General features: G+C 64.7%; 51 protein-coding genes, 2 tRNA genes and 1 other RNA gene (1 of these 54 only partly in view). 16 read left to right on the top strand and 38 right to left on the bottom strand.

Annotation, left to right across the window (positions count from 1 at the left end):
* The 3 genes from panC to CYJ07_RS16945 all read left to right on the top strand — a co-directional run.
* Positions 1-468, top strand: partial view of a pantoate--beta-alanine ligase gene (panC, locus tag CYJ07_RS16955; protein WP_104204901.1) — the 3' portion only. The gene continues 381 nt to the left of window position 1, outside the view; only the last 468 of its 849 coding nucleotides appear in the window; its start codon lies beyond the left edge, outside the window; the stop codon is at positions 466-468.
* 32 nt (positions 469-500) lie between these two features.
* Entirely contained in the window at positions 501-881 is a 381-nt protein-coding gene (panD, locus tag CYJ07_RS16950; RefSeq protein WP_104204900.1) for an aspartate 1-decarboxylase, read from the top strand.
* 123 nt (positions 882-1,004) lie between these two features.
* Complete coding sequence (locus CYJ07_RS16945; protein WP_104204899.1) at positions 1,005-2,180, top strand: acetyl-CoA C-acetyltransferase; 1,176 nt, start codon at positions 1,005-1,007, stop codon at positions 2,178-2,180.
* Positions 2,181-2,295: 115 nt separating this feature from the next.
* Here the strand turns inward: CYJ07_RS16945 and pnp are convergent, their stop codons facing one another.
* From pnp to rlmE, 15 genes are all read right to left on the bottom strand, one after another.
* Positions 2,296-4,428 carry a polyribonucleotide nucleotidyltransferase gene (pnp, locus tag CYJ07_RS16940; RefSeq protein ID WP_197038412.1) on the bottom strand — a complete coding sequence of 711 codons (2,133 nt, stop codon included), beginning with the start codon at positions 4,426-4,428 and terminating at the stop codon, positions 2,296-2,298.
* 170 nt (positions 4,429-4,598) lie between these two features.
* Positions 4,599-4,868 carry a 30S ribosomal protein S15 gene (gene rpsO / locus CYJ07_RS16935; RefSeq protein ID WP_104204897.1) on the bottom strand — a complete coding sequence of 90 codons (270 nt, stop codon included), beginning with the start codon at positions 4,866-4,868 and terminating at the stop codon, positions 4,599-4,601.
* A gap of 108 nt (positions 4,869-4,976) precedes the next feature.
* Complete coding sequence (gene truB / locus CYJ07_RS16930) at positions 4,977-5,894, bottom strand: tRNA pseudouridine(55) synthase TruB (protein WP_104204896.1); 918 nt, start codon at positions 5,892-5,894, stop codon at positions 4,977-4,979.
* Complete coding sequence (gene rbfA / locus CYJ07_RS16925) at positions 5,894-6,301, bottom strand: 30S ribosome-binding factor RbfA (RefSeq protein ID WP_104204895.1); 408 nt, start codon at positions 6,299-6,301, stop codon at positions 5,894-5,896. The genes truB and rbfA overlap by 1 nt, the downstream gene beginning before the upstream one ends.
* Before the next feature lie 18 nt (positions 6,302-6,319).
* Positions 6,320-8,842, bottom strand: a complete 2,523-nt coding sequence (gene infB, locus CYJ07_RS16920) for a translation initiation factor IF-2 (RefSeq protein ID WP_104204894.1) — start codon at positions 8,840-8,842, stop codon at positions 6,320-6,322.
* 27 nt (positions 8,843-8,869) lie between these two features.
* Positions 8,870-10,363 (bottom strand): transcription termination factor NusA, encoded by a 1,494-nt coding sequence (nusA, locus tag CYJ07_RS16915; RefSeq protein WP_104204893.1) that lies wholly within the window; start codon positions 10,361-10,363, stop codon positions 8,870-8,872.
* Positions 10,364-10,412: 49 nt separating this feature from the next.
* Positions 10,413-10,874 carry a ribosome maturation factor RimP gene (gene rimP, locus CYJ07_RS16910; RefSeq protein WP_104204892.1) on the bottom strand — a complete coding sequence of 154 codons (462 nt, stop codon included), beginning with the start codon at positions 10,872-10,874 and terminating at the stop codon, positions 10,413-10,415.
* Positions 10,875-11,084: 210 nt separating this feature from the next.
* A tRNA-Met gene (locus CYJ07_RS16905) sits at positions 11,085-11,161 on the bottom strand.
* A 133-nt stretch (positions 11,162-11,294) separates the two neighbouring features.
* Positions 11,295-11,381: transfer RNA gene (locus tag CYJ07_RS16900), tRNA-Leu, on the bottom strand.
* A 21-nt stretch (positions 11,382-11,402) separates the two neighbouring features.
* The gene (gene secG, locus CYJ07_RS16895) at positions 11,403-11,762 is read right to left on the bottom strand and encodes a preprotein translocase subunit SecG (protein ID WP_104204891.1); all 360 of its coding nucleotides are present in this window, start codon (positions 11,760-11,762) and stop codon (positions 11,403-11,405) included.
* Positions 11,763-11,766: 4 nt separating this feature from the next.
* Positions 11,767-12,516 (bottom strand): triose-phosphate isomerase, encoded by a 750-nt coding sequence (tpiA, locus tag CYJ07_RS16890; protein WP_104204890.1) that lies wholly within the window; start codon positions 12,514-12,516, stop codon positions 11,767-11,769.
* Positions 12,517-12,584: 68 nt separating this feature from the next.
* Positions 12,585-13,934 (bottom strand): phosphoglucosamine mutase, encoded by a 1,350-nt coding sequence (gene glmM, locus CYJ07_RS16885; protein WP_104204889.1) that lies wholly within the window; start codon positions 13,932-13,934, stop codon positions 12,585-12,587.
* Positions 13,927-14,793, bottom strand: coding sequence for a dihydropteroate synthase (gene folP, locus CYJ07_RS16880; RefSeq protein ID WP_479688554.1), 867 nt, complete (start codon positions 14,791-14,793; stop codon positions 13,927-13,929). Before folP ends, glmM begins: the two co-directional genes overlap by 8 nt.
* Before the next feature lie 93 nt (positions 14,794-14,886).
* Complete coding sequence (ftsH, locus tag CYJ07_RS16875; RefSeq protein WP_104204888.1) at positions 14,887-16,905, bottom strand: ATP-dependent zinc metalloprotease FtsH; 2,019 nt, start codon at positions 16,903-16,905, stop codon at positions 14,887-14,889.
* Positions 16,906-17,130: 225 nt separating this feature from the next.
* Positions 17,131-17,817 (bottom strand): 23S rRNA (uridine(2552)-2'-O)-methyltransferase RlmE, encoded by a 687-nt coding sequence (rlmE, locus tag CYJ07_RS16870; protein WP_269320558.1) that lies wholly within the window; start codon positions 17,815-17,817, stop codon positions 17,131-17,133.
* Between the two features lie 163 nt (positions 17,818-17,980).
* On the opposite strand from rlmE, the gene yhbY reads away from it, so the two are divergent.
* Positions 17,981-18,307: a ribosome assembly RNA-binding protein YhbY gene (gene yhbY / locus CYJ07_RS16865; RefSeq protein ID WP_104204887.1), complete on the top strand. Its 327-nt coding sequence runs from the start codon at positions 17,981-17,983 to the stop codon at positions 18,305-18,307.
* Between the two features lie 117 nt (positions 18,308-18,424).
* Here yhbY and greA read toward each other — a convergent pair whose 3' ends face one another.
* The 4 genes from greA to dapB all read right to left on the bottom strand — a co-directional run bounded on the left by greA (position 18,425) and on the right by dapB (position 24,375).
* Complete coding sequence (greA, locus tag CYJ07_RS16860; protein WP_104204886.1) at positions 18,425-18,901, bottom strand: transcription elongation factor GreA; 477 nt, start codon at positions 18,899-18,901, stop codon at positions 18,425-18,427.
* Complete coding sequence (gene carB / locus CYJ07_RS16855) at positions 18,898-22,128, bottom strand: carbamoyl-phosphate synthase large subunit (protein WP_104204885.1); 3,231 nt, start codon at positions 22,126-22,128, stop codon at positions 18,898-18,900. Before carB ends, greA begins: the two co-directional genes overlap by 4 nt.
* Positions 22,129-22,178: 50 nt before the next feature.
* Complete coding sequence (carA, locus tag CYJ07_RS16850; protein ID WP_104204884.1) at positions 22,179-23,324, bottom strand: glutamine-hydrolyzing carbamoyl-phosphate synthase small subunit; 1,146 nt, start codon at positions 23,322-23,324, stop codon at positions 22,179-22,181.
* Between the two features lie 244 nt (positions 23,325-23,568).
* Positions 23,569-24,375, bottom strand: a complete 807-nt coding sequence (gene dapB / locus CYJ07_RS16845) for a 4-hydroxy-tetrahydrodipicolinate reductase (protein ID WP_104204883.1) — start codon at positions 24,373-24,375, stop codon at positions 23,569-23,571.
* Positions 24,376-24,510: 135 nt separating this feature from the next.
* Between dapB and CYJ07_RS16840 the strand changes: the two genes are divergently transcribed.
* Positions 24,511-26,499, top strand: a complete 1,989-nt coding sequence (locus CYJ07_RS16840) for an MBL fold metallo-hydrolase (protein WP_104204882.1) — start codon at positions 24,511-24,513, stop codon at positions 26,497-26,499.
* Here CYJ07_RS16840 and CYJ07_RS16835 read toward each other — a convergent pair.
* The 5 genes from CYJ07_RS16835 to grpE all read right to left on the bottom strand — a co-directional run bounded on the left by CYJ07_RS16835 (position 26,496) and on the right by grpE (position 31,806).
* Positions 26,496-27,407 carry a DMT family transporter gene (locus CYJ07_RS16835; protein WP_231489673.1) on the bottom strand — a complete coding sequence of 304 codons (912 nt, stop codon included), beginning with the start codon at positions 27,405-27,407 and terminating at the stop codon, positions 26,496-26,498. The two genes, CYJ07_RS16840 and CYJ07_RS16835, sit on opposite strands and share 4 nt — an antisense overlap.
* Positions 27,404-27,685 (bottom strand): DUF2218 domain-containing protein, encoded by a 282-nt coding sequence (locus tag CYJ07_RS16830; protein WP_104204880.1) that lies wholly within the window; start codon positions 27,683-27,685, stop codon positions 27,404-27,406. Before CYJ07_RS16830 ends, CYJ07_RS16835 begins: the two co-directional genes overlap by 4 nt.
* Before the next feature lie 181 nt (positions 27,686-27,866).
* Entirely contained in the window at positions 27,867-29,018 is a 1,152-nt protein-coding gene (dnaJ, locus tag CYJ07_RS16825; RefSeq protein ID WP_104204879.1) for a molecular chaperone DnaJ, read from the bottom strand.
* A 105-nt stretch (positions 29,019-29,123) separates the two neighbouring features.
* Entirely contained in the window at positions 29,124-31,055 is a 1,932-nt protein-coding gene (gene dnaK, locus CYJ07_RS16820) for a molecular chaperone DnaK (RefSeq protein ID WP_104204878.1), read from the bottom strand.
* A gap of 121 nt (positions 31,056-31,176) precedes the next feature.
* A complete protein-coding gene (grpE, locus tag CYJ07_RS16815; RefSeq protein WP_104204877.1) occupies positions 31,177-31,806 on the bottom strand; it encodes a nucleotide exchange factor GrpE in 630 nt (209 codons plus the stop codon).
* A 219-nt stretch (positions 31,807-32,025) separates the two neighbouring features.
* On the opposite strand from grpE, the gene recN reads away from it, so the two are divergent.
* A complete protein-coding gene (gene recN, locus CYJ07_RS16810; protein WP_104204876.1) occupies positions 32,026-33,702 on the top strand; it encodes a DNA repair protein RecN in 1,677 nt (558 codons plus the stop codon).
* Between the two features lie 104 nt (positions 33,703-33,806).
* On the opposite strand, the gene fur is transcribed toward recN, so the two are convergent.
* The gene (gene fur / locus CYJ07_RS16805) at positions 33,807-34,253 is read right to left on the bottom strand and encodes a ferric iron uptake transcriptional regulator (protein ID WP_104204875.1); all 447 of its coding nucleotides are present in this window, start codon (positions 34,251-34,253) and stop codon (positions 33,807-33,809) included.
* A 72-nt stretch (positions 34,254-34,325) separates the two neighbouring features.
* On the opposite strand from fur, the gene CYJ07_RS16800 reads away from it, so the two are divergent.
* A complete protein-coding gene (locus tag CYJ07_RS16800) occupies positions 34,326-34,811 on the top strand; it encodes an outer membrane protein assembly factor BamE (RefSeq protein WP_104204874.1) in 486 nt (161 codons plus the stop codon).
* Here the strand turns inward: CYJ07_RS16800 and CYJ07_RS16795 are convergent.
* Together CYJ07_RS16795 and CYJ07_RS16790 are read right to left on the bottom strand one after the other, a co-directional pair.
* Positions 34,808-35,116 carry an RnfH family protein gene (locus tag CYJ07_RS16795; protein ID WP_104204873.1) on the bottom strand — a complete coding sequence of 103 codons (309 nt, stop codon included), beginning with the start codon at positions 35,114-35,116 and terminating at the stop codon, positions 34,808-34,810. The genes CYJ07_RS16800 and CYJ07_RS16795 overlap by 4 nt on opposite strands.
* Positions 35,106-35,540 carry a type II toxin-antitoxin system RatA family toxin gene (locus CYJ07_RS16790; RefSeq protein ID WP_104204872.1) on the bottom strand — a complete coding sequence of 145 codons (435 nt, stop codon included), beginning with the start codon at positions 35,538-35,540 and terminating at the stop codon, positions 35,106-35,108. The genes CYJ07_RS16795 and CYJ07_RS16790 overlap by 11 nt, the downstream gene beginning before the upstream one ends.
* 129 nt (positions 35,541-35,669) lie before the next feature.
* On the opposite strand from CYJ07_RS16790, the gene smpB reads away from it, so the two are divergent.
* The gene (smpB, locus tag CYJ07_RS16785; RefSeq protein WP_104204871.1) at positions 35,670-36,161 is read left to right on the top strand and encodes an SsrA-binding protein SmpB; all 492 of its coding nucleotides are present in this window, start codon (positions 35,670-35,672) and stop codon (positions 36,159-36,161) included.
* 125 nt (positions 36,162-36,286) lie between these two features.
* Positions 36,287-36,667, top strand: a transfer-messenger RNA (tmRNA) gene (gene ssrA, locus CYJ07_RS16780).
* Positions 36,668-36,750: 83 nt separating this feature from the next.
* Here ssrA and CYJ07_RS16775 read toward each other — a convergent pair.
* Positions 36,751-37,527 carry a Crp/Fnr family transcriptional regulator gene (locus tag CYJ07_RS16775; protein WP_104204870.1) on the bottom strand — a complete coding sequence of 259 codons (777 nt, stop codon included), beginning with the start codon at positions 37,525-37,527 and terminating at the stop codon, positions 36,751-36,753.
* Between the two features lie 436 nt (positions 37,528-37,963).
* Between CYJ07_RS16775 and CYJ07_RS16770 the strand changes: the two genes are divergently transcribed.
* From CYJ07_RS16770 to CYJ07_RS16760, 3 genes are all read left to right on the top strand, one after another.
* Positions 37,964-39,163, top strand: a complete 1,200-nt coding sequence (locus tag CYJ07_RS16770; protein WP_104204869.1) for a saccharopine dehydrogenase family protein — start codon at positions 37,964-37,966, stop codon at positions 39,161-39,163.
* Complete coding sequence (gene nspC / locus CYJ07_RS16765; protein ID WP_104204868.1) at positions 39,160-40,311, top strand: carboxynorspermidine decarboxylase; 1,152 nt, start codon at positions 39,160-39,162, stop codon at positions 40,309-40,311. The genes CYJ07_RS16770 and nspC overlap by 4 nt, the downstream gene beginning before the upstream one ends.
* 154 nt (positions 40,312-40,465) lie before the next feature.
* Entirely contained in the window at positions 40,466-41,764 is a 1,299-nt protein-coding gene (locus tag CYJ07_RS16760; RefSeq protein ID WP_104204867.1) for an aspartate kinase, read from the top strand.
* A 112-nt stretch (positions 41,765-41,876) separates the two neighbouring features.
* Here CYJ07_RS16760 and CYJ07_RS16755 read toward each other — a convergent pair whose 3' ends face one another.
* The 9 genes from CYJ07_RS16755 to CYJ07_RS16715 form a co-directional block, all read right to left on the bottom strand.
* Complete coding sequence (locus CYJ07_RS16755) at positions 41,877-42,128, bottom strand: YMGG-like glycine zipper-containing protein (RefSeq protein WP_104204866.1); 252 nt, start codon at positions 42,126-42,128, stop codon at positions 41,877-41,879.
* Positions 42,129-42,221: 93 nt separating this feature from the next.
* On the bottom strand, positions 42,222-43,349 hold the full coding sequence (locus tag CYJ07_RS16750; RefSeq protein ID WP_104204865.1) for a Gfo/Idh/MocA family protein: 1,128 nt from the start codon (positions 43,347-43,349) through the stop codon (positions 42,222-42,224).
* 78 nt (positions 43,350-43,427) lie between these two features.
* Entirely contained in the window at positions 43,428-44,330 is a 903-nt protein-coding gene (iolE, locus tag CYJ07_RS16745) for a myo-inosose-2 dehydratase (RefSeq protein ID WP_104204864.1), read from the bottom strand.
* Positions 44,331-44,388: 58 nt separating this feature from the next.
* On the bottom strand, positions 44,389-46,236 hold the full coding sequence (iolD, locus tag CYJ07_RS16740; protein ID WP_104204863.1) for a 3D-(3,5/4)-trihydroxycyclohexane-1,2-dione acylhydrolase (decyclizing): 1,848 nt from the start codon (positions 46,234-46,236) through the stop codon (positions 44,389-44,391).
* The gene (locus CYJ07_RS16735; RefSeq protein ID WP_104204862.1) at positions 46,233-48,185 is read right to left on the bottom strand and encodes a bifunctional 5-dehydro-2-deoxygluconokinase/5-dehydro-2-deoxyphosphogluconate aldolase; all 1,953 of its coding nucleotides are present in this window, start codon (positions 48,183-48,185) and stop codon (positions 46,233-46,235) included. Before CYJ07_RS16735 ends, iolD begins: the two co-directional genes overlap by 4 nt.
* 59 nt (positions 48,186-48,244) lie before the next feature.
* Positions 48,245-49,048 carry a TIM barrel protein gene (locus CYJ07_RS16730; protein WP_104204861.1) on the bottom strand — a complete coding sequence of 268 codons (804 nt, stop codon included), beginning with the start codon at positions 49,046-49,048 and terminating at the stop codon, positions 48,245-48,247.
* Positions 49,049-49,065: 17 nt separating this feature from the next.
* Positions 49,066-49,941, bottom strand: a complete 876-nt coding sequence (locus CYJ07_RS16725) for an ATP-binding cassette domain-containing protein (protein WP_104204860.1) — start codon at positions 49,939-49,941, stop codon at positions 49,066-49,068.
* A 1-nt stretch (position 49,942) separates the two neighbouring features.
* Positions 49,943-51,073: an ABC transporter permease gene (locus CYJ07_RS16720; protein ID WP_104204859.1), complete on the bottom strand. Its 1,131-nt coding sequence runs from the start codon at positions 51,071-51,073 to the stop codon at positions 49,943-49,945.
* A gap of 51 nt (positions 51,074-51,124) precedes the next feature.
* Complete coding sequence (locus tag CYJ07_RS16715; RefSeq protein ID WP_104204858.1) at positions 51,125-52,069, bottom strand: sugar ABC transporter substrate-binding protein; 945 nt, start codon at positions 52,067-52,069, stop codon at positions 51,125-51,127.
* Between the two features lie 196 nt (positions 52,070-52,265).
* Here CYJ07_RS16715 and CYJ07_RS16710 point away from each other — a divergent pair, with 196 nt between their 5' ends.
* Genes CYJ07_RS16710 through iolB form a run of 3 tightly spaced genes read left to right on the top strand, consistent with a single transcriptional unit; the run spans position 52,266 to position 54,987 of the window.
* Complete coding sequence (locus tag CYJ07_RS16710) at positions 52,266-53,129, top strand: MurR/RpiR family transcriptional regulator (RefSeq protein WP_104204918.1); 864 nt, start codon at positions 52,266-52,268, stop codon at positions 53,127-53,129.
* Between the two features lie 41 nt (positions 53,130-53,170).
* On the top strand, positions 53,171-54,166 hold the full coding sequence (gene iolG, locus CYJ07_RS16705) for an inositol 2-dehydrogenase (RefSeq protein ID WP_104204857.1): 996 nt from the start codon (positions 53,171-53,173) through the stop codon (positions 54,164-54,166).
* 17 nt (positions 54,167-54,183) lie between these two features.
* Positions 54,184-54,987, top strand: coding sequence for a 5-deoxy-glucuronate isomerase (gene iolB / locus CYJ07_RS16700; protein ID WP_104204856.1), 804 nt, complete (start codon positions 54,184-54,186; stop codon positions 54,985-54,987).
* Between the two features lie 145 nt (positions 54,988-55,132).
* Here iolB and gap read toward each other — a convergent pair whose 3' ends face one another.
* Complete coding sequence (gene gap, locus CYJ07_RS16695; RefSeq protein ID WP_104204855.1) at positions 55,133-56,155, bottom strand: type I glyceraldehyde-3-phosphate dehydrogenase; 1,023 nt, start codon at positions 56,153-56,155, stop codon at positions 55,133-55,135.
* Positions 56,156-56,511: 356 nt separating this feature from the next.
* Between gap and CYJ07_RS20370 the strand changes: the two genes are divergently transcribed.
* On the top strand, positions 56,512-56,637 hold a 126-nt coding region (locus CYJ07_RS20370; protein ID WP_156085519.1), incomplete at its 3' end, for a pyruvate kinase.

Genomic DNA, 56,637 nt, shown 5'->3' with positions numbered 1-56,637 from the left:
GACGGTGTCTCCACAGTGGTCAGCATTCTGTTCAATCTGGTCCAGCCGGATGTGGCCTGCTTCGGCGAGAAGGACTACCAGCAACTGGCGGTGATTCGCAAGCTGGTCGACGACCTGCACTTTCCCATCCGGATCGTCGGGGTGCCCATCGTGCGCGCTGACGACGGCCTGGCCCTCTCGTCGCGCAACGGCTATCTCGATGCCGACGAACGCGCGACGGCACCCGAACTGCAGCGCATCCTGACCGAGCTGCGCGCGGCCCTGCAGGCCGGCGCACCGATCGAGGCGACGCTTGCCTCGGGGCTGACGCGGCTGAGTGAAGCCGGCTTCATACCCGACTACCTGGAGCTGCGCGCCGCCGACCTGGGCCCGGTCACGGCGTCCACCCGCGAAGCGGTACTCTTGACCGCCGCCCGCCTGGGCACGACCCGGCTGATCGACAACCTGACCCTGACCCTGCCGCGCTGAGGCGGCGACGTACCCCGGAGGAACGAGTCCGCATGTTCACCATCATGCTTAAGGCCAAGCTGCACATGGCCCGCGTCACCCACGCCGTACTCAACTACGAGGGCTCCTGCGCCATCGACGGCGAGCTGCTCGACATGTCCGGCATACGCGAGAACGAGCAGATCCAGATCTACAACGTCGAGAACGGCCAGCGCTTCACCACCTACGCCATTCGCGCCGAGGAAGGCTCGCGTATCGTCTCGATCAACGGCGCCGCCGCTCATCTGGCCGGTCCCGACGACCGCGTCATCATTTGCAGCTATGCTCACTACAGTGAGGCCGAGCTGGAGAACCACCAGCCGGCCCTGGTCTACCTGCAGGAAGGAAACGCCGTCAGCCATACCAGCAACGCCATTCCCGTGCAGTTCGCCTGACGGCTGGCACGAGACCGAGAGGCCTTCCCTCCGCGGGTTCCCCCTATGGGGCATTGCCGCAGTGCACAACAGTCGCCTATGCTGGTGCCGTATGCGTCTGTGACCGACTTCAGGAGAATTCCAATGCAAGACGTGGTGATCGTTGCCGCACGCCGTACCGCCATCGGCGCCTTCGGCGGCTCGCTTTCCGGTATCGCCGCCAGCGACCTGGGTGCGCTGGTGATCAAGGATATCCTGGCTTCCACCGGAGTCGCCCCCGAGCAAGTCGACGAGGTGCTGCTGGGCCAGGTGCTGACCGCAGGGGTGGGTCAGAACCCGGCACGTCAGGCCGCCATCAAGGCAGGCCTGCCGCATGCCGTGCCCGCCATGACCATTAACAAGGTCTGCGGCTCCGGTCTTAAGGCGCTGCATCTGGCGACCCAGGCGATCCGCTGCGGCGACGCCGAGCTGATCCTCGCCGGCGGCCAGGAAAACATGTCGGCCTCCCCTCATGTACTGCCCAATTCACGTAACGGGCAGCGCATGGGCGACTGGAAGGCGATCGACAGCATGGTCCACGACGGCTTGTGGGACGCGTTCAACAATTTCCACATGGGCATCACCGCGGAGAACCTTGCCGAGAAGTACGGCATCACCCGCGAGCAGATGGACGAATTCGCCGCCGCCTCGCAGCAGAAGGCCGCCGCCGCGATCCGGGAAGGTCGCTTCAAGAGTCAGATCGTGCCGGTCGAGATTCCCCAGCGCAAGGGCGATCCGCTGGTGTTCGATACCGACGAGAACCCCCGCGAAGTGACCGCCGACAAGCTCGGCGGGATGAAACCCGCGTTCAAGAAGGATGGCACCGTCACTGCCGGCAACGCCTCTTCGATCAATGACGGCGCGGCGGTAACGATGATCTGCTCCGCCGACAAGGCGCGCGAACTCGGCCTCGAGCCGCTGGCGCGCATCGCCGCCTACAGCAATGCCGGCGTCGACCCGGCGATCATGGGTATCGGCCCCGCCCCGGCGACTCGCCGCTGCCTGGAGAAAGCCGGCTGGACGCTGGACGATCTCGACCTGGTCGAGGCCAACGAGGCCTTCGCCGCCCAGGCGCTCTCGGTCAACAAGGAACTCGGCTGGGATACTTCCAAGGTCAACGTCAACGGCGGCGCCATTGCCCTTGGCCACCCCATCGGTGCCTCCGGCTGCCGCGTACTGGTCTCGCTGTTGCACGAGATGATCGCTCGCGATGCCAAGAAGGGCCTGGCGACCTTGTGCATCGGCGGCGGGCAGGGTGTCGCCTTGGCTATTGAACGCTAAACGCGCTGCGCGTGAGCCCAAAGCCCAAAGCCCAAAGCAGAGCCTAAAAAGAACCGCCCCCTCAGCCTGGCTGCGGGGGCGGTTTACTTTCAACTTCTAGCTTTCGGCTTAAGGCTTACAGCGCGGTCTCGACCTGCTCGGCTTCGAAGGCCGCCTTCTCTTCCGGCGTGATCTCCTTGATGGTGAGCTTCACGCGGTTGCGGTTGTCGATGTCGAGCACCTTGACCACCACCTCGTCACCCTCGTTGAGGAAATCGCGCACGTCGTTGACCCGCTCGGGCACGATCTGCGAGATGTGCACCAGGCCATCGGTACCCGGCATGATGTTGACGAAGGCGCCGAAGTCGGCGATCCGCACCACCTTGCCACGGTAGAGCTTGCCGATCTCGGCCTCGGCGGTAATGGCGAGCACGGTGTCGATGGCCTTCTTGGCCGCCGCCTTGTCCTCGGCGTAGATGCGCACGGTACCGTCATCGTCGAGATCGATGGAGGCACCGGTGTCCTCGCAGATCTTGCGGATGGTGGCGCCGCCCTTGCCGATGACGTCGCGGATCTTCTCCGGGTCGATCTTGATGGTGGCCATCGAGGGCGCGTTCTCGGAGACTTCGGCACGGCTTTGGCTGATCACCGTGTTCATCTGCTCGAGGATGTGCAGACGGGCATCATGGGCCTGCTGCAGGGCGATCTCCATGATCTCCTCGTTGATGCCCTCGATCTTGATGTCCATCTGCAGGGCGGTGACGCCGGCGGCCGAACCGGCCACCTTGAAGTCCATGTCGCCCAGATGGTCCTCGTCGCCGAGGATATCGGTGAGCACGGCGAAGCCGTTCTCGTCCTTCACCAGACCCATGGCGATACCCGCCACCGGCGCCTTCATCGGCACGCCGGCGTCCATCAGGGCTAGCGAGGCACCGCACACAGAGGCCATGGAGCTCGAACCGTTGGATTCGGTGATCTCCGATACCACACGAATGGTATAGGGAAAGTCCGCCTCGTCGGGCAGCATCGCCTGCACGCCGCGGCGCGCCAGACGGCCGTGACCGATCTCACGGCGCTTGGGACCGCCCATGAAGCCGGCCTCGCCCACGCTATAGGGCGGGAAGTTGTAGTGCAGCAGGAAGCGATCCTTGCGCTCGCCTTCCAGTGACTCGATCAGCTGGGCGTCGCGCAGAGTACCCAGGGTGGCGATGACGATCGCCTGGGTCTCGCCACGGGTGAAAATGGCCGAGCCGTGGGTCTTGGGCAGGCTGCCCACTTCGATGGCCAGCGGCCGCACGGTCTTCTGGTCACGGCCATCGATACGCGGCTCACCCTTGATGACGCGACTGCGCACTACGCGCTTCTCGAGGCTGGCGAAGGCACCCTTGACCTCCTCGGCGGCGTACTGACCTTCCTCCTCACCGGCGAACTGCTCTACCGCCTGCTCCTTGAGCGCAGCGAGGGCGTCCTGACGCGCCATCTTGTCGATGATGCGGTAGGCTTCGCCGACCTTGGCCTCGAAGGCTGTGGCGACGGCCTGCTTGAGCGCGGTGTTCTCGGCAACGGGTTGCCAATCCCACTTCGGCTTGCCGGCTTCGGCGACGAGTTCGTTGATCGCGCGGATGGCCACCTGCATTTCCTGGTGACCGTAGAGCACGGCGCCGAGCATCTCGTCCTCGAGCAGCTCCTCGGCTTCGGACTCCACCATCAGCACGGCCTTCTCGGTGCCGGCGACCACCATGTCCAGCTCGGAGCCGGTAAGCTCTTCCACGGTGGGGTTGAGGAAGTAGCCCTTGTCCTCGTTGAAGCCGACGCGGGCCGCACCGATGGGGCCATTGAACGGCACGCCGGAAATGGCCAGCGCGGCGGAAGTGCCGAGCATTGCCGCGATGTCCGGGTCATGGTTGCGGTCGGTGGAGAGCACCGTACAGATGACCTGCACCTCGTTCATGAAGCCCTTGGGGAATAGCGGGCGAATCGGGCGGTCGATCAGCCGCGAGGTGAGGGTTTCCTTCTCGGTGGGACGCCCCTCGCGCTTGAAGAAGCCACCAGGGATCTTACCCACTGCGTAGGTCTTCTCCTGGTAATGCACGGAGAGCGGGAAGAACGGCTGACTGGGGTTGGCTTCCTTCCTGGCCACTACGGTGCACAGCACCACGGTCTCGTCCATGGTGACCAGAACGGCACCGGTGGCCTGGCGAGCGATGCGCCCGGTTTCCAAGGTGACGGTGCTGCGACCGTACTGAAACGTTTTCTTTACCGGATTCACGGCGACTTCCTTCAACTTGTCTCTACTTCATGTATGGGTCGTTTTTGACTCGGCGACCATTTTAGGGGTTGACGCGCGCGAGAGCCACCTATACCGCCGCTTTCACCCCCACAAACGCAAAACGGGCAGCCCCATGGGGCTGCCCGTTTCTTTCCAGCTCAGCGCGTCGATTAACGACGCAGGCCGAGGCGCTGAATCAGTGCCTGATAGCGCGAGAGATCCTTGCGCTTCAGGTAGTCCAGCAGCTTGCGGCGCTGGTTGACCATGCGGATCAGACCACGACGCGAGTGGTGATCCTGCTTGTTGGTCTTGAAGTGATCCTGCAGGCCGTCGATGTTGGCGGTCAGCAGGGCCACCTGAACCTCGGGGGAACCGGTATCGTTGTCGCCACGGCCGTATTCCTTAACGATCTCGGCCTTCTGTTCAGCGGTCAGTGCCATCTGTCTCTCCAGTAAGCAATATGCCTGAGTGATGAATGTGTGAGACCACGCATATTTGCAGTCTCGGGCGTTTCTCCTTAGAAAGCGCGGACAGCGTCTCGCGCCTCCTCAACCGGCCGCCGTGTTCAGCAACCGCTTCGGTGCCACCTCCTGTGGCCCCGTTACCACACCGAGCCCGATGAAGGCTTCGCCGTAGTAGAGTCTCGTCGTCTCGCCGACCTTCATGCCGGCTTCGTCGACGCTGGCCGCCTGGCCGTGCATCAGCCGCCGCCTGGCCATATCGTCCACGTCGAGGCGCGGCAGATGCGCCACCAGCACGTCAACGGGCAGCAGCGCCGCTTCGCGCTCGTCCTGGCCAGGCAATGCCTCCAGCGCCTCCAGCGGCAGCATTCCTTCGCTGTCGAAAGGACCGGTGGCGAGACGTCGCAGGGCGGTGATATGTGCCCCGCAGCCTAGCGCATGGCCGATGTCCTCGGCGAGCGTGCGGATGTAGGTGCCCTTGCTCACCCGCGCCTCGAACTCGAAGGCATCGCCCTCGAAGGCGAGCAGCCGGGCATCATACACTGTCACGCGACGCACTGCACGCTCGACGGTCTTGCCCTCGCGAGCCAGCTCGTAGAGCTTACGCCCGTGGTGCTTGAGCGCCGAATGCATCGGCGGGACCTGCTTGATCTCGCCGCGAAAGCGCTCAAGCACGCGCTCGACGTCCGCAGCCGACAACGCCGGTACCTCGCAGCGCTCGATCACCTCGCCGTCGGCGTCGGCGGTATCGGTCACTGCGCCCAACAGCACGCGGGTACGATAGACCTTGTCGGCCTCGAGCAGGTGAGCCGAGAACTTCGTCGCCTCACCGAGGCAGACCGGCAACAACCCAGTCGCCATGGGATCCAGCGTGCCGGTATGCCCCGCTTTCTGCGCCTGCAGCAGACGCCGGGCGCGCTGCAGGGCGTGATTGCTCGAAGCCCCCTTGGGCTTGTCGAGCAGCAGTACACCGTTGACCGGCAGGCCGCGGCGACGGCGCGCCATCAGTCGCGCTCTCCTTCGCCGCCATCGTCCGCCTCGTCCTCATGGCGAGCACGGTCGCTTTCGACCGCCTCGTCGATCAGCGAGGAGAGCCGCTGCCCGCGCACCACGCTCTCGTCGTAGTGGAAACGCAGCTCCGGTACGTGGCGCAGCTTGATACGCCTCGCGATCTGGCTGCGCAGAAAGCCGGAGGCCTGGCGGAGCACCTTCAGGTTCTCCTTGATGCGCTCGGGATCGTCCTCGCCCAGCAGGGTCACGTGGACGTCCGCATAGCCGAGGTCACGGCTGACCGTGACCCCGCTGACGGTGACCATGCCCAGGCGCGGATCCTTGACCTCGCGCTGGATCAACACGGCCAGCTCCTTCTGCAGCTGGTCACCGACCCGGTCGGTACGCTTGAACTCGCGCATGTTCCACTCCCGCTGCGATTACAGCGTCCGCTCGACCCGGACCTGATCGAAGACCTCGATCTTGTCGCCGACTTGGACGTCGTTGTAGTTCTTGACGCCGATGCCGCACTCCATGCCGTTGCGCACTTCCTGCACGTCGTCCTTGAAGCGGCGCAGCGACTCGAGCTCGCCCTCGTAGATGACCACGTTGTCGCGCAGCACGCGGATCTTCTTGTTACGGAAGACGGTGCCCTCGACCACCATGCAGCCGGCCACGGCGCCGATCTTGGGTGCGCGGAAGACGTCGCGAACCTCGGCCACGCCGACGATCTCTTCCTTCCACTCCGGCGCCAGCATGCCGCTCATGGCCTGCTTGACCTCGTCGATGAGCTGGTAGATGACGCTGTAGTAGCGCAGATCCAGCCCTTCACGCTCGATGATCTCGCGGGCGGCGGCGTCGGCACGCACGTTGAAGCCGACCACAATGGCCTCGGAGGCCAGCGCCAGGTTGGCGTCGGTGCCGGTGATGCCGCCCACGCCGGAGGAGACCACCGCCACCTGCACCTCGTCGGTGGAGAGCTCTTCCAAGGCGCCGCGAATGGCTTCCAGCGAGCCCTGCACGTCGGCCTTGAGCACGATGTTGACCTTGGCCACCTCGTCCTGCCCCATCTGGCTGAACATGTTCTCCAGTTTGGCCTTCTGCTGACGTGCCAGGCGAACCTCGCGATACTTGCCCTGACGGAAGTTGGCGACCTCACGGGCCTTCTTCTCGTCGGCCACGACCATGAAGTCGTCACCCGCCTCGGGCGTGCCGTCGAGACCCTGGATCTCCACCGGCATGGCGGGGCCAGCCGAGTCGACCTGCTGACCCAGCTCGTTGATCAGGGCACGCACGCGGCCGTAGTGCAGGCCGGCGAGCACGATGTCGCCCCTCTTCAGGGTGCCGTTCTGAACCAACACGGTGGCCACCGGGCCACGCCCCTTGTCGAGACGCGACTCGACCACCACGCCCTTGCCGGGCGCTTCCGGCACGGCCTTGAGCTCGAGCACCTCGGAGACCAGCAATACGGACTCCAGCAGCGCGTCGATGCCTTCGCCGGTCTTGGCCGAGACGTGCACGAACTGGGTGTCGCCGCCCCATTCCTCTGAGATGACGCCGTGCTGCGACAGCTCGTTCTTGACCCGGTCAGGGTCCGCCGAAGGCTTGTCGATCTTGTTGACCGCCACGACCATCGGCACGCCTGCCGCCTTGGAGTGCTCGACCGCCTCGATGGTCTGCGGCATGACGCCGTCATCGGCAGCCACCACCAGGATGACCACGTCGGTCGCCTTGGCACCGCGGGCACGCATGGCGGTGAACGCCGCGTGGCCGGGGGTGTCGAGGAACGTCACGCCACCATGCTCGCCTTCCACGTGGTAGGCGCCGATGTGCTGGGTAATGCCGCCTGCCTCGCCAGTGGCGACCTTGGCTTGGCGAATGTAGTCGAGCAGCGAGGTCTTGCCGTGGTCGACGTGACCCATGACCGTGACCACCGGCGAACGGGTGATCTCCTCGCCTTCGTAGGAGATGCCCTCGAGCATTTCGGTCTCGAGCGCGTCGTCCTTGATCAGCTTGGGCTTGTGGCCCATCTCCTCGACCACAATGGCCGCGGTATCCTGATCGATGGTCTGGTTGATGGTCACCGCCGCACCCATGGTGAACATGGTCTTGATGACCTCGTTGGCCTTGATCGACATCTTGTCGGCCAGCTCGGCAACGCTGATCGACTCGGGGATCGAGACCTCGCGCACGATCGGCTGCGTCGGCTTCTGGAAACCGTGCTTGCCGCCGCCCTGGCTGGCACCGCGGCGCCCGCCGCGGCGCTCGGCGCGCTTGACCTTCTTGCCGCCGCCACGACGGCGCTCCTCGCGATCGCCGCGATCGTCCTCGTCGCGATCGTGGCGCCCCTTCTTGGCCGAAGCCTTCTTGGGCGGCGCGGTACGACGGTCGGTGCGACCCTCTTTCGGCGGGGCGGGCGGCTCGGGTTCGCCGGCCGGTTCCGCGGTGGCTTCCAGCTCGGGCACCGAAATCTCGGGCTCGGCGGCGGCCTTCGGCGCCTCGGCCTTGGTGGCCTCCTCGCGAGCGGCCACTTCACGGGCGGTTTGCTCATCGGCGCGAGCCTGGGCCTGCTCCGCCTCGCGTGCCGCCTCGGCCTGGGCCATGTCGCCTACCAGCTGGCGCGGGCCGGATTCTTCCGCCGGCTCGGGCTGAGAGGTTTCCTCTTCCTCGGCGCGCTTGACGTAGGTACGCTTCTTGCGCACCTGCACTTCGATGGTCTTGCCGCGCTCGCCGGTCTTGATCCGGCTGCGCGTCTTGCGCGTCAGGGTAATGCGATTGCGCGCCCCGGCACCCGTACCACCGTGGCTCTTGGTCAGGTAATCGAGCAGCTTGCGCTTGTCCTCCTCGGACACGGCATCGCTCTCGGACTTGTGCTCAAGCCCGGCTTCCTTCATCTGTTCCAGCAGGCGGGGCACATCGCGCCCCACCTTCGCTGCGAAATCTTTAACGGTCATTTCCGACATCTCGACCCTCCTCAGCCCGTGACCCGTTTACTGTTCGTTCTCGAACCAGGGCGCACGGGCAGTCATGATCAGTGCTGCAGCGCGCTCCTCGTCCATGCCCTCGATATCCATCAGATCGTCGACGGACTGCTCGGCGAGGTCCTCCATGGTGACGATGCCCCGGCTCGCCAGGATGAAGGCCAAGTGCCGCTCCATGCCATCCATTTCAAGCAGGTCATCGGCGGGTTGCGCACCGTCCAGCTCCTCCTCGGAGGCGATGGCCAAGGTCAGCAGTTCGTCCTTGGCACGGGCGCGCAGCTCTTCCACCAGGTCCTCGTCCAGCTCCTCGATTTCAAGCATCTCCTCGAGGGGCACGTAGGCGATCTCCTCCAGCGTGGTGAAGCCTTCTTCCACCAGCAGCCGGGCGAGGTCGTCCTCGATTTCCAGATGCTGGATGAAGTGCTCGACCAGGCTATCGATCTCCTGTTCGCGCTTGTCTTCGGCTTCGCCCTCCGTCATGACGTTGATTCGCCAACCGGTGAGTTCGGAAGCCAGGCGGACATTCTGACCGCTGCGGCCGATGGCCTGGGCCAGGTTGTCCTCGGCCACGGCGACGTCCATGGCATGGGCGTCCTCGTCGACCAGGATCGAGGCGACATCCGCCGGCGCCATGGCATTGATCACCAGCTGGGCGGGGTTGTCGTCCCACAGAATGATGTCGACCCGCTCGTTCTGCAGCTCGCTCGACACCGCCTGCACGCGCGAGCCGCGCATGCCGACGCAGGCCCCGACCGGATCGATCCGCCGGTCGTTGGTCTTGACCGCGATCTTGGCCCGGGAACCGGGATCGCGCGCCGCACCCTTGATCTCGATGAGCTGCTCGGCGATTTCCGGTACCTCGATCTTGAACAGCTCGATGATCAGTTCGGGGCAGGTACGCGACAGAATCAGCTGGGCACCGCGCGCCTCGGCGTCGACCTTGACCAGCAGCGCGCGCACCCGGTCGTTCATGCGATAGCGCTCGCCCGGAATCATCTCGCTGCGCGGCAGGAACGCCTCGGCGTTGTCGCCCAGGTCGATGATCAGGCCGTCGCGGGTGGTCTTCTTGACGATGCCGGCGACCAGCTCGCCCTCACGCTCGGCGTATTGGCGGACCACCTCGGCGCGCTCGGCCTCGCGCACCTTTTGCACGATGACCTGCTTGGCGGTCTGGGCGGCGATGCGCCCAAAGGCGGCGTTCTCGATCTGCTCCTCGACCACGTCGCCCAACGTGAGCGGCGGATCGCGGCGCTCGGCGAACGACTGCTTGATCTCGGCATCGGGGTTCTCGAACTCGTCGTCCTCCACCACTTCCCAGCGGCGGAAGGTCTCGTAGTCCCCGGTGCTGCGGTCGATATGCACCCGCACGCTGACCTCGCGGCCCTCGAAGCGCTTGCGTGACGCGCTGGCCAATGCCGCTTCGACGGCCTCGAAGATCACGTCACGGGGCACGCCTTTCTCGTTGGAGATCGCGTCGACGACCGTCAGAATTTCTTTACTCATGCCTTTGCCTCGCCAGAAAACCTGTTCTTATGCACCGACCTCGGTGACCTCAGTCCTCGAACCGGGGGACCACCCGCGCCTGATCGATGCTTTCGATAGGAAAGCAGTACTCTTCTTCATCGAGCCGCAGCAGCACCTCGTCCTTCTCGATGCCGGCCAGCAGCCCCTGGAACTTACGCCGCCCATCGAAGGGAACGCGCAGCTTCAACGCCACCTCGTGCCCCGCGAAGCGGGCGAACTGGTCGAGGGTGAAGAGCGGACGGTCCATGCCCGGTGACGAGACCTCCAGGCGATACTCGCCCGGAATGGGATCCTCCACGTCGAGCACGGCGCTGACCTGGCGACTGACGTCAGCGCAATGATCCACGCTCACACCGTCGGCATGATCAATGTAGATCACCAGCCGGGAGTGCTTGCCCTGGGGGCGATAGTCGATGCCCCAGAGCTCGAATCCCATGGCGGTGACCACCGGTTCGATCAGCGCATACAGCGCAGCGTCCTTGAGTGCCACAGAAAAGCTCCTACAGCCGTTGCATCAGGCACCTGGCCGGGAGTGAACAGGAAAGCTAGGTGGCTGATTGGCGTTGCCCGGATAAGCGCTACCGGCAAGACCGGCAGTATGCTGCTAACAAAAAGCCCCTTCGCAGGAAGGGGCCTTTCACAAGAAACCTGTGTTACCACTTCGGCCCGCTGTCGCCCCTTCGGGACGCTCGGCCGGAGATGGTAGCGGGGACCGGATTTGAACCGATGACCTTCGGGTTATGAGCCCGACGAGCTACCAGACTGCTCCACCCCGCAACATTCCAGGTCGGCGATTGTAGACGCCCGCCTCCCTCGGGTCAAGACCTAAGGCGTGGCCACGTTTACAATTTCCTGGTGCCAATCCTGCTTCTGACGCCTCACGCCCTCAACGAGAACGCAGCGTTTCAGATGGTGCCGAAGGCGGGACTTGAACCCGCACGACCATAAGGTCACTACCCCCTCAAGATAGCGTGTCTACCAATTCCACCACTTCGGCTTGCTTGACTGCCGGAGGCGACTAACCGTCGCTTTCCTCCAGCACTGGCGCGGTATTATCCACATCACGGGCTTCGTCGTCAAGCGTGGGCAGCCCGCTCTGCTGTTCGATCAGACGCGCGTCGGGTATTCCCGCCTCCGGAGCCTCGCTGGCCTGGCTGGCGAAATAAGCCAGGGTCAGCGAGGTGGCGAAGAAGGCCGCCGCCAGCACCGCGGTAGTCCGGGACAGGAAACTGCCGCTGCCGCGCGAGCCGAATACGGTCTGCGAGGCGCCGCCGCCGAAGGCGGCACCGGCCTCGGCGCCCTTGCCCTGCTGCAGCAGGATCAGAACGACCAGGGCAATGGCGATCGCCACATGGATCATGAGAATGGCAACTTGCATGGATTCAACCTGCTGACTGACAAATGGCTAGGAAGTCGTCGACCTTGAGCGAAGCACCGCCCACCAGGCCGCCGTCGATATCGGGCTGAGCCAGCAGCTCGGCCGCGTTGCCGGCATTCATGCTGCCGCCATAGAGCAGGCGCATGCTCGCCGCCAGGTCGCGGTCGAAGCTGGCCTGGTATTCGCGAATCCCGGCCATGACCTCCTGTGCCTGATCGGGAGTCGCCGTGCGCCCCGTGCCGATGGCCCACACCGGCTCGTAGGCGATGACAATTCGCGTGCGCTGTTCCGGCTCCAGGCGTGCCATCACGTAGCCCACCTGGCGCAGGACCACTTCCTTGGTCTTGCCGGCGTCGCGCTCCTCCAGCGTCTCGCCGACACACAGGATCGGCGTAATGTCGGCGCTCAGCGCTGCCAGCAGCCGATCGTGGACGGCCGCATCGTCCTCACGGTAGAGCTGGCGGCGCTCGGAGTGCCCCACCAGGGCGAACTCGACACCGAACTCCTTGAGCATGCGTCCGCTCACCTCACCGGTGCGGGCACCGGAGTGCAGCGGGTTCAGCGTTTGCGCACCCAGGCGCAGGCGCGTGCCGTCGAAGGCGCGCCGCGCCGCGTCCAGGTAGGGAAAGGGCGGCAGTATGACCACGTCCAGCGACGCCGGGAGCGTCTTCTCGGTAAAGGCACGACCGAAATCCTCGACCAGAGAGGCCGAGCCGTTCATCTTCCAGTTCCCGGCGATCAGCGGCGTTCGCATGCGGCGTCCTCTTTCAAAGTGGAGCGAAATGGTATAGGAGGCGCCAGGTCAAGACAACCTTCGCGGTGTCAGACCAACACCCCTTCCACCTCGTCGGCCAACTGTCGAGCCAACGCCTCGACATCGAGGTGCGCCCGGCCTTCAACCATGACACGTATCAGCGGCTCGGTACCCGAAGGACGCAGCAGCACCCGCCCCTCGTCGCCCAACTGCTCCTCCAGCGCGGCCACGGCATCCTTCACCGCGGGGGCATCGATCAGCGCCTTGGCGTCGCTGCCCGGCGTCAGGCGCACGTTGACCAGCGCCTGAGGCACTTTCTCCAGCCCCGAGAGCAGCGACTGCAGCGGCTTGCCCTCGCTGACCATGATCGCCAGCACCTGCAGCGCCGAGACGATCCCATCGCCGGTGCTCTGCACGTCGGCGCAGACGATATGGCCCGATGACTCGCCGCCGAGCTGCCAGTTGTTTTCCAGCAGACGCTCGACCACGTAGCGGTCGCCGACCTTGACCCGCTCGAAGGGAATATCCATGCGCTCCAGCGCCATGGCCAGCCCGAAGTTGGTCATCAAGGTACCTACGACGCCCCCCTGGAGCTGCCCGCGCTCATGCCGATCGCGCGCGATCAGGTAGAGAATGTCGTCACCGTCGATCTCGCGGCCGTCGGCATCGACCATCAGCACCCGGTCGCCGTCACCGTCGAAGGCGATACCCAGGTCGGCGCCCTGCTGGATCACTGCGGCGCGCAGGCTGGCCGGTGAGGTGGAACCCACTTCGCGGTTGATATTGAGACCGTCGGGGCTGGCACCGACCAGACTGATCTCGGCGCCCAGCTCGCGGAAGACATTGGGGGCGATGTGGTAGGTAGCCCCGTGGGCGCAGTCGAGGACCATGCGCAATCCGTGCAGACTGACACGATTGGGGATGGTCGACTTGCAGAACTCGATGTAGCGACCGGCGGCATCGTCGATGCGCACGGCCTTGCCCAGCTTGCCTGCCGCTACCGTAGTCAGCGGCTCGTCGAGCACAGCCTCGATGCGCTCCTCGATCGCATCAGCGAGCTTGGTGCCCGCTGTGGAAAAGAATTTGATGCCGTTGTCGGCGAAAGGGTTGTGTGAGGCCGAGATGACGATGCCGGCATCGGCGCGGAAGGTGCGCGTCAGGTACGCGATGCCCGGCGTGGGCATGGGGCCGAGCAGCGCCACGTCGACGCCGGCGGCAGAGAGTCCAGCTTCTAGGGCAGACTCGAACATGTAGCCTGAGATACGCGTATCCTTGCCGATCAATACCCGCGCGCGGCCGGAATCGCGAGCCAGCACCCGGCCCATGGCCCAGCCCAGCTTGAGCATAAAATCGGGCGTGATGGGGTACTCACCAACCGTTCCGCGAATGCCATCCGTACCGAAGTATTTTCTAGTCATGCTCGCAGCCTTCCCTTAGCACGGCCCATGTCATGTTCACCGCATCCAGGACAGGGCCGACATCATGGACGCGAAGGATCCTGGCGCCGCGCTCGACCGCAAGCGATGCCAGTGCCAGGCCACCCGGAAGACGCTCCTCCACCGGTCGCCCCAGCACCTTGCCGATCATGCTCTTGCGCGACATGCCCACGAGCAGCGGCAGGTTCAGGCGAGTCACCCGATCCATGCGATTGAGCAGGCGCAGGTTGTGCTCGACCGTCTTACCGAATCCGAAGCCGGGATCGAGCAGCAGGCGCTCGCGGCGCAGCCCCACCGCCTCACAGGCCGTTACGCGCGCCTCGAGAAAATCGATCACTGCCTCCTCGATGGGAGCATCATAGCGAGGCGACTGCTGCATGTCCTGCGGCTCGCCCTGGATGTGCATCAGGCATACCGGCAGCCCCGTGCCCAGTGCCGCCTCGATGGCTCCCTCACGCTGCAGGGCACGCACGTCGTTGATCATACCCGCGCCCAGCGCCGCGGTCTCGCGCATAACCGTCGGACAGCTGGTATCCACCGAGACCAGCGCGTCGAACTCGCAGATGAGGCGCTCGACCACCGGCGCCACCCGGTCGAGCTCCTGCTGGGTGGAAACCGGTTGCGCGCCGGGGCGGGTCGATTCGCCGCCCACATCGATGATCGCCGCCCCCTCAGCCAACATGCGCTCGGCGTGGCGCATGGCATCGTCGAGAAGGATATGGCAGCCACCATCGGAAAAGGAGTCGGGCGTTACGTTGAGGATCCCCATGACACGGGGGAAGGAAAGATCGAGGCGATGCCGGCCACACGGCAGCCAGGTCGGCGAAGCGGTTTCGGTCATGTCATGGATTCCGTGGAGCAGGACGGAACGAAAGGGAGTGTGGCGCCCGCACGGCAAAGGCGCCCCGGAGGGGCGCCTGCGTGGAGGGCCGGATCACGACCCGGCGGGGCCGCCCAGCGGATCGGAGGGACGGCGACGGGTATCTTCGTCCTCGTCCTCGTCACCCTGATCCCCGCCATCACTGCTGTTGCCGCTGTCGGTCGGCTCGGCTGCCGGCGCCTCGTCGCGCTTGGGCTCGGCTTCGCCGACAATCGGCGAGCCGCTGCCGGAGTCGCCGTCTTCCCAGTCCTTCGGCGGGCGGGGCTTGCGGCCTTCCATGATGTCGCGTAGCTGGTCGGCGTCAATGGTCTCGTATAGCATCAGCGCCTCGGCCATGGCATCGAGCTTGTCGCGGTTCTCCTCGAGAATGCGCTTCGCCTCGGCGTAACACTCGTCGATGATCTTGCGCACTTCCTTGTCGAGCCGGGTGGTGGTTTCACCGGACTTAAGCTTGCCGCCGCCCTGGCCCGGGCCGCCGAGGAACTGGTGGGACTCGTCCTCGTCGTACATGATCGGGCCCATTTCCTCGGACAAACCCCACTTGGCGACCATATTGTGGGCCAGCTCGGTGGCACGCTTGATGTCGTTGGACGCCCCGGTGGTGACGCCATTCGGCCCCAGGGTCATCTCCTCAGCGATGCGACCGCCGAACAGCGAGCAGATCTGGCTGATCAACTGTTGGCGCGACAGACTGTAGCGATCCTGCTCGGGCAGGAACATGGTCACGCCCAGCGCTCGCCCACGCGGAATGATGGTCACCTTGTAGACCGGGTCGTGCTCCGGCATCACCAGACCGATGATGGCGTGCCCCGACTCGTGATAGGCGGTGTTGAGCTTCTCCTTGTCGGTCATGACCATGGAGCGGCGCTCGGCGCCCATCATGATCTTGTCCTTGGCCAGCTCCAACTCTTCCATGCTCACCAGTCGCTTGTTGCGACGAGCGGCGAACAATGCCGCCTCGTTGACCAGGTTGGCCAGATCGGCGCCGGAGAAACCCGGGGTACCGCGGGCAATCAGCGACGGCTTGACGTCGTCGCCCAGCGGCACCTTGCGCAGGTGTACGTTGAGAATATGCTCGCGACCGCGGATGTCGGGCAGAGGCACTACCACCTGACGGTCAAAGCGCCCCGGACGCAGCAGCGCGGGGTCGAGTACGTCAGGGCGGTTAGTGGCCGCAATGACGATGATGCCCTCGTTAGCCTCGAAGCCGTCCATCTCCACCAGCAGCTGGTTGAGGGTCTGCTCGCGCTCGTCGTTGCCGCCACCCATGCCGGCGCCGCGCGAACGGCCCACGGCGTCTATCTCGTCGATGAAGATGATGCAAGGGGCCTGCTTCTTGGCCTGCTCGAACATGTCACGCACGCGGGAAGCGCCCACGCCGACGAACATCTCGACGAAGTCGGAGCCAGAGATCGAGAAGAACGGCACCTTGGCCTCGCCGGCGATGGATTTCGCCAGCAGCGTCTTGCCCGTTCCCGGCGGGCCCACCATCAGCACGCCGCGCGGGATGGTGCCGCCCAAACGCTGGAACTTGGAGGGATCGCGCAGAAAGTCGACCAGTTCCTCGACTTCCTCCTTGGCCTCGTCGCAGCCGGCGACGTCGGCGAAGGTGGTCTTGATCTGGTCCTGAGACAGCAACTTGGCCTTGGACTTGCCGAAACTCATCGGTCCGCCCTTGCCGGCACCACCACCCTGCATCTGGCGCATGAAGAACATGAAGATGGCCAGTATCAGCAGGATCGGGAAGCTTGCAATCAGCAAGCGGGTCCACAGACTCTGCTGCTGCGGCTCCTTGCCCACCACGGTGACATTGTTGGAGAGCAAATCATCCATCAGCTTGGGGTCTTCCGCCGCCGGTCGGATGGTCTGAAACTGCGAGCCGTCAACGCGCTCACCGCTGATGGTGTAGCCGTCGATGGTCACGCTGCGGACCTGCTGATTCTGCACCTGCTGGACGAACTGGGAGTAGTTCATCGTTTGCGGGGTGCTATCGACGCTGAAGTTGTTGAACACCGTTAGCAGCACTGCCGCGATGACCAACCACAGAATCAAGTTCTTCGCCATATCGTTCAAGGGACTACCCTCATTGCAAGCATCTCTCGGCCGTAACGCCTGGCTCTATGACCACGGACGGCAGGGCATGTTCCACCCGGCCAGACAACCATCCTATACCCCACACTGTGACACAGTTGGGCGGTGCTGTCCGGCCATGGCGTCATTAGTCTGTCACTATCTAACAGGTCGCTGTCGCGGCCGGCCGGATCGGCCGCGAACGAGACCGAGTCGTGCAGAGACGACTCAGCCATGAAATCCTTCCGCCAGCAGGTAGACTTCCCGCGAACGGGTGCGCGAAGCCTCCGGCTTGCGGGTCACCACTCGATCGAAACTGGCACGCAGCTCCTTGAGATAGGCGTCGAAGCCTTCGCCCTGGAATACCTTGGCCAGGAAGCAGCCGCCCGGCGCCAGCGTCTGTCGAGCCAGGTCCAGCGCCAGTTCCACCAGGTACATGGCTTGCGGCTGGTCGATGGCGCTCATGCCGCTCATGTTGGGCGCCATATCGGACATCACGAGATCGACTGGGCGATCGCCCAGCACGGCGAGGATCGCTTCGAGCACGGCCTCCTCGGTGAAGTCGCCCTGGATGAACTCGACGCCGGCCAGGGCATCCATTTCGAGGATGTCGGAGGCGATCACCATACCGTGGTCGCCGACCTTGTCCGCAGCCACCTGGCTCCAGCCGCCGGGTGCCGCGCCCAGGTCGATCACTGTCATGCCCGGTTTGAGCAGGCGATCCTTCTCGTCGAGCGCGAGCAGCTTGTAGCTGGCACGACTGCGATAACCGTCCTGCCAGCTCTGCTGCACGAAACGGTCGTCGAAGTGCTCCTTGAGCCAGGAGGCCGAGGTCTTGCTGACGGTGCGCTTGCCGCGCTGCTGACGCGAGGCTTCAGGCCCGCCGCCGCGAGACGAGGAAGAGGATCGAGCCACACGATCACCTTGATTGATATTTCGGACCACGAGCAGGCCAGTCGGCCTGGGTCGGTGTGACGCGAAGCTGAACAGAACCCGACATGGGACTGTCATGCTTTCGCCGACGCGCATTTCACCGTACCATGACAGGTTACGCGCAACCGGGAAGACGCAAGATACCATGAGCTTGTCACAGGCACAAAAGAAAGCATTCCGCAGCATCGGCCACCACCTGAACCCCGTGGTCACGGTCTCGGAGAACGGCGTTTCCGAGGGCGTGCTGGCCGAGCTCGACCGGGCGCTGTCGGATCACGAGCTGATCAAGGTGAAGCTGGCCCTGCCGGAGCGCGACGACCGTGCTGCGATGCTCGATGAACTGCTGGAGGCGAGCGGCGCCGAGCGCGTGCAGACCATCGGCAAGATGGCGCTGCTCTACCGCAAGAATCCCCAGGCCAATCCGAAGCTGTCCAACGTGAAGCGCTTCGAGAATCACCACGGCCGGCACTGACGCGCTTCGCGCGCTGGAAGCCAGCATGATGTAGCACCTCCAGATACCAAACACCCCGCGGCCATGGTCGCGGGGTGTTGTTTCTTCATGCTTCCAGCTCAAGGCTTCAAGCTTGGGTCAGAGATGTCGGACGCCTGAAATCTCGTACTCCACCTCGCCGCCCGGCGTGTTGACCACCACCACGTCACCCTCCTCCTTGCCGATCAGGGCACGCGCGATGGGCGAGGTGACGGAAATCTTGCCCGCCTTGATGTCGGCCTCGTCCTCGCCGACGATCTGGTAGCTGACCTCCTCGTCGTTGTTGAGGTTGATCAGCTCGACGGTGACGCCGAAGATCACCTTGCCGGTCTGCGGCAGCTTCTGCACGTCGATCACCTGGGCGCTGGAGAGCTTGCTCTCGATCTCCTTGATTCGTCCCTCGATGAAGCCCTGCTGCTCGCGCGCCGCATGGTATTCGGCGTTCTCCTTCAGATCGCCGTGCTCGCGAGCCTCGGCGATGGCATCGATCACCCGAGGACGCTCGACACCCTTGAGCTGTTCCAGCTCCTCACGCAGGCGCGCCTCGCCTGCGACGGTCATCGGGACCTTGTTCATTGTGTGGCTCCTGCATGCAGTTCCTGTAGCCGACGTACCGTGATCGCATTGCCGTATTCAAGCGCCATGCAAACGGCGCTGGCCCCGGCCAGGGTGGTGGCGTAGGGCACCTTTCGGGCAAGCGCGGTACGACGGATCACCGAGGAGTCGTTGATGGCCTGACGCCCCTCGGTGGTATTGACGATGTAGTCGATCTCGTCGTTCTTGAGCAGATCGACGATATGCGGACGGCCTTCGTAAACCTTGTTCACGACCTCCACCTCGAGCCCGGCGGCGGTGAGGGCGGCAGCGGTGCCGCGGGTCGCGCACAACGTGAACCCCAATCCTAGCAGAGAACGCGCTATCTCGATAACACCGGCCTTGTCCGGTTCGCGCACCGAGAGGAATGCCTTGCGCTCGCCGGTCAGCGCGGGAATCGCCTCGCCAGCCCCCAGCTGCGCCTTGTAGAAGGCCTCGGCGAAAGTGTCACCGGAGCCCATCACCTCACCGGTGGACTTCATTTCCGGCGACAGGATGGGATCGACGCCGGGGAACTTGTTGAACGGGAAGACCGCCTCCTTGACGCTGTAGAAGTGCGGCACGATCTCGCGGGTGAAGCCCTGCTCGGCCAGGGTCTTGCCGGCCATGCAGCGGGCGGCGATCTGGGCCAGCGAGGTGCCGATGCACTTGGAGACGAAGGGCGCGGTGCGAGAGGCGCGCGGATTGACCTCGATGACGTAGATCTCGCCGTCCTGCCAGGCAAGCTGCACGTTCATCAGACCCACAACGCCGAGCTCGACGGCCATGCGCTTGACCTGGTCGCGCATCTCGTCCTGCACCTCAGCGGGCAGCGAGTAGGGCGGCAGCGCGCAGGCGGAGTCGCCGGAGTGTACGCCGGCCTGTTCGATATGCTGCATGATGCCGCCGATCACCACCTCGTGGCCGTCGGAGACGGCGTCGATGTCTATCTCGATGGCGGCATTGAGGAAATGATCGAGCAGTACCGGCGAGTCGTTGGAGACCTTGACCGCGTGAGTCATGTAGTTCTCCAGCTCGTCGGCGGAATATACGATCTCCATGGCACGACCGCCGAGCACGTAGCTCGGGCGGACCACCAGCGGATAGCCGATCGCCTCGGCCTTGACGAAGGCCTCGTCGAAGCTGCGCGCGGTGGCGTTGGGCGGCTGCTTGAGGCCCAGCTTGTCGATCATCTGCTGGAAGCGCTCGCGGTCCTCGGCGCGGTCGATGGCGTCCGGCGTGGTGCCGATGATCGGCACGCCGGCAGCCTCGAGCTCACGGGCGAGCTTGAGCGGGGTCTGCCCGCCGAACTGCACGATCACGCCGACCGGCTGCTCCTTGTCCGCGATTTCCAGCACGTCCTCCAGAGTGACCGGCTCGAAATAGAGGCGGTCGGAGGTGTCGTAGTCGGTAGAGACGGTTTCCGGGTTGCAGTTGACCATAATGGTCTCATAGCCGTCGTCACGCATGGCGAAGGCGGCGTGGACGCAGCAATAGTCGAACTCGATGCCCTGGCCGATGCGGTTGGGCCCACCGCCCAACACCATAATCTTCTTACGCTCGGAGACTTCGGCCTCGCACTCCTCCTCATAGGTGGAGTACATGTAAGCGGTGTCCGAGGCGAACTCGGCGGCGCAGGTGTCGACGCGCTTGTAGACCGGGCGAATGCCAGCCTTTTGTCGCGTGCGACGAAACTCTTTCTCGGAGACGCCGAGCAGCTTGGCCAGGCGTGCATCGGAAAAGCCCTTGCGCTTGAGACCGAACAGCTCGCGCGGCGAGAGCTCGGAGAGCGAGCGCTTGGCCACGTCCTGCTCGATGCGTACCAGATCCTCGAGCTGGACCAGGAACCAGGGATCGATCCTGGTCAGGAAGAAGATGTCATCGACGCTCATGCCGGCGCGCATGGCATCGGCGATGAAGAAGATGCGGTCGGCCCCGGCGGCCTGCAGCTCGCCCTTGATATGGGCCATGGCGTCGTCGCTGAACTCGGCGACCTTGGGGTCGAGGCCGTCGTTGCCGGTTTCGAGCCCACGCAGCGCCTTCTGCAGCGACTCCTGGAAAGTGCGACCGATGGCCATCACCTCGCCCACCGACTTCATCTGGGTAGTCAAGCGGTCGTTGGCCTGGGGGAACTTCTCGAAGGTGAAGCGCGGGATCTTGGTGACCACGTAGTCGATCGACGGCTCGAACGACGCCGGGGTGCGCCCGCCGGTGATGTCGTTGGAGAGCTCGTCCAGGGTATAACCCACCGCCAGCTTGGCGGCGATCTTGGCGATCGGGAAACCGGTGGCCTTGGAGGCCAGCGCCGAGGAGCGCGACACCCGCGGGTTCATCTCGATCACGACCATGCGCCCGGTATCCGGGTCGACGCCGAACTGCACGTTTGAACCGCCGGTCTCGACGCCGATCTCGCGCAGCACCGCAAGCGATGCATCGCGCATGATCTGGTATTCCTTGTCGGTCAGCGTCTGCGCCGGGGCCACGGTGATGGAGTCGCCAGTGTGCACGCCCATCGGGTCGAAGTTCTCGATCGCACAGACGATGATGCAGTTGTCGTTCTTGTCGCGAACGACTTCCATCTCGTATTCCTTCCAACCCAGCAGCGACTCGTCGATCAGCAGCTCATGGTTGTTCGAGAGCTCGAAGCCGCGGGTACAGATTTCCTCGAACTCTTCCTTGTTGTACGCCACGCCGCCGCCGGAGCCGCCCATGGTGTAGGAAGGACGAATGATTACCGGGAAGCCCAGCGACTCCTGGATGCGCCAGGCCTCTTCCATGCTGTGCGCCACCTCGGCCTTGGGGCATTCCAGGCCGATGCGCTTCATGGCCTGGTCGAAGAGGTCGCGATCCTCGGCCTTGTTGATGGCGTCGGCGTTGGCACCGATCATCTCCACGCCGTACTTCTCGAGCACGCCGTGCTTGTCGAGGTTGAGCGCGCAGTTGAGCGCGGTCTGGCCGCCCATGGTGGGCAGGATGGCATCGGGGCGCTCGGCCTCGATGATCTTCTCCACCGCCTGCCAGGTAATCGGCTCGATGTAGGTGGCATCGGCCATCGCCGGGTCGGTCATGATGGTGGCCGGATTGGAGTTGACCAGGATGACCCGGAAGCCCTCTTCGCGCAGCGCCTTGCAGGCCTGGGCGCCGGAGTAGTCGAATTCGCACGCCTGGCCGATGACGATGGGGCCGGCGCCAATGATCAGGATACTGTTGATGTCGGTACGCTTGGGCATGGTGCTCCCCGCTAAATAAGGTGACGAGTGGTGACGTTTCGGGGCTCGGCCTAGCGGCGGGCCTTCATCATTTCGACGAAGCGATCGAACAGCGGCGACACGTCGCGCGGCCCCGGGCTCGCCTCCGGGTGTCCCTGGAAGCTGAAAGCCGGACGGTCGGTCAGCTCGATGCCCTGCAGCGTGCCGTCGAACAGCGAGCGATGAATGGCGCGCACATTGCTCGGCAGGCTCGACTCGTCGACGGCGAAGCCGTGGTTCTGGCTGGTGATCATCACGCGGCCGCTGTCGAGGTCCTGCACCGGGTGGTTGGCACCGTGATGGCCATGATTCATCTTCACCGTCTTGGCGCCGGCGGCCAGCGCCAGCAGCTGGTGGCCCAGACAGATACCGAACACCGGAATGTCGGTCTCGAGCAGCTCCTGGATCGCCTTGATGGCATAGTCGCAGGGCGCGGGGTCGCCGGGGCCGTTGGCCAGCAGGATGCCGTCGGGGTGCTTGGCCAGCACCTCGGCGGCCGGGGTCTGTGCCGGCACCACGGTAAGGCGACAGCCGCGCGAGGCGAGCATGCGCAGGATGTTGTACTTAACGCCGTAGTCGTAGACCACCACGTGAAAAGGGCGCTCGCTGCCGGTGGCATCGAGATTGCCCTGGCCCAGCGCCCACTCGGCCTCGTGCCACTCATAGGCCTGCTTGCACGAGACCTCCTTGGCCAGGTCCATGCCCTTGAGGCCGGGGAAGTCGCGCGCCGCGACCAACGCCCGCTCGACGGCACCGTCGCCTTCGGCCTCGGCGCCGGCGAGGATCGCCCCGTTCTGGGCTCCCTTGTCGCGCAGGATGCGGGTCAGGCGGCGGGTGTCGATATCGGCGATGCCGAGCACGTTTCGACTCTTCAGGTAATCCGAAAGCGACTGCTCGGAGCGGAAGTTGCTGGCGACGAGCGGCAGGTCGCGGATCACCAGGCCAGCAGCGGCGATGCCGTCGGACTCGACGTCCTCGGCGTTGACCCCGGTATTGCCGATGTGCGGGTAGGTCAGGGTCACGATCTGTCGGGTATAGGAGAGGTCGGTCAGGATCTCCTGATAGCCGGTCATGGCCGTATTGAACACCACCTCACCGCTGGTTTGCCCATCGGCGCCGATGGCCGTGCCGTGAAACACGCTGCCGTCTTCCAGGGCCAGGATCGCGGGTCTGTTCAACGTAACTTCCTCCCATGCTGATGCGAGCCCGAGGGGTGCGGACTCTGCGGCCGATGCCGCAACGACAGATTCGGCTCGTAAAAAAGCGGGACGAAGCCGATAGGAAAAACCGGTTTCATCCCGCTTGTTGTCGGTATTGCTCGGGGCCTGGCCACGCAACAAGCGCGCAGTGGGTCTGCTGTTTTCAGGCGCCCGGCCAAAATTTTGGGGATATTACAGGATTCTCCTCGCTTCGACCACCCCTTTAGTCCAGGCCGAGCACATCCTGCATGCCGTAGCGTCCATTGCCCTGCTCGGCCACCCAGCGCGCCGCACGCACCGCCCCCTTGGCGAAGGTCATGCGGCTACTCGCCTTGTGGGTGATCTCGATGCGCTCGCCCTCGGTGGCAAACATTACCGTGTGCTCGCCGACGATATCGCCGGCGCGCACCGTGGCGAAGCCGATCTCCTTGTCCATACGCGGGCCGCACTGGCCGACGCGCTCGAACACGCCGTGCTCCTTGAGCGTGCGCCCCAGCGCCTCGGCCACCACCTCGCCCATCTTCAGCGCGGTGCCGGAGGGCGAATCGACCTTATGGCGATGGTGAGCCTCGATCACCTCGATGTCGTACCCCTCATCGCCCAGTGCCCGGGCGGCGGTCTCGAGCAGCTTCAGGGTCAGGTTTACGCCCACGCTCATGTTGGGGGCGAATACCATCGGCAGCTTGTCGCGATAGCCGTCGAGTTCGGCCAGCTCATCGTCAGAGAGGCCGGTGGTGCCGATCACCATGCGCTTGCCGTTGGCGGCGCAGAAAGCCAGGTTGGCCAGCGTCACCCGGGGGGCGGTGAAGTCGATCAGCACGTCGAAGTCGTCGACAATGGCCTCGAGAGAGTCCACCGCGGTCACGTCCAGCTTGCCCAGTCCCGCCAGTTCACCGATATCGGCACCGGCAAGCGAACTGCCCGGCTCGACGATACCGCCGGCCAGGGTGGCTCCGGCCTCCTGCTGCACGGCGTTGACCAGGATGCGGCCCATGCGGCCGGCGACACCGACGATGGCAATACGGGTCATGCGGACTCCTACGAAAAATGAAGGCTCGGGAACGAGGAGCAGTATACCAGAGCCGCGTCCGCCCAGGCCGCTCGCTTGGGCAAGTCAGAGGCTATCGCCCACACTGTGGCTAGGACACGCAGAGCAAGGAGCGCCATGCCGATCCCGATGCCCCCGCACTCTCCCGACGACACCGTCCTGCTCGAACTGCTGCGCCGCCATCCGCGCGTGCTGCTGACCGGCCCGCCCGGCAGCGGCAAGACCACGCTCGCCCGCCGCGTGGCGGCCCGGCTGGCCGAGCTCGGCGACGCCTGTCGCTGCCTGGCCGCTGACCCCGGCCTGCCCGGCTTCGGCCCGCCCGGCGCCGTGTGCCTGGGCCGCTGGGACCCGATGCGGGGGGAGGGCGGCGAATGGCGACTCGAGGCCATCGAGGCACTAGCCACGCTGGACGGCTCGCGCTTCCGCCTGCCGCTGGGGGAAGCGGTGCGTCGTCTTGCCGAACGGGTCGAGGCCGGGCCGCTGCTCGTCGACGCCCCAGGCGTGGAACGCGGCATCGGCGGCGCCGAGCTGCTGCCGGCACTTGCCAGCGCCGGCAACGTCGGTGCCGTCGTACGCCAGTCGCCCGAAGGCGAACCCGACCCCTACTCTCAGGAAAGGGTCTCGCTGGGTTTGGAGACACTGAGCCTGCCGGCCGCGCCGGAAGCACGTCATCCAGGCAAGCAGCGGCGCACTCTCTGGCGCACCGAAGCCTGGGACGCCTACCTCAGCGACGCCACGACCCATGAGCTCGATCTCGCCGGCCTGGCCATCCTCGGCACACCGCCACCGCGGGATGCCGTGGCCGCCTGGCAGGGACGTCAAGTCGGCCTGCTCGATGTCGATGGTCGCACCCTGGCCATGGGCGAGGTGCTCGCCCTGGAAGACGAGCGGCTGCGGCTGCGGGCTCCCGTGCCGGTAGCGACTCCCCGCGCCCTGGTGGTTCGCGACGCCGTTCGCCATCGCGAAGGGCAGCTCGGCACGGCCCGCCCCTTGCACACTCCACACGCCACGGCACCGGACGAAGAGCCGTCGCTCAGCCTACCCCAGGAGTCGCAGGACGGCCCACGCCCCACGCTGCGCCTCGACGGCCTGCGCGCCACACTGGTCAACGGCGTGTTCGGTGACCCGCTTCTGCATCTTCGCTTGCGTCATCGCAAGCGCAGCCTGCTGTTCGACCTGGGCGACCCCGGCCGGCTGCCGGCGCGACTGGCCCACCAGGTCAGCGACGTTTTCATCAGCCATGCCCACTTCGACCATATCGGCGGCTTCCTGTGGCTGTTGCGCTCGCGCATCGGCGACTACACGCCGTGCCGGGTCTACGGCCCGCCCGGGCTCGCCGGCCACCTGGACGGCTTGATGCGCGGCATTCTGTGGGACCGCGTCGAGGAGAAGGCGCCCCGCTTCGAGGTCTTTGAGCTGCACGGTGAACGCCTGGCGCCCTACCGCCTCGTCGCCGGCCAGCCGATGAAGGCGCTGTCCCCACGAGAGGTGGATGACGGCGTGCTGCACCTAGAGCCCAGTTTTCGCGTGCGCGCCGTCACGTTGGATCACGGCACGCCGGTGCTGGCTTTCGCCTACGAGTCGGACGTTCAGGTCAAGGTGCGCAAGGAGCGGCTGGAAGCGCACGGCTGGAAACCCGGCCCGTGGCTCGGCGAGCTCAAGCAGCGTGTGCTGGCCGGCATGGACGAGGCGCTCATCGACCTGCCCGACGGCAGCCGGCGGGCAGTCGCCGAGCTGGCGGAGCGCCTGCTGCTGTCGCAGCCCGGTAAACGCCTGGTCTACGCCACCGACTTCGGCGATACCCCCGCGAATCGCGAGCGCCTGCTCACGCTCGCCCGCGGCGCCGAGGCGCTGTTCTGCGAAGCCTCGTTTCGCGAGGACCAGGCCGAGCAGGCCCGACGCACCGGCCATCTGACGGCCCGCGCCTGTGGCGAGATCGCCGCCGCGGCCGAGGTCGGCCAACTGGTGCCGTTCCACTTCTCACGCCGCCACGTGGATGACGTGCGCGAACTCTACGCCGAGATTCGCCGGCATTTCCCGCGCTTGGCCGCCACTCCCGGCAGCGAGCCCGCCCCCTGGGACGAAGACGAGGAAGATAGCGACTAGCCAGTTTCGTGCCGACCATTCTGGCGCAGCAACAGACCGATGGCGACGAGCACCAGCACGCTGCCCGGCAGCCACTGCCAGCCGATCTGCTCGGGCACGGTGACGAACAACAGCAGCATGGAGACGAACGGCACCATGTAGCCGTAGGCGGTAACGGCGCCGGGGGTGAGCACGGAGGTGGCACGCTGCATCAGCCAAAAGGTGAGTGCACTGGAAAAGAGGCCGAGATAGACCACCAGGGCAAGGTCCTGCCAGCGCATGCTGGCGAGACGGGCAGCAGGCTCGATGGCGAGCCCCAGCAGGCCGATGGCGAGCCCGCCCAGCCCCAGGCTCCAGAAGGTACGCACCGCGGCCGACTCGGGCAGCCAGCCGCGGGCCAGGCCCCACTTGCTGAGTACCGGATAGAGTGCCGACGACACGCAGCCGAGGAAGAATACCGTCTCACCGATGCCCAGTTGCAGGCCTTCACCGTGGCTGAGAGCCTCGGCGAAGGCGAGCGCCAGTGCCCCGCAGGCGCCCAGCGCCAGGATCGCCGGCAGCTGCCAGTTCAACCGCTCGACGCGAAACCCGAGCCCCAGCAGGTAGGCCAGCAGCGGCACGGTGACATAGAGCGTGGCCATGGAAAGCGCAGTGGCGTGGTGTGCGGCCCAGAACATGGCGCCGAAGAACCCGGCCAGGCACAGTCCCATCAGTGCATAGAGCGGCAGCACCCGCCAGGGCGGCAGGAAATCCGCCGAGCGCCGCGCCAGCCACCACAACCCGGCGCAGGCGATGGCGAAGCGCAGGGCGGTGAGCGACAGCGGTGGCAGCTTGCCCATCAGCTCCACGGCGGGGAACGACAGCCCCACCAGCAGCGCCCACAGCAGCATGCCGAGATGGGCGAGGCGGGGTGATATCGGCGCGCTCAATTTTCCCAGACGATAGCCAGCTCCTCGTCACCCGCCATGCGCTGCAGGTGGGAATCCACCACTCCCTCCAAGCGATCGAGCGTCTCTTCGTCCAGCGCCTCGATGGCCACCACCAGCTTGCCCGGCTCAACGCGCATCACGCAGGAGCCGTCCTCGAACACCACGCGGCTCTCCTCCTCGCCCTGCTCCACCTCCAGCTTGTGGGCCCAGTGCTTGCACAGCCGGTTCATCAGCCTCGCCCCGGATTCGGTGACGACTTCGGCACGCGACATCGGCATAACACGATCTCCATTCGTATCGGAATTACCAGCCTAAGACGCGCAGCGGGATCGGCGCCAGCCCTGAAACGCGCGCTGCGCAGAACGGCATGTTCGACCCGGTGCACCACGATGAAAGGGCCGGCAATGAAAAGCCCCCGATGCCCAGGGCATCGGGGGCTTGCGATGGCGAGGCCGGGCCTTACGGCTTCATGTCCTCGAAGAACTTCTTCACGCCGTCGAAGAAACTGGTCTTCTTCGGCGAGTGGCTGCGGCTGTTGCTGCCGTCGAGGCTCTCCTGCAGCAGGCGCAGGAGCTCCTTCTGCTCCTCGTTGAGGTTGACCGGGGTTTCCACCACCACCTTGCACAGCAGGTCGCCGGGAGGACCGCCGCGCACCGGCTTGACGCCCTTGCCACGCAGTCGGAAGAGCTTGCCGGTCTGAGTCTCGGGCGGAATCTTGAGCTTGACCCGTCCGTCCAGCGTGGGCACCTCGAGCTCGCCGCCGAGCGCGGCGTCAACGAAGTTGATCGGCACCTCGCACTGCAGGTGCTTGCCGTCGCGCTGGAAAATGTGGTGTGGCTTGATCGCCACCTGGACGTAGAGATCGCCGGGCGGGCCACCGTTGATGCCGGACTCGCCCTCGCCGTTGAGGCGGATGCGATCGCCGGTATCCACCCCGGCGGGAATCTTCACCGACAGGGTGCGAGTCTCGCGTACCCGGCCCTCGCCATGGCACTTGTGGCACGGTACCTTGATATGCACGCCGCTGCCGTGACAGGTCGGACAGGTCTGCTGCACGGCGAAGAAGCCCTGCTGCATGCGCACCTGACCGTGCCCGTTACACGTGGGGCAGGTCTCCTTGGTGGAACCCGGCTCGGCGCCCTGCCCGTCGCAGCGATCGCATTCGATATGCCGCGGCACGCGAATGTCGACGGTGGTGCCGGCCACTGCGCTCTCGAGGTCGAGCTCCAGGTTGTAGCGCAGGTCGCTGCCGCGCTGCGGCGCATGGGGGCTGCGCCGGCCGCCGCCACCGCCGAAGATATCGCCGAACACATCGCCGAAGATGTCGCTGAAGCCGCCAGCCCCGGCTCCGCCGAAACCGCCGCCGCCAAATCCGCCGGCCTGACCGTCGACGCCGGCATGGCCGAACTGATCGTAGGCGGCGCGCTTCTCGCTGTCGCTCAGAATCTCGTAGGCCTCGGACACCTCGCGGAAGCGTTCGGCCGCGGTGTCGTCGTCCGGGTTACGATCCGGGTGGTATTTTTGCGCCAGCCGTCGGTAGGCCTTCTTGATGTCTTTCGTGTCGGCCCCGCGCTCTACGCCGAGCACCTCATAATAATCGCGTTTGGACATGGGTCCATGCGCCTCCTGGTCTAGGCAGTTCTGCCCGATCCGCGGAAACGGCAACGCGGGAGTCGTCCCCCCGCGCTACCGTTGTCCGTGGCATCGCCTTGGCGATTACTGCTTCTTCTGGTCGTCGTTGACTTCTTCGTATTCAGCGTCGACCACGTCCTCTTCCGGCTTGCCACCGGCATCGGCCTGCTCACCGCCTGCCTGCTGAGCCGCCTCGGCCTGAGCGGCGTACATCTTCTGCGCCAGGTTGCCGGAGGCCTCGGTCAGCTTGTCCAGCTTGGCCTGGATGTCGTCCTTGTCGTCACCCTTGAGCGCTTCCTCCAGCTCGGAGGCGGCCGTCTCGATGGCCTGCCTCTCCTCGTCGGTGGCATGCTCGCCAGCCTCTTGCACGGTCTTGCGGGCAGCGTGAACCATGCCGTCGGCCTGGTTGCGCAGGGCCACCAGCTCCTCGAACTTCTTGTCCTCGTCGGCATGCGCCTCGGCGTCGCGAACCATCTGCTCGATCTCTTCCTCGGAGAGACCGCTGGAGGCCTTGATGACGATCGACTGTTCCTTGCCGGTGGCCTTGTCCTTGGCGGACACGTTGAGGATGCCGTTGGCGTCGAGGTCGAAGGCCACCTCGATCTGCGGCACGCCGCGCGGCGCCGGCGGAATGTCGGCCAGGTCGAAGCGGCCCAGCGACTTGTTTTGCGACGCCTGCTTGCGCTCACCCTGAAGCACGTGAATGGTCACGGCCGTCTGGTTGTCATCCGCGGTCGAGAAGGTCTGGGTCTTCTTGGTCGGGATGGTGGTGTTCTTCTCGATCAGCGGCGTCATCACGCCACCCAAGGTCTCGATGCCCAGCGTCAGCGGGGTGACGTCGAGCAGCAGCACGTCCTTGACGTCACCGCCCAACACGCCGCCCTGGATCGCCGCGCCCACGGCCACGGCCTCGTCCGGGTTGACGTCCTTGCGCGCTTCCTTGCCGAAGAAGTCGGCGACCTTCTTCTGCACCAGCGGCATGCGGGTTTGACCGCCAACCAGGATCACGTCGTCGATCTCGGAGGCGGACAGTCCGGCGTCGGCCAGCGCGGTCTTGCACGGCCCCATGGAGCGCTCGACCAGTTCCTCGACCAGCGACTCCAGCTTGGCCCGGGTCACCTTCACGTTGAGGTGCTTCGGACCGGTGTTGTCGGCGGTGATGTAAGGCAGATTGACGTCGGTCTGCTGGGCGCTGGATAACTCGATCTTGGCCTTCTCGGCGGCTTCCTTGAGGCGCTGCATGGCCAGGTTGTCGCCGGAGAGGTCGATGCCGCTGTCGGCCTTGAACTGATCGACCAGATAGTTGATCAGCTTCATGTCGAAGTCTTCGCCGCCCAGGAAGGTGTCGCCGTTGGTGGCCAGCACCTCGAACTGGGTCTCGCCGTCGACGTCGGCCACTTCGATGATCGAGATATCGAAGGTACCGCCGCCCAGGTCGTACACGGCGATGGTCTTGTCGCCGCGCGCCTTGTCCATGCCGTAGGCCAGCGCCGCCGCGGTGGGCTCATTGATGATGCGCTTGACCTCGAGGCCGGCGATGCGTCCGGCGTCCTTGGTCGCCTGGCGCTGGGAGTCGTTGAAGTAGGCCGGCACGGTGATAACCGCCTCGGTGACGGTCTCGCCCAGGTAGTCCTCGGCGGTCTTCTTCATCTTCTTCAATACTTCGGCGCTGACCTGCGGCGGCGCCAGCTTCTTGCCCTTCACCTCGACCCAGGCGTCGCCGTTGTCGGCCTCGACGATGCCGTAGGGCACCATCTTGATGTCCTTCTGCACGACATCGTCCTTGAAGCGACGACCGATCAGACGCTTGATGGCGTACAGGGTGTTCTGCGGGTTGGTGACCGCCTGGCGCTTGGCCGCCTGCCCCACCAAGGTCTCGCCATCATCGGTGTAGGCGATGATAGAGGGCGTGGTGCGGGCGCCTTCGGCGTTCTCGATCACCTTGGCGCTGTCGCCGTCGAGCACGGCCACACAGGAGTTGGTGGTCCCCAGGTCAATACCGATGATGCGTCCCATAGGAAATCCTCGAAATTCGTTTGCCTTGAATCCATCTCAGCGGCATCTGCCGCGGTTGACGTCTATCTGGGGGGCACAAACGAGCTTTTCAAGCCCCGCCCCCGTTTTCATCCGATCGGCCTCAGCCAGCCGCCTGACTGACCACGACCATGGCCGGGCGCACCAGGCGTCCGTTAAGCGTGTAGCCCTTCTGCACCACTTCCATCACGCTGTTGGGCTCGAGCTCGGGGTTGGGCACCATGGCCATGGCCTCGTGGAACTGCGGGTCGAACGGCTCGGCGGTCGGGTCGAGCGTCTCCACGCCGAACTTGGCCAGCACGTCCTGCTGCATCTTCAGCGTCATGGCGACACCCTCGCGATGGGCCTCGGTGGCGTCCTCGCCCATGGCCTCGAGCGCCTTCTCCAGGCTGTCCACCACCGGCAGCAGCTCCTTGACGAAGCGCTCCAGGGCGAACTTGCGTGCCTTCTCGGCCTCCTGCTCGGCGCGACGGCGCACGTTCTGCGCCTCGGCGGCGGCGCGCAGCGCCTGATCCTTGGCCTCGGCCAGGCTCTGCTCCAGCTCCTCGACCTGGGCCGCCAGCATGTCGGCTTCGGGGTTATCGCTCACCGTCGTCGGCTCCTCGGACGCGACGGCCTCGTCATCCCCGACGCCAACCGCGTCGTCCAGTTCGCCTTCCACCGGCTCCGGCTGGGCTTCTTCCTCGCGCCGTTCCAGCTCGTCGTCAAGCGGGGTCTGGGGTTCTTTAGCCATGCGCATCTCCTGAAGCGTGGTTCGGCCATGCGGCCGCAACGGTTTCGATTGGGCGAAAGCCTCGAGTCTGCCGCCTATATGGGGGCCCTGACCGTAATCTCAAGAGAGTCGAGGAACCGACGTAAAATGCGTGCGTTGAGAACCCACCTCGACTACTGTATAAAAACTCAACAACGTGTATGAATATCCAGCTTTGTGCGCCGGTTGCCGGGAGGTCTCATGCTGACTCAGCTTGCCATTCGCGATTACGCCATCGTCGATAGTCTCGACCTGGAGCTTGCCGGCGGTATGACCGCCATTACCGGCGAGACCGGCGCCGGGAAGTCGATCCTGCTCGGCGCCCTGGGGTTGTGCCTGGGCGAGCGCGCCGACGCCGGCAGCGTGCGTCACGGCTGCGAGCGCGCCGATCTCTCGGCGCGCTTCGATATTGCGACGCTTCCCGCCGCTCGCCAGTGGCTCGCGGAGCGCGAACTGCCCGTCGACGACTGTCTGCTGCGCCGCGTGGTGACGACCAACGGGCGCTCCAAGGCATGGATCAATGGCCAGCCGGCCACCGTTGCCGATCTCAAGGCACTGGGCGAGCATTTGGTCGAGATCCACGGTCAGCACGCGCATCAGGCGCTGCTACGTGAGGAGACCCACCTGCGCCTGCTCGACGACTTCGCCGGCCAGCGCACGGCGGTGACCGAGCTCGCCGACACCTACCGCCAGTGGCAATCGGCGAGACGGCGCCTCAAGCGCCTGACCGAGACCGGCGACGAGGTGCAGGCGCGCCGTCAACTACTGCGCTATCAGGTCGAGGAGCTCGACGCGCTGGCGCTGGGCGAGGAGGAGCTCGCCACGCTGGAGCACGAACAGGAGCAGCTCGCCCACGCCGAAGAGACGCTGCGCGAGGCGCAGTTCGCTGCCGAATGCTGCGATAGCGACGAGGGCGGCGCCCTGGCGCTGCTTAACCAGGCGATGCATCGCCTCGACCCGCTGCCCGGCAGCGATCGCGGCAGTCTGGCCGAGGTACTCGCCATGCTTGGTGACGCCCGCATCCAGATCGAGGAGGCCGCCCGCGAATTGCACCGTTTCGCCGACGCCACCGAGCTGGACCCGGAGCGGCTGGCCTGGGTTGAGTCGCGTCTGGGCGAGGTCCACCGCATCGCGCGCAAGCATCACGTGATGCCCGAGGAGCTGACCGCACTTCATCAGCGGCTGCAATCCGAACTGGATAGCCTCGAGGGCGGCGAGCATGACCTCGAAGCGCTACGCGCCGAGGTCGAAGCCCTGCGCGACGCCTGGCGCGAACAGGCGCGTGCGATCGGCGAGGCTCGCCGCCAGGCGGCGAGCCGCTTCGGCAAGGCCGTTCAGGAGCAGCTCGCCTTCCTGGCCATGGGGAAGGCCCGCTTCGAAGTGGATGTGGAGACACGTCAAACCCCACAGCCGGACGGCATGGAAGCAGTGCGCTTCCTGATCAGCGCCAACCCCGGCCAGCCGCCGCGCCCGCTGACCAAGGTCGCCTCGGGCGGGGAACTGTCGCGCATCAGCCTGGCGATCCAGGTGGTCGCCGCGCGCCACTCGACCATCCCCAGCCTGGTGTTCGACGAAGTGGATGTGGGCATCTCCGGCGCCACCGCCGAAATCGTCGGTCAGCTGCTGCGCCGACTGGGCGAGAACGGCCAGGTGATGACCGTGACCCACCTGCCCCAGGTGGCGGCCCAAGCGCATCACCATCTGCATATCGAGAAGCAGGCCAAGCGCAATACCACCCAGACCCGCATGGCGCTGCTCGACGAGGCCGGCCGGGTCAGTGAACTGGCCCGCATGCTCGGCGGCGTCAGCCTCTCCGATCGCACCCTGGCCCATGCCCGCGAGATGCTTGATGCCAGCCAGCAGGGCGCCTCGCATTAGGCCTACGCGCCAGACCGGCCAGACACGACGGCAATGAGCCCACCCAGACGAAAGCGGCCCCGATCATGGATCGGGGCCGCTTCGTATCGGCAACGGCAAGGAGCCTACTTGCGCGGCGAGCCTTCCTGGCGTGTGGTATTCGAGCCTCGCGGGCGCACGTAGAGCACCAAGGCATGATCGACGAGCTCGAAGCCGTGCTCCTCGGCAATCTCTCGCTGGCGACGCTCGATGGTCTCGTCGAAGAATTCGATGATCTCGCCGCTATCGAGGCACACCATGTGGTCGTGGTGCTCCTCCTGGGAGATCTCGAACACGGCATGGCCGCCATCGAAGTTGTGACGAATCACCAGACCGGCAGACTCGAACTGGGTCAGTACGCGATAGACGGTGGCCAGGCCGACGTCCTCACCGGCCTCGAGCAGCGTCTTGTAGACGTCCTCTGCGCTCAGGTGGTGCTGTCCCGTGGCATTCTCGAGAATCTGCAGGATTTTCACACGGGGCAAGGTGACCTTGAGGCCCGCCTTGCGCAATTCATGGTTCTGGTCGGCCATGTTAGCTCTTCGCAGTATCAGGTAGGGTCGGGTATGATCGACCGAATCCACGATAGTGAAGAACGGACACAAATGCAAAAGCTGATCAAAACCGTCCCCCTCCTCGTTGCTCTGACTGTGCTCAGCGGCTGCGTCTACAAGCGTGACCTGCCCCAGGGCAACCTCATCACCGCGGACATGGTCCAACAGCTCCAGCCCGGCATGAGTCGCGCCCAGGTTGCCGACGTGATGGGCCGTCCACTGCTGGAGGCCCCTTTCGACGCCAACCAGTGGGACTATGTGTTCCGGCTCGACGAGGCCTATGGCGGGGTGAAACAGCGCCGCGTGACTCTGACCTTCGCCGGCGACCGCCTGGTCGATATCGCCCAGCAGGGCGACCTTTCCGAGGATCTCGATCTCACGCCGGAAGAAGGCATGGGCCCCGCTTCGGAAGGCGCCAGCCCGATCGGCGTACTGCCCGGCAGCCAACCGGAAGCGGCCCCCGAATCCGCCCCGGATGCCGGCGGCACGCTGCCGCGTGGCGGCGAGCCGGCCACGGATGAGCCGCTGAACCTCTAGCGCGGGTTTCGCCCGGCGCGCTGCAGGCGCGCCGCCTTGGGGTCGATCTGCAATGAGCGGTAGATCTCGACTCGATCCCCATCGCGGAGCCGGTGGCGGGCGGGCTCGCGCAGTCGTCGACCGAAGACGCCCAGCTCTGCCTCGCTGAAGATACTCGCCGGCAGCTCGGGGAAGTGGCGCTCCATCCCGGCCAGGGCCACGGCCTCGCTCGCCGTGGCGCCTTCGCGCACCTCGAGCGTCACGATGCGTTGCCTGTCGGGAAGCGCGAAGGCCACTTCCACTCGGATCGTTCCGTCAGCGGCCATAGATTTCGTCGGCACGCTGGGTAAAGGCATCGACAAGTTGGCCGGCCACCTGCTGAAACAGTTTGCCGAAGGCCATCCCCAGCAGGCGATTGGCGAACTCGAACTCCATCTCCAGACAGACCTTGCAGGCGTCCTCCCCCATCGGCAGGAATAGCCAGCGACCTCGCAGCCGCTTGAAAGGACCGCTGACCAGCGACATCTCGATACGCTCGGGCTCGATCAGGTCATTGCGGGTAGTGAAGCTCTGCTCGATCCCCGCCCGACCCAGGGTCATCTCGCCGATCAGGTGCGAGTCGTCACGCTCGAGCAGCCTGGCCCGGCGACAGCCCGGCAGGAACTCCGGATAGCGCTCGAAGTCGTTGACCAGTTCGAACATCTCCCGAGGGGTATGCCGCACCAAGGCGGACCGATTGACCATTGGCATTGAGCTCTCCGCTGACTTCACAGTGCCCAGGGCGTATCATGAGCGGTTATTTCACGCCTTGAATGGTATCACGCTTCCCCCCATATCGAAGGGAGCGTTGCCAATCGGCAGAACATGACATGAGGTTCCATGGCCAACAAGAAAGGCAAGGGAAAGGGCCCCGGCAGCAGCGTCATCGCCCAGAACAAGAAGGCTCGCTTCGAGTATCATATCGACGAGTCCTTCGAGGCCGGACTGGTGCTGGCCGGCTGGGAGGTGAAGAGCCTGCGCGCCGGCAAGGCCCAGCTCACCGACACCTACATTCTGGTGAAGGATGGCGAGGCCTGGCTGTTGGGTAGCCATATAACGCCGCTCAACACCGCCAGCACCCACGAGATCGCCGATCCTTCCCGTACGCGCAAGCTGCTGCTGCATCGCAAGGAGATCGCCAGGATTTTCTCCCGCTCGCAGGAGAAGGGGCACACCTGCGTGCCGCTCAAGCTCTACTGGAAGGGCAACAAGGTAAAATGCGAGCTGGCGTTGGTGACGGGCAAGAAGCTGCACGACAAGCGCGCCACCGAGAAGGACCGCGACTGGCAGCGGCAGAAAGGTCGCATCATGCGGGAACACACCAAGGCTTGAGGTGTCACAGCATCGACACCGCCGCGGGTGGCTCCTCGAAATCGGCAAAAAACGGGGAATCAGTGGAACCAACCCACCCAACAGGTGTCATAGGCGTACCCATGCTGATAAGATGGGTCTGCTACGGGGGCGACATGGCTTCGACGCCGGTGACAACCTCCTAGGTGCATGCCGAGAGCGTGATGTATCTCGTAAATCCAACATCACGACTAAATAGTCGCAAACGACGACACCTACGCTCAGGGCGCGCTGGCAGCTTAAATAGCTGTTAGCTTCTAGCCCGGCCCCGAAGCGATGTGCCCATTCATCGCGGAGGGGATATGAGCTAAAACTGATGGGATCGCGGTTGGCGACGTCCTCTCGTCAATCGCTAAACCTTAGAGGAATCGCGTTGCTGGATCCTGCCCGTTGGAGCCAGTAGCGTTAAACCAAAAAACGGACCTAAGCATGTAGAGCCGAAGAGCGAGTGCCGGCGGACGCGGGTTCGATCCCCGCCGCCTCCACCAATCAAGCATACGAAAAAAGCACCTAGGGGTGCTTTTTTCGTTACTGTTGACTCCTAATCACACCCACCCGACATCTATGTTTACTACGCATGCCTCAGCTGCGCACGAGACCGGATGACGTGAAGATCCAGGAACGGAGATGGGATCGACTCGTCGAGGTAAGCGTCGCTGAACTCTGCCATGCATGCCAAAGCAGCTGGATCTGGTAATTGTACGCGCTGCCGGTCACGTAGCACCAATCCCTCGTCGCGTAGCATGGTGAAGGTTCGACTAACATGTACGGAGCTGAGCCCCAGCGCATCCCCCATTTGCTCCTGGGACAGCGGAAGTGAGAAAGTGTTGTCTTTCACGGCATCAATCCTGCTAAGGCGTAGGTACAGCTCGTAAAGGAAATGTGCCAATCGTTGCTGAGCTGTGTGGCGCCCCACATAGACTAACCTCTCGGTCAGCATTGCCTGCTGACGTACAGCAATTGCAACGATACCCGAAGCTAGCGTCGCCGAATAATCCACCACCTCGAAGAACTGTTGATGAGAGAAGGGACAAACCACTCCTTCATCAATCATCTCGACCCCAGCCAATCGACGGGAAAAACCGAAATCCCGCATGCCAATAATGTCACCGGGCAGGTAGAGCTTTAGTATCTGCTTGGCGCCGCTGTCCAAAGTGCGAAAGGAATAGGCCCACCCCTGCTTTAGAACGCAGAAAGCATCGACCCTATCATTCTCATGCCATAGTGTTTCGCAGGCATCCACCCGCCTGGGCTTTTCTTCAAGCTCAAGGAGCCGCTTTTCCTCTTCGGCAGACAACGCGCCGGACTTCCTAAGCTGCTGAAAAACCGGATTTTTTAGAAGGGTCACATCGGCAATCTCCAGGAGAAGAGAATACTCACATCTTACACCATTTGCTTATATAAAAATTCATAACATAAGTTATAGAGTTTTTCTCAGCATTCGATAACGTCAAGCCAGCTACAGCTCGTTGACAAAAAAGTGGTTTGCAAACAAAGGCATAAGGACTACCTCAAGGTCACAAAGAATTGTCTCGTTTTGTAATGATGGCGCATGACCTAAAGAGCGCTGTTCTGCTCACCTGTCGATCGCATCGTTTGCCCCGACTTTCGTCTAATCCGGACCACCAAAATCGCTTGATACCGTGGCCAGGGGAAGCCATCATCAGCGCCCAAGCGATGAGCGTGACCGGGGTGGCGTCGGGCCTGGGCATACGAGATGGCCGAAATCCCGATAAGACCCTACCCTTTCATAGTCATTTCCCCGATCTGGATTCGAGAGGCCCATGAGCAAAGTCCTGATTATCGGCGCCGGCGGCGTCGGAGGCGTCGTCACCCACAAGTGTGCCCAGCACCCGGAAGTCTTCAGCGAGATCTGCCTGGCCAGTCGCAACGAAGAGAAGTGCAAGGCTATCGCTGCCCAACTGGACCGTTCCATCCAGACGGCCCAGGTGGACGCCGATAGCGTCGACGACCTGGTCGCGCTGATCGAGTCGTTCAAGCCGGACGTGCTGATCCACGTGGCCCTGCCCTATCAGGACCTGACCATCATGGAGGCGTGCCTGCAAACCGGCGTGCCCTACCTCGATACCGCCAACTACGAGCACCCGGACGAGGCCAAGTTCGAGTACAAGGAGCAGTGGGCGTTTCACGACCGCTACGTCAAGGCGGGCAACATGGCCACCCTGGGCTGCGGCTTCGACCCGGGCATGACCAATATCTACTGCGCCTACGCCCAGAAGAATCTGTTCGACGAGATCCACCGCATCGACATCCTCGATGCCAACGGCGGCGATCACGGCTATCCGTTCGCAACCAACTTCAATCCGGAGATCAACATTCGCGAGATCACCGCGAACGGCCGCTACTGGGAAAACGGTGAATGGAAGGAGACCCCGCCGCTGGCCGAAAAGCGCAAGTTCGACTTCGACGGCATCGGCGAGAAGGACATCTACCTGCTCTACCACGAGGAGCTGGAGTCCCTCAGCAAGAACATCAAGGGGCTGGAGCGCATCCGCTTCTGGATGACCTTCTCCGAGCGCTACATCACCCATCTGAAGGTGCTCGAGAATGTCGGCATGACCAGCATCGAGCCGATCGAGGTGAACGGCTGCGAGATCTCGCCGCTGCAGTTCCTCAAGGCGGTGCTGCCCGACCCGGCCTCGCTCGGGCCGCGTACCAAGGGCAAGACCAATATCGGCATCATTGCCGACGGCATCAAGGACGGCAAGCGGCGCAAGGTGTACATCTACAACATCTGCGATCATGAGGAGAGCTACCGGGAAGTGAAGTCCCAGGCGATCTCCTATACCACCGGCGTGCCAGCCGTCACCGGCGCCATGCTGATGCTGCAGGGCATCTGGAAGGGCGAGGGCGTGTTCAACGTCGAGCAGCTCGATCCCGATCCCTTCATGGAGCGCATCGGCGACATGGGCCTGCCGTGGCAGGTAGTGGAACTCGATCCGGAACACGACCCTCTGGCATGACACGACTCGACTTCGACATACACGCCTGCCCGTCGCCGGCCTATGTGGTCGACGACGCGCTGCTGCGCCGCAACCTGGAGCTGCTGCGGCAGGTTCAGGAGGAGAGCGGCGCGCGCATTCTGCTGGCACTGAAGGGCTTCGCCATGTGGGATACCTTTCCACTGGTGAGCCAGTACCTGGTGGGCACCACCGCCAGCGGGCAGGACGAGGCGCGCCTGGGCGCGGAGACCTTCGGCGGCGAGGTGCACGTCTACTCGCCGGCCTTCACCGAGGAGGAGATGAACGTGGTGCTGCAGTATGCACATCACATCAGCTTCAACTCCCCGGGACAGTGGCGACACTTCCGCGACACCGTCGCGGCGGCGCCGCGCCAGGTTTCCTGCGGGCTGCGGGTCAACCCCGAGCGTTCGACGGGGCAGGTGGCGCTCTACGACCCCTGCTCCCCCGGTTCGCGTCTGGGCACGCGCGCAGTGGACATGGAAGGCGTCGATCTCGCAGGCCTGGAAGGGTTGCATTTCCACACCCTATGCGAGCAGAACAGCGACGCGCTCGAGGTCACGCTGGAAGCCTTCGAGGCCAGGTTCGGTCAGTATCTGGCCGACATGCGCTGGGTCAATTTCGGCGGCGGCCATCACATCACCCGCGCCGACTACGATATCGAACGCCTGGTGCGGCTGGTTCGCGGTTTCCGCGATCGCCATCCACACCTCACCGTCTATCTGGAGCCCGGCGAGGCGATAGCGCTGAACACCGGCTACCTGGTCTGCACGGTGCTGGACATCGTCGAGAACGACGGCCCCAACGCCATTCTCGATACATCGGCCACCGCGCACATGCCCGACGTACTGGAGATGCCCTACCGGCCGCAGATCGTCGGCGCCGGCGAGCCGGGCGAGAAAGCCCATACCTATCGCCTGGGCGGCACGACGTGCCTGGCCGGCGACGTGATCGGCCGCTACTCGTTCGACGAGCCGCTGTCCATCGGCGACCGCCTGGTGTTCACCGATATGGCTCACTACACCATGGTCAAGACCACCACCTTCAATGGCATTCGCCTGCCGTCGATCTGCCGCGTGGACGAAGTCAGCCGCAAGGTGCGCACGGTGAAGACCTTCGGCTATGAGGCCTACAAGGAACGCCTGAGCTAGCTTTACCGAAATCGGTTGCGTCGCCCAAGAAGCCCCTGCGGGGGCTTTTTGCGTTTCTGCACCGCGACTTGCATGTCGAGCCGCCGCCCCCTTTCTCTTCCCGGGGTTATGCACCATGGTATAGGCACGCACGTACAGCCAGGGAGAGCCGGAAATGACGACCGTGTTCAAGTTCGGCGGCGCCTCGATCAAGGATGCCGATGCCATTCGCCACCTGACCCCGCTGATCGAGGATCACAAGGATCGACCGCTGGTCGTGGTGGTGTCGGCCATGGGCAAGACCACCAACAAGCTTGAAACGCTGCTCGCCGCCGCCCGCGACGAGCACCGAAGTGACGATTACCGCAAGTGCTTCGAGGCGCTGCAGGCCGAGCATCGCGAGGCGATCGAGTCGCTGTTCGACGACGCGCAGGATTCGCCTGCCGAGCGCGTCGACGCCCTGTTCGACGAGCTCGACGCGCAGCACCAAAAGCATCGTGGCGCCGCCTATGCCAAGCACTACGACCAGACCGTCTGCTACGGCGAGCTGATCTCCACCACCATCGTCGCCGCCTGGCTGAACCATCAAGGCACCGCCACCGACTGGCACGATGCCCGCGAGCTGGTGCGCACCGATGCCTGCCATCAGGCCGCCAACCTCGACTGGCCGGCCACCGCCGAGGCCATTGGCGAGCGCCTGGCGGGAAGCGATCGCGTGATTCTCACTCAAGGTTTCATCGGCGGTACGGCGCAGGGCGCCGCCACCACACTGGGCCGCGAGGGCTCGGATTTCAGCGCAGCGATCTTCGCTCACTGCCTCGATGCCCGAGAGGTGGTGATCTGGAAGGACGTCACCGGGCTCTACAATGCCGACCCGCGGCGATTCGACAACGCCGTGCAGCTCGAACGGATCTCCTACGGCGAGGCGACCGAACTGGCCTGGCACGGCGCCAAGGTGATCCACCCCAAGACCCTGGGGCCGCTGCAGGAGAAGGCGATTCCGCTGACGGTGCGTTCCTTCGAGACACCCGACGCCGCGCCCACCGTCATCGACGCCGAGCGCCGCTTCGACGCCGACGTGCCCTGCTGCATCCTGCGTGAGAATCAGGTCTGGCTCGAGGTTCGACCGCGGGACTTCGCGTTCATGGACGAACCGCGCCAGCACGACATCCTGGGGCATCTGGTCGAGGCCGGCCTGCATGCCAACCTGGTCGACAGCGGCGCCATGCGCTTCGCCATATGTCTCGACGACAAGCCCGAGCGGCTGGCGCCGATGATCGAGTCGCTCGAGGGGGATTACGCTGTCAGACACGAGGACTCACTGACGCTGCTCACGGTGCGTCATCCCCGCCAAGGAATGATGGACGCGCTCGGTGCGGACCGCGAAACGCTGGTGGAACGGCGCAACGACACCACCGCTCAGCGCCTGTTCCGCAGCCGGGACTGCCCCGAGACCTGGCACATCCCCGACTGAGCGAAAGTCACAACCCTCGCCTCACGCGGCGGGAAGCTCCACATGCAAAGCCGCACAGGCCATGGCCTGTGCGGCTCGGGGTTGCCTGGGCGCCGCCGGTAAGCGGCAGCGGTCAATCGTCGAGGTCGATATCGTCCTCATCGGTAGCGGCCCCGGTCGCGGCGCCGGCACCGGCACCGATGGCAGCGCCGGTCACCGGATCACCGCCCGTAACCGCACCTGCCGCCGCCCCGGTGGCAGCCCCGACGCCGGCACCGCTGGCGGCGCGCTCACCGGTGCTGGTGCCACACCCGGCCAGCGCCAGCATCAGCGATGCGGCAAAGATCACCACGGCGTTACGCATGCTTGTTCCATAACGTGTCATGCTTACCTCCCAGTCCATGGATATACGCTGTTTAACGTAGACAAGGTAAGGGGCGAAGGGCAAAGGCACGACGATGCGCAGGCTATCTGAGCGTCATGCCGCAACGCGAACCCACCCTCCTTCGTTATGCGACCTTTCGATGGCCTCGATCATGCAGTTGATCCGCCATGCCTCGCGAAAGTCGGGATAGAGAGACCGGCCCGCCACGATACCCTCCACTAGGTCGCGAATCTCGATGATCTTCTGGTCGTTGTAGCCCAGCCCATGACCGGCAGCCGGGCTGAAGGCGGCATAGTCGGGATGCTCGGGCCCCATCAGCAACGTGCTGAAACCGCGACGCCCCTTGGATCCCTCGCTCTTGTAAAGCTGCAGTTCGCTCATGCGCTCCTGATCGAAGAGGATCGCTCCCCTGGTGCCGGTAATGGTATAGGCAAGTCCCATCTTGCGACCGGTAGCGACCCGGGATGTCTCGATATTGCCGATAAGGCCGCCGTCGAAGCGCAGCAGTACTTGGGCCTGATCGTCATTCTCCACCTCACCCGTGCCGCTGCCTTCGGCGAGAGGCCGGCGGGCGATAACCGTCTGCAGCTGACCGAACACGTCGGCGATACGCTGGCCAGTGAGATATTCCGCCATGTTGAGAATATGCGACCCCACGTCTCCCAGTGCTCCGGCCCCTGCCGTCTCGCGCCGGGTTCGCCAGCCGTGGGGCAGCTCAGGGTCGGCCATGTAGTCCTCGTTGTGGCGACCTCGGAAGTGAATCAACTCTCCTATTTCGCCGCTGGCGACGATTTCCCGCGCCAGCTGGGACGCCGGGTTGCGGATATAGTTGAAGCCCACCAACGTCCGAATCCCGGCTCGCTCAGCGGCCTCGACCATCTCTTGCGCATCGTCAGCCGTGAGCGCCAGCGGCTTCTCGGCGTAGACATGCTTGCCGGCGGCGATGGCGGCAAGGGCCATCTCCTTGTGCAGGAAGTTGGGTGAGCAGATGTCTACCACATCGACTTCGGGGTCGCTGATCAACGCCTTCCAGTCGCCAGTGGCCCGGGCGAAGCCCAACTCTCGAGCCTTGCGCGAGGCCAGTTCGTCGTCGATCTCGGCTAGCAGTTCACAGACCGGATTGGCAGATAAAGGGAATACGGTGGGGGCGGCCCTGAGGGCGATTGCGTGGGCCTTGCCCATATAGCCGGTCCCGATAAGACCGAACTTCAGCGTCTGCATCGAGACCGTCCTCTCGACGTGGCTGCGGGACGAAACGAAAACATATGCCGCCTCTTGGGTTGTATGAAGACGGGAAGGTCACTCGTCGATCCGGAACCCCGCCTGCTCGGCCAGGGCGCGCAGATTGCGATAGCCCATGCGAGCATAAGTGAGCGGATGCGCGATTTCGGGATCCTGTTCGGCCTCCACCACCAGCCAGCCTTGGTAGCCGGCTTCGCGCAGGCGGGTCAGGGTGGGAAGGAAGTCGACGTTGCCATCGCCCGGCACGGTGAACAGGCCATCGAGGACAGCGTCGAGAAAGCTCTTGTCGCGATTGCGCTGCTCCTCGCGGATCGGATAGCGCACGTCTTTGCAGTGCACGTGCTTGATGCGCGATGCGTAGCGCTGGGCGACGGCGAGAGGATCACCGTCGGCGCCGCGCAGGTGACCCAGATCGAGCAGCAGGCCCACGGAGTCGCGGGTGTTGTCGAGCATGCGCTCCACGTCCTGTTGGCTCTCCACCACGGTACCCAGGTGATGGTGGTACGCCAGGTGAATGCCCTGCTCGCCGAGGTAGTCGCCCACCACGTTCAGTCCTTCGGTGAGGCGCTGCCAGTCGGCATCGTCCAGATGCGGCCGCTGCGAGAGGGGAACGCCCCGGTTGCCATGGATACAGCGACTCACTTCGCAGAACACCATCACCTCGGCGCCGCACTGCTTGAGCAGGTCGAGATGATCCTGAACGGCCTCGATCTCCTCCTGCGGGCTGCGCTCGAGCAACCGGGCGGAATACCAGCCGGAGACCAGCGCCAGGTCGAAGCGATCCAGCACTTTCGAGAGAGCGTCAGGCGTGCGCGGAAACTTGTTGCCGAGCTCGAAACCGGCGAAGCCGGCCTCGCGCCCCTCATCGAGACACACCTCCAGCGGAGTGTCGGCGCCGAGACTCGGCAGGTCGTCATTGGTCCAGGTGAGGGGATTGATCCCCAAGCGTACACGGCTCATCGGCATGCTCCTTGGCGAAGCGGTCGAGGCCGCTTGCCATGTCCTTTATCGAATGGAATCAACGCTGCTGACGCTGTTTGGCCTCGCAGTACCCCGCATACGCCTGGCTGACTTGCTCGCGCTCGGAGACCTCGGGCACCGCCACGTCCCACCAGGCGCCCCCCTCGACGGTGCTTGGCAGAGGATCGGTGTCGAGAGCGATGACATAGGTACCGTTGGCCTGGCGAGCACGCGCCAGCGCCTGCTCCAGTTCGGCGATGCCGCGCACGCTCTCGGCCAGGCAACCCAGAGCACGGGCATGGGCGGCGAAATCGGTCTTGGGCGCACCTTCCGGCACTGAGCGACAATCCGCGAGCAGGTTGTTGAAACCGGCACCGCCGGTCGCCTGCTGCAGGCGGTTGATGCAGCCGAAGCCGCGATTGTCGAGCACCACCACAACCAGCTTGTGACCCAGCATCACCGAGGTGGCGAGTTCCGAGTTGTGCATCAGGTAGCTGCCGTCGCCCACCATGACGAACACCTCGCGCTCGGGCCGGGCCATCTTGACCCCCAGGCCACCGGCGATCTCGTATCCCATGCAGGAGTAGCCGTACTCCACGTGATAGCAGCCGGGTCCCGCGCACTGCCACAGCTTGTGGAGCTCGCCGGGAAGCCCGCCGGCGGCGCACACCACCGTGCCATCCTCACCGGCCTGTCGGTTGACCGCGCCGATCACCTGAGCGTCGGTGGGCAGTTCGCGGCCGTCGGCGGCGGTGACCCGCACCACCACCTCGGCCCATTGGCGCTTGAGGCTGCCTGCCCGCTCGCGCCAGGCCTCGCTGGCGCGCCATTCGGCGAGCCCCGCATCGAGCGCCGTCAGACCATCGCGAGCATCGCCGATCAGCGGCAGGGCACGGTGCTTCTGGCTATCGAAGCGGCCCACATTCAGCGCCACCAGGGTCAGGCCGTCGCGCTCGAACAGCGCTCGCGATCCCGTCGTGAAATCCTGCAGGCGGGTGCCCACGGCAAGGACCACGTCGGCCTGCTCGGCAAGCCGATTGGCGGCCTCGCTGCCGGTGACGCCGATGGCGCCCACCGCGCAGGGGTGGCCGTCGGGCAGCGCCCCCTTGCCTGCCTGGGTCTCGGCCACCGGCACGCCGCGAGCTCGGGCGAAGTCGGCGAGCCGCGCGCAGGCGTCGGCATAATGCACGCCGCCTCCGGCGATAATCAGCGGACGCTCGGCGTCGGCCAGAGCAGCGATGGCCGCTTCCAGTTCCCGGGGATCCGGTTGGGGACGTCGAATGCGATGAGCCCTCGGTACGAAGAATGTCTCGGGATAGTCGTAGGCGAAGGTCTGCACGTCCTGGGGCAGCGCCAGGGTTGCCGGGCCGCAGTGCTCAGGGTCGAGCAGCGTGGCGATCGCCTGGGGCAGGCTGGTCAGCAGTTGCTCGGGCCGGGTGATGCGGTCGAAGTAGCGCGAGACCGGACGAAAGCAGTCGTTGACCGTTGTCGTCGGGTCGCCGAAATGCTCCACCTGTTGCAGCACCGGGTCAGGCTCGCGCGTGGCGAAGGTATCGCCGGGCAGCAGCAACACCGGCAGTCGGTTGGCGTGGGCCAGCGCCGCGGCAGTGACCATGTTGGTCGCCCCCGGCCCGATGGAACTGGTCGCGGCCATCATTTGCCGTCGCCCATGCGCCTTGGTGAAAGCAATGGCGGCATGAGCCATGGTCTGTTCGTTATGGGCGCGAAGCGTCGGCAGCGTATCCTGAACGTGATAGAGCGCTTCGCCGAGACCGGCCACGTTGCCGTGACCGAAGATGGCAAAGACGCCCGCGAACAGCGGGACCTCCCTCCCCTCATGCTCGATGCGCTGGGCCGCCAGGTAGCGAACCAGAGCCTGGGCCATGGTCAGACGAACGGTACTCATGTCAGCGTCTCCTCCCGCTGGGGAGCGGCATGGCGCCAGCGCCGCCACTCCTGAATCAGTTCGGCATAGTTGGCCGCCACCCGCTCGATCAGTTGAGCGTCGTCGATGTCCCCCGACAGCCATTCGCGGCTGGCGGCGGCAAATAGCGTCCGGCCCACGGTGAATCCCTTGCACTGCCAGTGACGAGCCGCGGAAACGAAGCCGCGCTTCATCGCCTCCATGGGCGCATCCAATCCCAGCAGCACCACGCCCCGGCAATGCGGGTCCTGTGCGTCGATGACTCGACCGACCGCCTGCCAGGCAGCGTCCGAGAGAGCCGGCAACTTCCACCAATCGGGGCGTATCCCCAGGTTGTATAAGCGTTGCAGGCTGCGCGGCAGCGTCGCATCGTCCGCTGGCATGTCAGCCGGCGGAATCACTTCCAACAGCAGTTCCAGGCCGTTCTCGCAGGCGGCCCGGTAGAGCTGGCGCAGGCGGGCTTCCTGGTCCAGGCGCAGCGCCAGCGGGTCGTCCGGGTGATAGAACACCAGGCACTTGATGATGTGTTCGCGCGGCCAGCAGCGCAGTCGGCTGCCCAGGTCGTCGCCATGCTGAAAGCGCAGCGGACGCGAGCCGGGCAGCTCTACCGGGCGTCCCAGCCACCAGCCGCGGCCGGTCGCATCATTGAGGGCATCCTGCCCGTAGACGTCGTCGACCAGGATAGCCGGCTGAGGTATCCCGGCCTGGCGGGCCCCGCTCTCCGCGGCACGCACCAGCAGCCGCTTGAGCTCCGGAATGCGCTGTGGGTCGGCCCGTACTTCGCGAGCCATATCGGTGAGCTGACGGCGATGATCGAAGGCCAGGCCGCACACTTCCGACCACTCGGCGGGCCAGCGGGTGGTGGCGCGATGCAGATGATTGAGGCGCTCGTCCTTGTCGGGGTGCGTCACGGAGGCGCGGCGCCCCAGGTAGTCGAACAGCTCCTCCTCGGTGGGCATGGCCGGCGCGCAGCCATGTCTTGACACCACCAAAGCGCCACAGGCGTTGGCATAGGTGGCGCTGGTTACCCAGTCCTCGTCGTACAGCCAGCCCCGCAGCAAGCCACTCATGAAGGCGTCGCCGGCCCCCAGCACGTTGAGCACCTCAACCTTGACGCCCTCGACCAGGATGCCATGCTCGATGCGATCGGGAATCTCGCCCTCGAAGACCACGCAACCCAGGGCCCCCAGCTTGCACACCAGGGTGGCGTCGCTGATCTCGCGCACCGCATGCAGAGAGGCCAGGGTGTCGGTGCAGCCCCCGGCGATGTGGAACTCCTCCTCGGTGCCAACAATCAGGTCAAAGTCGGGCAGCCAGCGCTGCAGATCGGCGGTAACTCTCCCATCGGCGATGTAACGGGTCTCACCGTCCCCGGGAGTGGTCAGCCCCCACAGTACCGGTCGATAGTCGATATCCAGTACCCGCTTGACACCGTGGTCGACGGCCGCGTCCAGCGCCTTGCGACAGGCGCGCCGAGTCAACTCGGTGGAGAGGTGGGTGCCGGTGATGGCCAACGCCCGAGCGCGACCGATGAAGGCCGGATCGATCTCCTCGCTGTCGATGGCCATGTCGGCGCAGTCGCGACGATAGAAGAGCAGGGGAAACGTTTCGCGATCCTTCAGCGCCAGCAGCACCAGGCCGGTATGACGCTCCGGGTCGGTCTGCAGCGCCGTGGTGTCGACCCCCACGCGCTCGAGCTCCTCGCGCACGAAGTTGCCCATCTGCTCGTTGCCCACCCGCGAGAGCATGGCCGACCTCAACCCCAGTCGGGCGGTGCCGTAGGCCACGTTGCCGGAGCTGCCACCCAGGTACTTGGCGAAACTGGCGACGTCCTCCAGGCGGCTGCCGAGCTGCTGTGCATAGAGATCGACGGCGACGCGGCCGAGGCAGATCAGGTCCAGCGGCCTGTCGTCGTGTTGGGAATCATGCATGTCGTCTCTCCACGTCGCATGTCGTACGCTCGCCTCGGGGCGAGCCCGAGGCGAGGGAATCAAAGGGTGAAGGCATCCGCGAAACGGCGCAGGGCGAGCTCGTCGTCGCCCGACGCCCAGCCTTCGAAACCGACACAGCCTCGATAGCCGATATCGCCTAGCGCCCGAGCGATCGCGGGGTAATGGATCTCGCCGGTACCGGGCTCGCAGCGCCCGGGCACGTCAGCAACCTGCACTTCGCCGAGGTAGGGCGCGCAGCGGCGTACCAGCTCGATCAGGTTGCCCTCGCCGATCTGCGCGTGGTACAGATCCAGCATCATGCGTACCTCCGGCCGATCGACGCTGGCCACCAGCGCCAGCACGTCGCTCGCCCTGGCGAAAGGCACGCCCGGGTGATCCACGGTGGTATTCAGGTTCTCCAGCACGAAAGTGACGCCGTGGGCCTGGCCCAGGTCCGCCAGACGGTTCAAGGTGTCGTGGGCCTTGAGCCACATGGCCCCGGTGGTCTCGCAGACCGGCTCGACCGGCATGCCACGCCCGTCGAGACCGGTGCCGTGCAGGTTCAGCCGCGGAATGCCCAGCGTCCTGGCGACCTCGAGGGACTCCCGTGCCGTGCGCACCATCTCATCGGCCCCCTCCTCGTCGGCCAGCGTGCCGCGCACATAGCCTGTCATGGAGGAGAAGGTGGCACCGGTGCGGGCGAGCGCGTCGACGTCATGGCGTGTCCAGTCCCAGATCTCCACCTCGAAGCCGAGCGCATCGATTCGCCGTACCCTCTGCTCCATCGGCAGCTCACGGAACACCATCTCGGCGCAGACCGCCAATACGAAGGGCGACGCTCTCCCCGGCACATCCGTCTTCATCGCGCACTCCTTGACGCTCATTGGTCACCCGCGGCGTAAGCCTGCTGGGGGCCGCCCGGGAGGGAAGCCGTGTTGCCGTTTTGCCTGGCCTTGCTCTCCTGATCGCTGCGCTGGAATTCGGCGAGTTCCGCATCGAGGCTCTCCATCTCGGCGCCACCCGCCATCATGTTGAGCACCTCTTCGCGGCTTATCTCGTCCTTGCGGAAGGTGCCCAGGCTGGTGCCGCGCTTGAGCAGGGTGAAGGCATCGGCCACGGGGTAGGCGTGATGCACGTTGTGGGTAATGAAGATCACCGCCAGGCCGTCGGCCCGGGCCTTGGCGATGTAGCGCAGCACGACCGACGCCTGCTTGACCCCCAGCGCCGAAGTCGGCTCGTCGAGGATCAGCACCTTTGCGCCGAAGTAGACCGCACGGGCGATGGCCACGCATTGACGCTCGCCGCCCGAAAGCGTACCCACCGGCTGACCGGGATCGCGCACGTCGATGCCTATCTTGGCCATCTCCTGCTTGGCGACTCGGTCGGCGTGCTTCCAGGCAATCCGCTTGAACGGCCCCCAGCCCACGGTGGGCTCGCGCCCCATGAAGAAGTTGCGCGTGATCGACATCAGCGGAATCATCGCCAGGTCCTGATAGACGGTGGCGATGCCGGCGTCCAGGGCGTAGGCCGGAGACTTGAAGCGAGTGGGCTTGCCCTCGAGGAGCAGCTCTCCTTCGGTGGGCCGGTAGACGCCTGAGAGTGTCTTGATCAGCGTCGACTTGCCCGCGCCGTTGTCGCCGAGCAGACACATGACTTCGCCGGAATCCACTTTCATCGAGATATCGCTCAAGGCGATGACGCTGCCGAAGTGCTTGCTGACATTGCGCATCTCGATCGTGGGCGTATGTTCGCTCATTTCACTTGGCCTCCATCGCCTTCTTGCGCATGAAATTGTTGAACAGCACGGCTACCAGCAACATCGCGCCAAGGAAGACCTGGAACCAGTCGGTGTTCACTCCCGTATAGAAGATCCCCATCTGCACCAGGCCGAAAATGAGCGCCCCCAGGGCCGCGCCGATCGCGGAACCATAGCCGCCGGTAAGCAGGGCCCCGCCGATGACGACGGCGATAATCGCCTCGAGCTCCTTCAGCAGCCCACGGATGGTGTCGGCCGAGCCGGTATCCATCACCTGGAGGCAGGCGAAGACGGTGGCCGAGAAGGCCGTGAAGACAAACAGCGAGATCTTGACCCGATGCACCGGGACACCGGAGTTCCGAGCGGCATTCGCATCACCGCCGCTGGCGAAGATCCAGTTGCCGTAGGGGGTGCAAAGCAGGACCCAGGTCGCCACGGCGGTCAGGCCCAGCCACCAGACGATGGAGATCGGGATGCCGGTGACCACCGGGTTGCCGGCGAAGTTGGTGGCGATCCAGCCCTGCGCCGCCATCCAGCCGAACAGCCCGGTGGCGACCTCGCCCGAGAACAGGGCGGCCAGCCAATCGCCGGGCAAGTGCTGGTGAATACCGCCGATTTGGGTGCGACCCGTCAGCAGGCGGCTGATGCCGATGGCCAGACCGCGCAGGATGAACAGAAAGCCCAGCGTGACGATGAAGGACGGCAACCCGGTCCGGTTGACCAGATAACCGTTGGTAGCGCCCACCAGCGCCGCACAGGAGAAGGCCAGCAGGATCGCCGCCCACAGCGGCCAGCCGTACTGCACGACGGGGATGGCGATCAGGATGCCGGCCAGCCCGATCATCGAACCGATGGAGAGGTCGAATTCACCGCCGATCATCAATAGAGCGGCGGCGGTGGCGATGATGCCCAACTGTGCCGCCACCTCGAGGAAATTGAGGATGCCGGACGGCGTGAACATGCCGGTACCCCTGGCGACGACGAGGAAGAAAGTCAGAACCAGGATGGTGCCGGCCAGTGCGCCAAGCTCGGGGCGGCCCAGCGCCTTCTTCCAGAACGGGATTCTCTGCAGGCGCTCATCCTGCGGTGCCATCGCCGCGTCGGCGGGTTGAGGGGATGCGTTGGACTTCATGGTCGACTCCCACGGCCCGGCCGTTGCCGGGCCATTGCGGTTACGTTGGGATCAGCGAATTCCCTGCTTGCTCAGTTCGATCACCTGGCTGGCATTCTCCTGGGTCACGAATCCCGGACCCGTCGGGACGTCCCCGGCCGGCAGCATGCCGTTCCTGACGAACTGATCGAGAAAAATCACCGGCAGATAGCCCTGCAGGTACTGCTGCTGGTCGATGGCGAAATCCAGCTCACCCTGCTCGAGCGCCTCGAGCGTGCTGGGAGAGAGATCGAACGTGCCCAGTGTGAACATGTCCGTGGCCCCGTGCTCGCGCATGGCGCGGACCAGCGGCTCGGCGGCCAACGTCCCCAGAGTCAGAATGGCGTCGATATCGTCGTGCTGATTGAGGTAGGCCACGATGGCGTTGCGGATCTCGACCGGATCATGCGAGGTGGCCAACTGCTCGGCGTTGCCGTCGAAGCCTTCGTTGAACCCGTCACAGCGACGATCGAGCCCCTGATTGCCCTGCTCATGGTTGACGCACAGCCCCTTTTCCGCGCCCATCTCCCGCATGCGCTCGGCGGCCTGCTTGCCCGCCTCGTACTCGCTCTGCCCGATATGCAGGCGGGTGCCATACTGGCTCGCCACGTCCCCGCCGGAATTGATGGTGATCACTGGAATATTGTTATCGGCGGCCTTCTGGACGACACCGCCCAGGGCATCCTCATCGGTGAAGGAGACGATCAGGCCATCCGGGCCCGATGCGATGGCGGCCTCTATAAGCTGCTGCATCCGGGCCATATCGAAGGTGGAGGGCGCCCGGTACTCCAGCGTTGCGCCGACCCGTTCGGCGGCATCTTCGGCGCCATTCTTGACCACGGACCAGAACGGGTCGGAGGGAACGCCGTGGGTCACCATGATGAAGCGGGGATCGTCCTGAGCCTGAGCCTGGACCGCCCCCGCCATGAGGACCGCTGCCACGGTCGAGGCGAGCGGCCAGTGAGTGAGACGTGCCATGGGTGATTTCCTCTTGTCGTTGTCATGTACCTATCGCTAGCGATGCGGCGTAGTGAAATATAGATTCCATGACTGAATTTTAACAAACCATTTATTCTATACTTTGGTATAGATGGAATGTTCATTCCAAGACACTAGACTGCGATCAACGACTCGATACAGAGCTGCAATGCGACCGGGCGAGGCAGGCCACCACATGAATCAGACACCGCAGGATTTCAATGAACTGGAGACGCGCGTCACGGAGGAGTACGCCACCCTGAGCCGCCGTCTGCAGCAGACGGCTCGCTTCCTGCTCGACCATCCCCAGGAAGTGGCCTTCGCCACGGTCGCCAAGCTGGCCGAGCAGGCGGGAGTCACCCCATCCACACTGATCCGTTTCGCCAATTCCTTCGGTTTCAAAGGCTTTTCGGAGATGCAGCAGCTGTTCCGCTCACGCCTGGTGGATGAACTGCCCAACTACACCGAGCGCATCCGCGCCGTACGCAGCGCCACGGGAGAGACCCCCGACAGCACCCAGCTATTGTGGGAATTCGCCGAGGCGAACCGTGATGTGCTCGATCAGCTGCCGGCACGCACCGACCCGCAGAATCTGGAACGCGCCCTCGACTTGCTCGAGCAGGCCGAGATCGTGCATGTGCTTGGCACCCGTCGCAGCTTCGTGGTGGCGAGCTATGCTGCCTATGCGTTTCACCATATCGAGAAGCGGGCCTTTCTGATCAACGGTCTCGGTGGCATGCAGGGTGAGCAGGTAAAAGCCATCGGCGCGCGTGATGCCCTGTTGGTCGTGAGCTTCTCGCCCTATGCCGATGAGAGCCGGCAGGCAGCCGACGAAGCTCGGCAGCGCGGCATTCCCCTGGTGGTGATCACCGATTCGAGCCTGAGTCCACTGGCGCGAATCGCCGATGTCGCCCTGATCGTTCACGAAGCCGAGGTGAAGAGCTTTCGCGGGTTGGCGGCCTCACTGTGCCTGACGCAAACCTTGGCGATCTCCCTCGGGGTTCGCCAGGAAAAGGGCCGTGATCGCGCCGCGGGCGACAGCGACATCGGCCGCGCCTGAGCGGCCCTGGACCCTAGCCGAACAAGCAAAGAGGAGCATTCATGAAGCTCGCCCTGATCGGTGCCGGACGTATCGGCAAGGTGCACGCTCAAGCCATCGACCGGCATCCCGCTGTAACGCTCGTCGCCATAGCCGATTCCCACAGCGAGGCCGCCGAGGCGTTGGCCTCGGCCTACGGCTGCCGTGCGCTGAGTGCGGATGAAGTGTTCGAGGCCCCGGATATCGATGCCGTGCTGATCGCCTCCAGCACGCCGACTCACGCCCGGTATCTGGAGCGCGCGGCTCGTGCTGGCAAGGCGATACTCTGCGAAAAGCCCATCGCTCTCGATCTGGCGCGCACCCGGGAGGCGCTCCAAGTGCTGCAGAGGCATCCGGTGACCTGTGCCTTGGGGTTCAACCGCCGACACGATCCTCAATTCACCGCCCTGAAGCGGGCGGTAAGCGAGGGCCGGATCGGCAGTCTCGAAACGCTGACCATTGTCAGCCGCGATCCCGCGCCGCCTCCCGTCGACTACATCGGTGCCTCGGGCGGGCTGTTCCGCGACATGATGATCCACGACTTCGACATGGCCCGCTGGCTGCTCGACGAGCCGATCGCCCACGTTCACGCCGAAGGCAGCTGCCTGATCGATCCGTCCATCGGCGAGGCCGGCGACATCGACACCGCCATGGTCACTCTCACCACCGCCAACGGACGCCTCTGCCATATCGGCAACTCGCGCCGCGCCTGCTACGGCTACGACCAGCGCATCGAGGCTTTCGGCAGTGCCGGCATGCTGCAGGCCCAGAACGAAAGCGAGACCCGCCTACGCTTTACCGGTGAACCCGGCCAGGTGGAAGAGAAGCCCAAGTGGTTCTTCCTGGAGCGCTATGCCGAGGCCTACCGGCGTGAAATCGACGACTTCGTGGATGCTTGGCGGCAGCGACGCGCCCCGCTGGCCGGCGCCCAGGATGGCTTTGAAGCACTGCGCCTGGCCGAAGCCGCCGAGCGCTCGCTGCGCGAAGGGCGTCGTATCGCGCTGGACTCAATCCACTGATATCGACAGGAGGGATCATGTCAGAGCTACTGGTACGCCCACAGCCACCCGATGCCCAGGGCACCGTACTGGACGTCACTCCCGAATCCGCCGGCTGGGAACACGTCGGCTTCCGCGTACATCGACTGACCGGTGGACAGCGGATCGAAGCCAGCACCGGGGAGCGCGAGCACTGCCTGGTGCTGCTCTCTGGTCGCGCCACCGTCACCAGCGGCGAACACTGCTGGGAGGCGATCGGCGAACGCATGTCGATCTTTGACAAGACGCCGCCCTATGCCGTTTATCTGCCTGATGGGGTGAGCTACAGGGTCGAGGCCGTTACCGACCTCGAGTTGGCGGTTTGCAGCGCACCAGGGCACGGCACTCATGCCCCGCGGCTGATTGCGCCCGAACGGATCGGGCGCAGCACTCGCGGCAGCGGTACCAACACACGTCACATTCAGGACATCCTGCCGGAAACCGAACCGGCGGACAGCCTGCTGGTGGTGGAAGTCTTCACCCCGGCCGGCAACTGGTCGAGCTACCCGCCGCATAAGCACGACCGGGACAACCTGCCGGAGGAGTCCTTGCTCGAGGAGACCTACTATCACCGTATCGACCCGCCTCAGGGCTTCGCCTTCCAGCGCGTCTATACCGACGATCGAAGCCTGGACGAAACCATGGCGGTGGAGGATGGCTGCTGCGTGCTGGTTCCGCGAGGCTATCATCCGGTGGGCGCCCCTCACGGCTACGAACTCTACTATCTCAACGTAATGGCCGGCCCCAAGCGCAAATGGAAATACCATAACGACCCGGCCCACGCCTGGATCGCCGAACAGTGACACTCCGATCAGTATCGTACGATGCTGCTTTGCCCCGCTTCGGCGGGGTATTTTTTCGCTCTGGCATCACGCGGGCCACGCAAAACGCCGGAGCGGTTTCCGCTCCGGCGTTCGATCATGCCGCCTGGGAGTTTGCCTCACCGCATCAAGCGGCATCCCGCTTGGCGTCGCTGGCGGCCTGCATGGCCAGCGCGGTGTCGAGCATGCGGTTGGAGAAGCCCCACTCGTTGTCGTACCAGGCCATCACCTTGACCAGGCGACCGTTGACCCGGGTGTGATTGCTGTCGAAGGTCGAGGAGTTGGGGTCGTGATTGAAATCGATCGACACCAGTGGCTGGGCGTTGACGGCAAGCACCGGCGAGGCTTCGGCGGCCTTGGCCAGGATCGAGTTGACCTCTTCCTTGGTGGTGTCGCGGCCGGCGGTGAAGACCAGGTCGACCAGCGAGACGTTGATCACCGGCACGCGCACCGCCAAGCCGTCGAACTTGCCGGCCAGTTCCGGCAGCACCAGACCCACCGCAGCGGCGGCGCCGGTCTTGGTCGGGATCATCGAATGCGTGGCACTGCGCGCCCGATAGGGGTCCGAGTGGTAAACATCCGACAGATTCTGATCGTTGGTGTAGGCGTGCACCGTGGTCATCAGTCCGTTCTCGATGCCCACCGTGTCGTTGAGCGCTTTGGCCACCGGCGCCAGGCAATTGGTGGTGCAGGAGGCATTGGAAACCACCTTGTGCTCGGGTTTCAGCACGTCTTCGTTGACGCCGTAGACCACGGTGGCGTCGGCGTCGGGGCTCGGAGCGGAGATCAGTACCCGCGCCGCGCCGGCCTCGAGGTGCTTGGCGGCAGCATCGCGCTTGGTAAACAGCCCGGTGCACTCCATGACCAGATCGACGCCCAGCGACTGCCACGGCAGCGCCGCGGGGTCGCGCTGGGAGAAGATGGCGATGCGGTCGCCGTCCACGCTGAGGCTCTCCTCGTCGTGCTCCACGCGGAAGGGAAAATGGCCGTGAACGGTGTCGTGGCGCAGCAGATGCGCGTTGAGCGCGGGATCGCCCAGATCGTTGATGGCCACGATCTGTACGCGGTTACGGTAGCCGTTCTCGTAGAGCGCGCGGAGCACGTTGCGGCCGATGCGGCCGAATCCGTTGATGGCGATCTTGAGCGTCATGATGGGTCTCCTCCGTGGAAGCTTGTCGATATTGGCTGAGCCGGTTGGCGGAGGTCGGTCATGTCGAGATGCGCCCAGGCTCATGGCGATAGCACAAAGTTGGCGATAGTGAAAATGTGACGCACAACAGCGACAGACACAAGAGTTTTTTAGTAACTTTACAACATAATCGTAAAACTTCTTATGGCCTCCCTGACTCACGCCCCGGCCCGCTTTCGTTTCTTTCCAAGCGAAAATGTCCGCCGCAACGCCTCGTTCGCGACACGAGATTGAGGCTGTTGTCACTTGCATTGCGTAGTAATATTACCTTACAAGACACTATTCGCGGACACCCACACCTCGCAGGAGGATTTTCCATGTCGCCCCGCCAGCTCTCCCCCATTCGCCGCACCAAGATCGTCGCCACCCTGGGCCCGGCCAGCGACCGCGAGGGCGTGCTGGAGGCCATGATCCGCACCGGCGTCGACGTGGTGCGCCTCAAC

This window comes from Billgrantia saliphila (genome assembly GCF_002930105.1).
Classification (GTDB): Bacteria; Pseudomonadota; Gammaproteobacteria; order Pseudomonadales; family Halomonadaceae; genus Halomonas; species Halomonas saliphila.
Note: the sequence above shows the minus strand (reverse complement) of the source record. Positions and strands in the feature narration are given on the sequence as shown.

Excerpts from the sequence above, each read along its gene's own strand:
- CYJ07_RS16800 (WP_104204874.1), top strand. The coding sequence starts at position 34,326 with ATGCAAAAGCTGATCAAAACCGTCCCCCTCCTCGTTGCTCTGACTGTG.
- CYJ07_RS16735 (WP_104204862.1), bottom strand. The coding sequence starts at position 48,185 with ATGCATGATTCCCAACACGACGACAGGCCGCTGGACCTGATCTGCCTC.
- CYJ07_RS16795 (WP_104204873.1), bottom strand. The coding sequence starts at position 35,116 with ATGGCCGCTGACGGAACGATCCGAGTGGAAGTGGCCTTCGCGCTTCCC.
- nusA (WP_104204893.1), bottom strand. The coding sequence starts at position 10,363 with ATGAGTAAAGAAATTCTGACGGTCGTCGACGCGATCTCCAACGAGAAA.
- grpE (WP_104204877.1), bottom strand. The coding sequence starts at position 31,806 with ATGGCTAAAGAACCCCAGACCCCGCTTGACGACGAGCTGGAACGGCGC.
- CYJ07_RS16720 (WP_104204859.1), bottom strand. The coding sequence starts at position 51,073 with ATGAAGTCCAACGCATCCCCTCAACCCGCCGACGCGGCGATGGCACCG.
- rbfA (WP_104204895.1), bottom strand. The coding sequence starts at position 6,301 with ATGCGCGAGTTCAAGCGTACCGACCGGGTCGGTGACCAGCTGCAGAAG.
- dapB (WP_104204883.1), bottom strand. The coding sequence starts at position 24,375 with ATGACCCGTATTGCCATCGTCGGTGTCGCCGGCCGCATGGGCCGCATC.
- fur (WP_104204875.1), bottom strand. The coding sequence starts at position 34,253 with ATGGCCGACCAGAACCATGAATTGCGCAAGGCGGGCCTCAAGGTCACC.
- yhbY (WP_104204887.1), top strand. The coding sequence starts at position 17,981 with ATGAGCTTGTCACAGGCACAAAAGAAAGCATTCCGCAGCATCGGCCAC.
- infB (WP_104204894.1), bottom strand. The coding sequence starts at position 8,842 with ATGTCGGAAATGACCGTTAAAGATTTCGCAGCGAAGGTGGGGCGCGAT.
- smpB (WP_104204871.1), top strand. The coding sequence starts at position 35,670 with ATGGCCAACAAGAAAGGCAAGGGAAAGGGCCCCGGCAGCAGCGTCATC.
- folP (WP_479688554.1), bottom strand. The coding sequence starts at position 14,793 with ATGACCGAAACCGCTTCGCCGACCTGGCTGCCGTGTGGCCGGCATCGC.
- tpiA (WP_104204890.1), bottom strand. The coding sequence starts at position 12,516 with ATGCGAACGCCGCTGATCGCCGGGAACTGGAAGATGAACGGCTCGGCC.
- CYJ07_RS16760 (WP_104204867.1), top strand. The coding sequence starts at position 40,466 with ATGACGACCGTGTTCAAGTTCGGCGGCGCCTCGATCAAGGATGCCGAT.
- panD (WP_104204900.1), top strand. The coding sequence starts at position 501 with ATGTTCACCATCATGCTTAAGGCCAAGCTGCACATGGCCCGCGTCACC.
- CYJ07_RS16710 (WP_104204918.1), top strand. The coding sequence starts at position 52,266 with ATGAATCAGACACCGCAGGATTTCAATGAACTGGAGACGCGCGTCACG.
- dnaJ (WP_104204879.1), bottom strand. The coding sequence starts at position 29,018 with ATGTCCAAACGCGATTATTATGAGGTGCTCGGCGTAGAGCGCGGGGCC.
- glmM (WP_104204889.1), bottom strand. The coding sequence starts at position 13,934 with ATGACTAGAAAATACTTCGGTACGGATGGCATTCGCGGAACGGTTGGT.
- CYJ07_RS16755 (WP_104204866.1), bottom strand. The coding sequence starts at position 42,128 with ATGACACGTTATGGAACAAGCATGCGTAACGCCGTGGTGATCTTTGCC.
- rpsO (WP_104204897.1), bottom strand. The coding sequence starts at position 4,868 with ATGGCACTGACCGCTGAACAGAAGGCCGAGATCGTTAAGGAATACGGC.
- CYJ07_RS16790 (WP_104204872.1), bottom strand. The coding sequence starts at position 35,540 with ATGCCAATGGTCAATCGGTCCGCCTTGGTGCGGCATACCCCTCGGGAG.
- CYJ07_RS16770 (WP_104204869.1), top strand. The coding sequence starts at position 37,964 with ATGAGCAAAGTCCTGATTATCGGCGCCGGCGGCGTCGGAGGCGTCGTC.
- carB (WP_104204885.1), bottom strand. The coding sequence starts at position 22,128 with ATGCCCAAGCGTACCGACATCAACAGTATCCTGATCATTGGCGCCGGC.
- CYJ07_RS16945 (WP_104204899.1), top strand. The coding sequence starts at position 1,005 with ATGCAAGACGTGGTGATCGTTGCCGCACGCCGTACCGCCATCGGCGCC.
- truB (WP_104204896.1), bottom strand. The coding sequence starts at position 5,894 with ATGGCGCGCCGTCGCCGCGGCCTGCCGGTCAACGGTGTACTGCTGCTC.
- dnaK (WP_104204878.1), bottom strand. The coding sequence starts at position 31,055 with ATGGGACGCATCATCGGTATTGACCTGGGGACCACCAACTCCTGTGTG.
- iolD (WP_104204863.1), bottom strand. The coding sequence starts at position 46,236 with ATGAGTACCGTTCGTCTGACCATGGCCCAGGCTCTGGTTCGCTACCTG.
- CYJ07_RS16715 (WP_104204858.1), bottom strand. The coding sequence starts at position 52,069 with ATGGCACGTCTCACTCACTGGCCGCTCGCCTCGACCGTGGCAGCGGTC.
- iolG (WP_104204857.1), top strand. The coding sequence starts at position 53,171 with ATGAAGCTCGCCCTGATCGGTGCCGGACGTATCGGCAAGGTGCACGCT.
- CYJ07_RS16840 (WP_104204882.1), top strand. The coding sequence starts at position 24,511 with ATGCCGATCCCGATGCCCCCGCACTCTCCCGACGACACCGTCCTGCTC.
- CYJ07_RS16830 (WP_104204880.1), bottom strand. The coding sequence starts at position 27,685 with ATGCCGATGTCGCGTGCCGAAGTCGTCACCGAATCCGGGGCGAGGCTG.
- greA (WP_104204886.1), bottom strand. The coding sequence starts at position 18,901 with ATGAACAAGGTCCCGATGACCGTCGCAGGCGAGGCGCGCCTGCGTGAG.
- CYJ07_RS16750 (WP_104204865.1), bottom strand. The coding sequence starts at position 43,349 with ATGCAGACGCTGAAGTTCGGTCTTATCGGGACCGGCTATATGGGCAAG.
- secG (WP_104204891.1), bottom strand. The coding sequence starts at position 11,762 with ATGCAAGTTGCCATTCTCATGATCCATGTGGCGATCGCCATTGCCCTG.
- CYJ07_RS16725 (WP_104204860.1), bottom strand. The coding sequence starts at position 49,941 with ATGAGCGAACATACGCCCACGATCGAGATGCGCAATGTCAGCAAGCAC.
- iolB (WP_104204856.1), top strand. The coding sequence starts at position 54,184 with ATGTCAGAGCTACTGGTACGCCCACAGCCACCCGATGCCCAGGGCACC.
- CYJ07_RS16730 (WP_104204861.1), bottom strand. The coding sequence starts at position 49,048 with ATGAAGACGGATGTGCCGGGGAGAGCGTCGCCCTTCGTATTGGCGGTC.
- gap (WP_104204855.1), bottom strand. The coding sequence starts at position 56,155 with ATGACGCTCAAGATCGCCATCAACGGATTCGGCCGCATCGGCCGCAAC.
- nspC (WP_104204868.1), top strand. The coding sequence starts at position 39,160 with ATGACACGACTCGACTTCGACATACACGCCTGCCCGTCGCCGGCCTAT.
- recN (WP_104204876.1), top strand. The coding sequence starts at position 32,026 with ATGCTGACTCAGCTTGCCATTCGCGATTACGCCATCGTCGATAGTCTC.
- iolE (WP_104204864.1), bottom strand. The coding sequence starts at position 44,330 with ATGAGCCGTGTACGCTTGGGGATCAATCCCCTCACCTGGACCAATGAC.